Source organism: Mycobacterium sherrisii (genome assembly GCF_002102355.1).
Taxonomy (GTDB): domain Bacteria; phylum Actinomycetota; class Actinomycetes; order Mycobacteriales; family Mycobacteriaceae; genus Mycobacterium; species Mycobacterium sherrisii.
In genome coordinates, this window is sequence record NZ_LQPT01000069.1 from 1 (window position 1) to 57,671 (window position 57,671).

At 66.2% G+C, this 57,671-nt stretch carries 53 protein-coding genes and 3 tRNA genes (1 of these 56 running past the window's edge); 20 read left to right on the top strand and 36 right to left on the bottom strand.

All coding sequences use genetic code 11. The features are described 5' to 3' along the window. From AWC25_RS10660 to AWC25_RS10685, 6 genes are all read right to left on the bottom strand, one after another. The coding region (locus AWC25_RS10660; RefSeq protein WP_142278787.1) for a PE family protein at positions 1-488 on the bottom strand (488 nt) is incomplete at its 3' end. 190 nt (positions 489-678) lie between these two features. Further along, a complete protein-coding gene (tuf, locus tag AWC25_RS10665) occupies positions 679-1,869 on the bottom strand; it encodes an elongation factor Tu (protein WP_069399557.1) in 1,191 nt (396 codons plus the stop codon). Between the two features lie 145 nt (positions 1,870-2,014). Next, positions 2,015-4,120 carry an elongation factor G gene (fusA, locus tag AWC25_RS10670; RefSeq protein ID WP_084229215.1) on the bottom strand — a complete coding sequence of 702 codons (2,106 nt, stop codon included), beginning with the start codon at positions 4,118-4,120 and terminating at the stop codon, positions 2,015-2,017. Positions 4,121-4,193: 73 nt separating this feature from the next. Further along, positions 4,194-4,664 (bottom strand): 30S ribosomal protein S7, encoded by a 471-nt coding sequence (gene rpsG, locus AWC25_RS10675; protein WP_044509806.1) that lies wholly within the window; start codon positions 4,662-4,664, stop codon positions 4,194-4,196. After that, complete coding sequence (gene rpsL, locus AWC25_RS10680; protein WP_007767794.1) at positions 4,664-5,038, bottom strand: 30S ribosomal protein S12; 375 nt, start codon at positions 5,036-5,038, stop codon at positions 4,664-4,666. Before rpsL ends, rpsG begins: the two co-directional genes overlap by 1 nt. Positions 5,039-5,351: 313 nt before the next feature. Beyond that, positions 5,352-5,990 carry a TetR/AcrR family transcriptional regulator gene (locus AWC25_RS10685; protein WP_069399658.1) on the bottom strand — a complete coding sequence of 213 codons (639 nt, stop codon included), beginning with the start codon at positions 5,988-5,990 and terminating at the stop codon, positions 5,352-5,354. Between the two features lie 196 nt (positions 5,991-6,186). Between AWC25_RS10685 and AWC25_RS10690 the strand changes: the two genes are divergently transcribed. Together AWC25_RS10690 and AWC25_RS10695 are read left to right on the top strand one after the other, a co-directional pair. Then, the gene (locus AWC25_RS10690) at positions 6,187-6,561 is read left to right on the top strand and encodes a DUF3060 domain-containing protein (RefSeq protein ID WP_069399558.1); all 375 of its coding nucleotides are present in this window, start codon (positions 6,187-6,189) and stop codon (positions 6,559-6,561) included. Positions 6,562-6,590: 29 nt separating this feature from the next. Then, a complete protein-coding gene (locus AWC25_RS10695) occupies positions 6,591-7,076 on the top strand; it encodes a DUF3060 domain-containing protein (RefSeq protein ID WP_069399559.1) in 486 nt (161 codons plus the stop codon). On the opposite strand, the gene AWC25_RS10700 is transcribed toward AWC25_RS10695, so the two are convergent. The 9 genes from AWC25_RS10700 to AWC25_RS10740 all read right to left on the bottom strand — a co-directional run bounded on the left by AWC25_RS10700 (position 7,077) and on the right by AWC25_RS10740 (position 22,764). Next, positions 7,077-7,844 (bottom strand): crotonase/enoyl-CoA hydratase family protein, encoded by a 768-nt coding sequence (locus tag AWC25_RS10700; RefSeq protein ID WP_069399560.1) that lies wholly within the window; start codon positions 7,842-7,844, stop codon positions 7,077-7,079. It abuts the gene before it with no gap. Next, positions 7,841-8,563, bottom strand: a complete 723-nt coding sequence (locus tag AWC25_RS10705; RefSeq protein WP_069399561.1) for a PaaX family transcriptional regulator C-terminal domain-containing protein — start codon at positions 8,561-8,563, stop codon at positions 7,841-7,843. The genes AWC25_RS10700 and AWC25_RS10705 overlap by 4 nt, the downstream gene beginning before the upstream one ends. Positions 8,564-8,565: 2 nt before the next feature. Further along, complete coding sequence (locus tag AWC25_RS10710; protein ID WP_069399562.1) at positions 8,566-9,504, bottom strand: crotonase/enoyl-CoA hydratase family protein; 939 nt, start codon at positions 9,502-9,504, stop codon at positions 8,566-8,568. Beyond that, positions 9,501-11,129: an acyl-CoA dehydrogenase family protein gene (locus tag AWC25_RS10715; protein WP_069399659.1), complete on the bottom strand. Its 1,629-nt coding sequence runs from the start codon at positions 11,127-11,129 to the stop codon at positions 9,501-9,503. Before AWC25_RS10715 ends, AWC25_RS10710 begins: the two co-directional genes overlap by 4 nt. 53 nt (positions 11,130-11,182) lie before the next feature. Further along, positions 11,183-11,941 carry a deoxyribonuclease IV gene (locus AWC25_RS10720; protein WP_069399660.1) on the bottom strand — a complete coding sequence of 253 codons (759 nt, stop codon included), beginning with the start codon at positions 11,939-11,941 and terminating at the stop codon, positions 11,183-11,185. Between the two features lie 162 nt (positions 11,942-12,103). After that, complete coding sequence (locus AWC25_RS10725) at positions 12,104-16,054, bottom strand: DNA-directed RNA polymerase subunit beta' (RefSeq protein WP_085166756.1); 3,951 nt, start codon at positions 16,052-16,054, stop codon at positions 12,104-12,106. A gap of 50 nt (positions 16,055-16,104) precedes the next feature. Further along, positions 16,105-19,590: a DNA-directed RNA polymerase subunit beta gene (rpoB, locus tag AWC25_RS10730; RefSeq protein ID WP_276048502.1), complete on the bottom strand. Its 3,486-nt coding sequence runs from the start codon at positions 19,588-19,590 to the stop codon at positions 16,105-16,107. A gap of 464 nt (positions 19,591-20,054) precedes the next feature. Continuing rightward, complete coding sequence (locus AWC25_RS10735) at positions 20,055-21,065, bottom strand: ABC transporter ATP-binding protein (protein WP_061558310.1); 1,011 nt, start codon at positions 21,063-21,065, stop codon at positions 20,055-20,057. 175 nt (positions 21,066-21,240) lie between these two features. Then, positions 21,241-22,764, bottom strand: a complete 1,524-nt coding sequence (locus AWC25_RS10740) for a carotenoid oxygenase family protein (protein WP_085166757.1) — start codon at positions 22,762-22,764, stop codon at positions 21,241-21,243. A 107-nt stretch (positions 22,765-22,871) separates the two neighbouring features. Between AWC25_RS10740 and AWC25_RS10745 the strand changes: the two genes are divergently transcribed. Continuing rightward, positions 22,872-23,540: a TetR/AcrR family transcriptional regulator gene (locus AWC25_RS10745; protein ID WP_085166758.1), complete on the top strand. Its 669-nt coding sequence runs from the start codon at positions 22,872-22,874 to the stop codon at positions 23,538-23,540. 56 nt (positions 23,541-23,596) lie between these two features. Here AWC25_RS10745 and rplL read toward each other — a convergent pair whose 3' ends face one another. From rplL to AWC25_RS10770, 5 genes are all read right to left on the bottom strand, one after another. After that, a complete protein-coding gene (gene rplL, locus AWC25_RS10750; protein WP_069399567.1) occupies positions 23,597-23,995 on the bottom strand; it encodes a 50S ribosomal protein L7/L12 in 399 nt (132 codons plus the stop codon). A gap of 31 nt (positions 23,996-24,026) precedes the next feature. Further along, positions 24,027-24,659 (bottom strand): 50S ribosomal protein L10, encoded by a 633-nt coding sequence (rplJ, locus tag AWC25_RS10755; protein WP_069399568.1) that lies wholly within the window; start codon positions 24,657-24,659, stop codon positions 24,027-24,029. 263 nt (positions 24,660-24,922) lie between these two features. After that, entirely contained in the window at positions 24,923-25,828 is a 906-nt protein-coding gene (locus AWC25_RS10760) for an ROK family protein (protein ID WP_069399569.1), read from the bottom strand. A gap of 5 nt (positions 25,829-25,833) precedes the next feature. Further along, a complete protein-coding gene (locus tag AWC25_RS10765; RefSeq protein WP_085166759.1) occupies positions 25,834-26,451 on the bottom strand; it encodes a DUF7158 domain-containing protein in 618 nt (205 codons plus the stop codon). Continuing rightward, a complete protein-coding gene (locus tag AWC25_RS10770) occupies positions 26,448-30,623 on the bottom strand; it encodes a glycoside hydrolase family 38 N-terminal domain-containing protein (RefSeq protein WP_085166760.1) in 4,176 nt (1,391 codons plus the stop codon). The genes AWC25_RS10765 and AWC25_RS10770 overlap by 4 nt, the downstream gene beginning before the upstream one ends. Positions 30,624-30,682: 59 nt before the next feature. Here AWC25_RS10770 and AWC25_RS10775 point away from each other — a divergent pair, with 59 nt between their 5' ends. From AWC25_RS10775 to AWC25_RS10820, 10 genes are all read left to right on the top strand, one after another. Then, positions 30,683-31,267, top strand: coding sequence for a DinB family protein (locus AWC25_RS10775; protein ID WP_069399572.1), 585 nt, complete (start codon positions 30,683-30,685; stop codon positions 31,265-31,267). Positions 31,268-31,350: 83 nt separating this feature from the next. Next, positions 31,351-32,697 (top strand): ABC1 kinase family protein, encoded by a 1,347-nt coding sequence (locus AWC25_RS10780; RefSeq protein ID WP_069399573.1) that lies wholly within the window; start codon positions 31,351-31,353, stop codon positions 32,695-32,697. An 8-nt stretch (positions 32,698-32,705) separates the two neighbouring features. Beyond that, a complete protein-coding gene (locus tag AWC25_RS10785; RefSeq protein ID WP_069399574.1) occupies positions 32,706-33,629 on the top strand; it encodes an alpha/beta hydrolase in 924 nt (307 codons plus the stop codon). A 95-nt stretch (positions 33,630-33,724) separates the two neighbouring features. Next, the gene (locus AWC25_RS10790) at positions 33,725-34,585 is read left to right on the top strand and encodes a cyclopropane mycolic acid synthase family methyltransferase (RefSeq protein WP_069399661.1); all 861 of its coding nucleotides are present in this window, start codon (positions 33,725-33,727) and stop codon (positions 34,583-34,585) included. A 155-nt stretch (positions 34,586-34,740) separates the two neighbouring features. Then, the gene (locus AWC25_RS10795) at positions 34,741-35,604 is read left to right on the top strand and encodes a cyclopropane mycolic acid synthase family methyltransferase (protein ID WP_069399575.1); all 864 of its coding nucleotides are present in this window, start codon (positions 34,741-34,743) and stop codon (positions 35,602-35,604) included. A gap of 73 nt (positions 35,605-35,677) precedes the next feature. Then, positions 35,678-36,541: a cyclopropane mycolic acid synthase MmaA2 gene (mmaA2, locus tag AWC25_RS10800; RefSeq protein WP_069399576.1), complete on the top strand. Its 864-nt coding sequence runs from the start codon at positions 35,678-35,680 to the stop codon at positions 36,539-36,541. Between the two features lie 150 nt (positions 36,542-36,691). After that, positions 36,692-37,573 carry a cyclopropane mycolic acid synthase family methyltransferase gene (locus tag AWC25_RS10805; protein ID WP_085166784.1) on the top strand — a complete coding sequence of 294 codons (882 nt, stop codon included), beginning with the start codon at positions 36,692-36,694 and terminating at the stop codon, positions 37,571-37,573. Between the two features lie 160 nt (positions 37,574-37,733). Continuing rightward, a complete protein-coding gene (mmaA4, locus tag AWC25_RS10810; protein ID WP_069399578.1) occupies positions 37,734-38,630 on the top strand; it encodes a hydroxymycolate synthase MmaA4 in 897 nt (298 codons plus the stop codon). A gap of 92 nt (positions 38,631-38,722) precedes the next feature. Next, positions 38,723-39,421 carry a YciI family protein gene (locus tag AWC25_RS10815; protein ID WP_069399579.1) on the top strand — a complete coding sequence of 233 codons (699 nt, stop codon included), beginning with the start codon at positions 38,723-38,725 and terminating at the stop codon, positions 39,419-39,421. Positions 39,422-39,429: 8 nt separating this feature from the next. Next, positions 39,430-40,647, top strand: a complete 1,218-nt coding sequence (locus tag AWC25_RS10820) for an RNA polymerase sigma factor (RefSeq protein WP_085166761.1) — start codon at positions 39,430-39,432, stop codon at positions 40,645-40,647. A gap of 174 nt (positions 40,648-40,821) precedes the next feature. Here AWC25_RS10820 and rplA read toward each other — a convergent pair whose 3' ends face one another. From rplA to AWC25_RS10880, 12 genes are all read right to left on the bottom strand, one after another. Beyond that, a complete protein-coding gene (gene rplA / locus AWC25_RS10825) occupies positions 40,822-41,529 on the bottom strand; it encodes a 50S ribosomal protein L1 (RefSeq protein ID WP_085166762.1) in 708 nt (235 codons plus the stop codon). 136 nt (positions 41,530-41,665) lie between these two features. After that, a complete protein-coding gene (gene rplK, locus AWC25_RS10830; protein WP_044509781.1) occupies positions 41,666-42,094 on the bottom strand; it encodes a 50S ribosomal protein L11 in 429 nt (142 codons plus the stop codon). Between the two features lie 60 nt (positions 42,095-42,154). After that, positions 42,155-42,997 carry a transcription termination/antitermination protein NusG gene (nusG, locus tag AWC25_RS10835; RefSeq protein WP_085166763.1) on the bottom strand — a complete coding sequence of 281 codons (843 nt, stop codon included), beginning with the start codon at positions 42,995-42,997 and terminating at the stop codon, positions 42,155-42,157. A gap of 31 nt (positions 42,998-43,028) precedes the next feature. Next, positions 43,029-43,499 (bottom strand): preprotein translocase subunit SecE, encoded by a 471-nt coding sequence (secE, locus tag AWC25_RS10840; protein WP_069399583.1) that lies wholly within the window; start codon positions 43,497-43,499, stop codon positions 43,029-43,031. Positions 43,500-43,574: 75 nt separating this feature from the next. Then, a tRNA-Trp gene (locus AWC25_RS10845) sits at positions 43,575-43,647 on the bottom strand. Positions 43,648-43,795: 148 nt separating this feature from the next. Beyond that, on the bottom strand, positions 43,796-44,308 hold the full coding sequence (hadC, locus tag AWC25_RS10850) for a (3R)-hydroxyacyl-ACP dehydratase subunit HadC (RefSeq protein WP_069399584.1): 513 nt from the start codon (positions 44,306-44,308) through the stop codon (positions 43,796-43,798). A 3-nt stretch (positions 44,309-44,311) separates the two neighbouring features. After that, entirely contained in the window at positions 44,312-44,740 is a 429-nt protein-coding gene (hadB, locus tag AWC25_RS10855; protein ID WP_069399585.1) for a (3R)-hydroxyacyl-ACP dehydratase subunit HadB, read from the bottom strand. Continuing rightward, positions 44,727-45,206, bottom strand: a complete 480-nt coding sequence (gene hadA / locus AWC25_RS10860; RefSeq protein ID WP_085166764.1) for a (3R)-hydroxyacyl-ACP dehydratase subunit HadA — start codon at positions 45,204-45,206, stop codon at positions 44,727-44,729. Before hadA ends, hadB begins: the two co-directional genes overlap by 14 nt. A 47-nt stretch (positions 45,207-45,253) precedes the next feature. Beyond that, positions 45,254-45,421 (bottom strand): 50S ribosomal protein L33, encoded by a 168-nt coding sequence (gene rpmG / locus AWC25_RS10865; RefSeq protein WP_069399587.1) that lies wholly within the window; start codon positions 45,419-45,421, stop codon positions 45,254-45,256. A 36-nt stretch (positions 45,422-45,457) separates the two neighbouring features. Continuing rightward, a tRNA-Met gene (locus AWC25_RS10870) sits at positions 45,458-45,531 on the bottom strand. 36 nt (positions 45,532-45,567) lie between these two features. Then, a tRNA-Thr gene (locus AWC25_RS10875) sits at positions 45,568-45,640 on the bottom strand. Between the two features lie 74 nt (positions 45,641-45,714). Further along, positions 45,715-45,927 (bottom strand): type II toxin-antitoxin system VapB family antitoxin, encoded by a 213-nt coding sequence (locus AWC25_RS10880; RefSeq protein WP_069399588.1) that lies wholly within the window; start codon positions 45,925-45,927, stop codon positions 45,715-45,717. A 110-nt stretch (positions 45,928-46,037) separates the two neighbouring features. On the opposite strand from AWC25_RS10880, the gene AWC25_RS10885 reads away from it, so the two are divergent. The 5 genes from AWC25_RS10885 (at position 46,038) to AWC25_RS10905 (ending at position 51,404) form a co-directional block, all read left to right on the top strand. Continuing rightward, on the top strand, positions 46,038-46,760 hold the full coding sequence (locus AWC25_RS10885; RefSeq protein WP_069399589.1) for an MBL fold metallo-hydrolase: 723 nt from the start codon (positions 46,038-46,040) through the stop codon (positions 46,758-46,760). Between the two features lie 106 nt (positions 46,761-46,866). Continuing rightward, positions 46,867-47,721 carry a hypothetical protein gene (locus tag AWC25_RS10890; protein WP_069399590.1) on the top strand — a complete coding sequence of 285 codons (855 nt, stop codon included), beginning with the start codon at positions 46,867-46,869 and terminating at the stop codon, positions 47,719-47,721. Between the two features lie 84 nt (positions 47,722-47,805). Next, positions 47,806-48,501, top strand: a complete 696-nt coding sequence (locus AWC25_RS10895) for a crotonase/enoyl-CoA hydratase family protein (RefSeq protein ID WP_085166765.1) — start codon at positions 47,806-47,808, stop codon at positions 48,499-48,501. 45 nt (positions 48,502-48,546) lie between these two features. Continuing rightward, positions 48,547-50,928 (top strand): molybdopterin oxidoreductase family protein, encoded by a 2,382-nt coding sequence (locus tag AWC25_RS10900; protein WP_069399592.1) that lies wholly within the window; start codon positions 48,547-48,549, stop codon positions 50,926-50,928. Continuing rightward, positions 50,925-51,404: a hypothetical protein gene (locus AWC25_RS10905; protein WP_069399593.1), complete on the top strand. Its 480-nt coding sequence runs from the start codon at positions 50,925-50,927 to the stop codon at positions 51,402-51,404. Before AWC25_RS10900 ends, AWC25_RS10905 begins: the two co-directional genes overlap by 4 nt. Positions 51,405-51,523: 119 nt before the next feature. Here the strand turns inward: AWC25_RS10905 and AWC25_RS10910 are convergent, their stop codons facing one another. The 4 genes from AWC25_RS10910 to AWC25_RS10925 all read right to left on the bottom strand — a co-directional run bounded on the left by AWC25_RS10910 (position 51,524) and on the right by AWC25_RS10925 (position 54,570). Beyond that, a complete protein-coding gene (locus AWC25_RS10910; protein WP_085166766.1) occupies positions 51,524-52,525 on the bottom strand; it encodes a patatin-like phospholipase family protein in 1,002 nt (333 codons plus the stop codon). After that, positions 52,525-52,980 carry a cyanase gene (cynS, locus tag AWC25_RS10915; RefSeq protein WP_085166767.1) on the bottom strand — a complete coding sequence of 152 codons (456 nt, stop codon included), beginning with the start codon at positions 52,978-52,980 and terminating at the stop codon, positions 52,525-52,527. Before cynS ends, AWC25_RS10910 begins: the two co-directional genes overlap by 1 nt. Before the next feature lie 83 nt (positions 52,981-53,063). After that, the gene (locus tag AWC25_RS10920; RefSeq protein WP_069399596.1) at positions 53,064-53,579 is read right to left on the bottom strand and encodes a nitroreductase family protein; all 516 of its coding nucleotides are present in this window, start codon (positions 53,577-53,579) and stop codon (positions 53,064-53,066) included. 46 nt (positions 53,580-53,625) lie between these two features. Then, on the bottom strand, positions 53,626-54,570 hold the full coding sequence (locus AWC25_RS10925) for a class I SAM-dependent methyltransferase (protein ID WP_069399597.1): 945 nt from the start codon (positions 54,568-54,570) through the stop codon (positions 53,626-53,628). A 217-nt stretch (positions 54,571-54,787) separates the two neighbouring features. On the opposite strand from AWC25_RS10925, the gene AWC25_RS10930 reads away from it, so the two are divergent. Beyond that, entirely contained in the window at positions 54,788-57,163 is a 2,376-nt protein-coding gene (locus AWC25_RS10930; protein WP_085166768.1) for a lysylphosphatidylglycerol synthase transmembrane domain-containing protein, read from the top strand. A gap of 60 nt (positions 57,164-57,223) precedes the next feature. Then, positions 57,224-57,671, top strand: partial view of a hypothetical protein gene (locus AWC25_RS10935; protein WP_069399599.1) — the 5' portion only. It continues 38 nt past the right edge of the window; 448 of the gene's 486 nt are visible here — the first part of the coding sequence; it begins with the start codon at positions 57,224-57,226; the stop codon falls past the right edge of the window.

The following is a 57,671-nucleotide window of genomic DNA, read 5'->3' on the forward strand; positions in this document are numbered from 1 at the left end:
CCCCCGCCCGCCGCGGGCGCCGCGCTGGCCGCCACCCCGCCGGGCGCCGCGGCCGCCGCCGGTGCGGCCGCCGCCGCCGGAACCCCCGATGCCAGTGAACTCGCTTGTGCCGCAGCGCCGATCACCGGCTGCTGGGCGGTCAACGCGTGAGTCGCGGTGTGGGACGCGCCCAGCACGGGTTGCGCGGCCGCCTGCAGGGGCGCGGCGTTGAGCACTTCGGTGTCGGCGTACTGCGTCGCGCCACCGCTCATCAGCTGCACGAATTGTTCGTGGAACAGCGCCGCCTGGGCGCTGATCGCCTGATAGACCTGGGCATGCGCGCCGAACAATTGCGCGATGCTCGTCGACACCGCGTCCGCACCGGCGGCCTGGACAACTTGGGTGACACCAGCCGCTGCGGAATTCGCGTAGTTGATCGCGGTGCCGATTTTCGCCAGGTCTGATGCCGCGGCCGCCACATACTCCGGCGTCGCATTCACGTACGACATCCGAACCTCCCGGCCAAGCCCCGACGGTCAACTTCCCCGGCCGTCAATTTCAGACTGGACAAGCAGATCTTACCGGAATTTCGCAGATCAGGAATGCAGCTTCGACGTCGCTTCGCCGCCACCGAATGCACAAGACCCGGACTGCCGAAGCGGCGGTCCGGGCCCTGTGTTGACTCTCGAGCCGGTGACCCTACTTGTTGATCTTGACGACCCGGCCGGCGCCGACGGTGCGGCCACCCTCACGGATCGCGAACCGCAGACCCTCGTCCATGGCGACGGGCTGGATCAACTTGACCGAAATGTTGGTGTTGTCGCCGGGCATCACCATTTCGGTCCCTTCCGGCAGCGTCACGACACCGGTCACGTCCGTGGTGCGGAAGTAGAACTGCGGACGGTAGTTGTTGAAGAACGGCGTGTGCCGACCGCCCTCGTCCTTGGACAGGATGTAGACCTGACCCTCGAACTCGGTGTGCGGGGTGGTGGTGCCGGGCTTGGTGACAACCTGGCCGCGCTCGACGTCCTCACGCTTGATACCGCGCAGCAGCAAACCGACGTTGTCGCCTGCCTGGCCCTGGTCCAGCAGCTTGCGGAACATCTCCACACCGGTGACCGTGGTCTTGGTGCTGGTCGGGCGGATGCCGACGATCTCGACTTCCTCGTTGACGTTGATCATGCCACGCTCGACACGACCGGTGACGACGGTGCCACGACCGGTGATCGTGAACACGTCCTCCACCGGCATCAGGAACGGCTTGTCGGTCTCGCGGACCGGGTCCGGGATCGACTCGTCAACCGCGTCCATCAATTCCTCGACGCTCTTGACCCACTTCTCGTCGCCCTCGAGAGCCTTGAGCGCCGACACCCGCACCACGGGCGCCTCCTCGTCGAACTCCTGGGCGGCCAGCAGCTCGCGGACCTCCAGCTCGACGAGCTCGAGCAGTTCCTCGTCGTCGACGGCGTCGGCCTTGTTGAGGGCGACCAGGATGTAGGGCACGCCCACCTGACGGGCGAGCAGCACGTGCTCACGCGTCTGCGGCATCGGGCCGTCGGTGGCCGCGACCACCAGGATCGCACCGTCCATCTGGGCAGCGCCGGTGATCATGTTCTTGATGTAGTCGGCGTGGCCCGGGGCGTCGACGTGTGCGTAGTGACGCTTCTCGGTCTGGTACTCCACGTGGGAGATGTTGATCGTGATACCGCGCTGACGCTCCTCGGGCGCGTTGTCGATCTGGTCGAACGCGCGCGACTCGTTCAGGTCCGGGTACTTGTCGTGCAGAACCTTGGTGATCGCCGCGGTCAGTGTGGTCTTGCCGTGGTCAACGTGACCAATGGTCCCGATGTTGACGTGGGGCTTGGTCCTTTCAAACTTCGCCTTCGCCACTGTTGTGTCCTCCGACTGTGTTGGTGCTTCGTGAAAAGCAGTTTTGATGTTTTCAGCTGTGCCGCGGTAGTGACCGGGCCAGGTTACTCCCTGGCGTTTTACCGATCACCGCTTGGCTCGGTACGGGTGAGCCGGCGTTGACCGCTCACTCGCCCGTGGCCTTCGCAATGATCTCCTTCGACACGTTCGCCGGGACTTCGGCGTAGGAGTCGAACACCATGGAGTAGTTCGCCCGGCCTTGAGTCTTGGACCGAAGGTCGCCGACGTAGCCGAACATCTCCGACAGCGGCACGTGCGCCCGAACGACGCGCGCACCAGCCCGCTCCTCCATGGCCTGAATCTGGCCACGGCGGGAGTTCAGGTCACCGATCACGTCACCCATGTAGTCCTCGGGTGTGGTCACTTCGACCGCCATGATCGGCTCGAGGATCACCGGCTGGGCTTGCTGCGCAGCCTTTTTCAGCACCTGTGAACCTGCGATCTTGAACGCCATTTCCGAGGAGTCAACCTCGTGGTAGGCACCGTCGAGCAAGGTGACCTTCAGGTTCACCAGCGGGTAGCCGGCCAGCACGCCGTACTGCATGGCGTCCTGGGCGCCCGCGTCCACCGACGGGATGTACTCCCGGGGGATGCGCCCACCGGTGACCTTGTTCTCGAACTCATAGGTTGCACCGTCCTCGCCGGTGAACGGCTCGAGGTTGATGATCACCTTCGCGAACTGACCCGAGCCACCCGTCTGCTTCTTGTGGGTGAACTCGACGTTCTGCACGGACCGCTTGATGGTCTCCTTGTACGCCACCTGCGGCTTACCGACGTTGGCCTCGACCTTGAACTCGCGACGCATGCGGTCCACCAGGATGTCCAGGTGCAGCTCGCCCATCCCGCCAATCACGGTCTGGCCGGTCTCGGAGTCAAGGTGCACCTTGAAGGTCGGGTCTTCCTCGGCGAGCTTCTGGATCGACAGCGACAGCTTCTCCTGGTCGCTCTTCGTCTTGGGCTCGATGGCCACCTCGATGACCGGGTCGGGGAAGGTCATGGACTCCAGCACGACCTGGTCGTTCGGGTCGCTCAGGGTGTCACCGGTGGTGGTGTCCTTCAGACCGATCACCGCGTAGATGTGACCCGCCGAGGCCGTCTCCACCGGGTTCTCCTTGTTGGAGTGCATCTGGAACAGCTTGCCCAGCCGCTCCTTCTTGCCCTTGGTGGCGTTGATCACCTGGCTGCCGGAGTCGACCTTGCCCGAGTAGACGCGGACATAGGTCAGCTTGCCGAAGAACGGGTGCGTGGCCACCTTGAAGGCCAGCGCCGAGAACGGCTCGTCGGTCGACGGCTTGCGGACAACCTCGACGTCCTCCTTGCCGGGCGCATGGCCGACGGCCGGCGGCACGTCCAGCGGCGAGGGCAGATAGTCGATGACCGCGTCCAGCATCGGCTGCACGCCCTTGTTCTTGAACGCGCTGCCGCACAGCACCGGGTAGGCCTCCGAGCTGATGGTCAGCTTGCGGATGGCGGCCTTGATCTCGGCAACCGTGAGCTCTTCGCCGCCGAGGTACTTGTCCAGCAACGCCTCGTCGGTCTCGGCGACGGCCTCGAGCAGCTTGGTGCGGTACTCCTCGGCCCGCTCTTGCAGGTCGGCGGGGATGTCGACCACGTCGTACTTCTCCCCGAGCTTGGCCTCGGCACTCCAGACCTTGGCCTTCATCTCGACCAGGTCGACGACGCCTTCGAAATCACCCTCGGAGCCGACGGGCAGCTGAATCGGGATGACGTTGGCGCCCAACCGGTCTTCCATCGTCTTCACCGAGAAGTAGAAGTCGGCGCCGATCTTGTCCATCTTGTTGACGAAGCAGATGCGCGGGACGTCGTACTTGTCGGCCTGCCGCCACACCTGCTCGGACTGCGGCTCCACACCCTCCTTGCCGTCGAACACGGCAACGGCACCGTCGAGCACGCGCAGGCTGCGCTCCACCTCGACGGTGAAGTCGACGTGCCCGGGGGTGTCGATGATGTTGATCTGGTTGTCGTTCCAGAAGCAGGTGGTCGCGGCCGAGGTGATCGTGATACCCCGCTCCTGCTCCTGCTCCATCCAGTCCATGGTGGCGGCGCCGTCGTGCACCTCACCGATCTTGTAGCTGATACCGGTGTAGTAGAGAATGCGCTCCGTCGTCGTCGTCTTACCGGCGTCGATGTGCGCCATGATGCCGATGTTGCGGACCTTGGTCAGGTCGGTCAGCACGTCCTTCTGTGCCACAGAAGTCTTCCCACTCTTTCGATTGCGTAGTTAGTTCGCTGTCAGTTTGCGTCCGGCACCAGCGCCGGAGCTCTCACCAGCGATAGTGCGCAAAGGCGCGGTTGGCCTCGGCCATCTTGTGGGTGTCTTCCCGCCGCTTGACGGAAGCCCCGAGGCCATTGCTGGCATCCAGGATCTCGTTCGCCAGCCGCTCGATCATCGTTTTCTCCCGGCGCTGCCGTGAGAAACTGACCAGCCAACGCAGCGCCAGCGTGGTGGACCGGTCCGGCCGCACCTCGACGGGCACCTGGTAGGTCGCACCGCCGACGCGACGGCTGCGAACCTCTAGAGCTGGTTTGACGTTGTCCAATGCCCGCTTGAGCGTGATCACCGGATCGGTGCCGGTCTTGTCGCGGGCCTGTTCGAGCGCACCATAAACAATGCGTTCGGCCAGCGATTTCTTCCCCTGCAGCAGCACCTTGTTCACCAACTGGGTGACCAGCTGCGATCCGTAAACCGGGTCGTTGACCAGCGGGCGCTTCGGCGCGGGCCCCTTGCGCGGCATTAGCTCTTCTCCTTCTTGGCGCCGTAACGGCTGCGAGCCTGCTTGCGGTTCTTGACGCCCTGGGTGTCGAGCGAACCGCGGATGATCTTGTACCGCACACCGGGCAGGTCCTTCACACGACCACCGCGCACCAACACCATCGAGTGCTCCTGCAGGTTGTGGCCCTCGCCCGGGATGTAGGCGGTGACCTCGACCTGGCTCGTCAGCTTCACACGCGCGACCTTCCGAAGCGCCGAGTTCGGCTTCTTCGGCGTGGTGGTGTACACGCGGGTGCACACGCCACGACGCTGCGGGCTGCCCTTCAGGGCCGCGGTCTTGACCTTGGCGACCTTGTCGCGGCGACCCTTGCGGACCAGCTGCTGAATGGTTGGCATCTACCGGCTTTCTGTGTTCTGGGTCTTCTTAAGTCTCTGTACTGCAGTTATCCCCGGCCTTGGAGAACCTGACGTACCCCGCGGCCGGGCGTGTCGCACGCGCTCAGCACCGGATAAATCCGATGCGTGGTGGACATACGAATTAGCCCGGCATTCACTCCCTTACGTCAGGCGCCGTAAGCCGCCAGGCACGAGCTACCACAATACCCGCCGCCGGTCTGGCAGGTCAAAGCGAGTCTGGGACCCCGCCAACAGCCGGAACACCGCCCGTCCGTACGACCGTTCTTCCGACGTTCTTCCGAGCCGATCCGCGTTACGGCCCGGCCTGTGCACTTCGCCGGTCCAACCCCGTCGCCAGCCGCAACACCATATCGGTGAACAACGCATCGGTGTCGATGTCGTCCATCACGCCCGTCATTTCCAGCAGGACGAACCCGTGTAAGGCGGACCAGAACTCGAGCGCGGCGTAGAAGGCCTCCTCGCCGTCGAGACCGTAGGAGGACAGCACCGCGATCACCGGGGCGGCCGCGGCGCGGGTGGCCGCGGTGTATTCGGGGTCGTCGCCGCCCAGCGGCATCCGGGTGAACGCCGAGTACCGCCCGGGATGGTGGTGCGCGTAACTGCGGTAAGCGCCGGCCATGACCAGCACCGCGTCGTCGCGGGAGCGCCCCTCCCCGACCCGGTTGAGCATCGTGATGATGTCATCGATGACGCGGACCCGCACGGCGCGACGCAGGTCTTCCAGGCTGTCAACGTGATTGTAGAGCGAGGGCCCCTTGGTGCCCAGCTGCGTGGCGAGCGCATTGATGGTCAGCGAGTCCCAGCCTTCGCGGTCCAGGAACGTCAGTGCTCCGTCGACGATGCCGTCGCGGCTCAGCCTGGCCGGCCGGGATGGGGACCTCCCCGCCCTCGGACGCCCACCCACCGCCGGTGGTTCCGGGTGGACTGCCATGGCGACGCCCTTCGACGCGGTGATGAGGGAAATCAACTAATGACTCTAGTTGACGGAGCCGCTGATGGACGCCAACGGATCCGGGAGCGGCCGCGGTGGACCGCGGTTACCCCGGGCCAAATTATTTGCCATCGCGCCGGCGAATACACGTAGGCTCAGTCCAGCACACACCCGCAGACGCGAAGGGGGCCTCGCGGTGCACTGGAGAACCGCTGCCGGGTCGCTCGCAACCTGTGTCATCGCGATCATCGCCGCGATCGCCGCGCCCCCGACCGCGCGGGCCAAGAACGGCGATACCCACATCATCGGCGAGGGCAGCGAGCAAACCATCGACTGCAACGACGGGACGCTGTACGTCAACGGCACCCGCAATTCCGTCAACGCGTTGGGCAACTGCTGGGCGGTGACGGTCATGGGGTCGGGCAACACTGTCATCGCCGACTCGGTTACGCACGACATCACCGTCTACGGCTACGACCAGACCGTCTTCTTTCACAACGGATCGCCGATCCTCTGGGACCGCGGTCGCGAACTGGGAATGACCAACCGGCTGCAGCAGGTACCCGCCTGACCTGTAGCCGCCGCACCGAGGAGGGGAACATGCGCGTCCACGTCAGCGACCGTTCGATCAGGCTTGCGGCCCTCGGCCTGGCGCCGGCTCTCGCGGTCGCCGTGCTGGCCGGCTGCAGTTCGACCGCCAACCCGCCCGGCGGCCCCAGCACGACGAGCAGCTCCACCACCACGACGACGACCGGCGCTGCCGTCACGACAACCGGGCCGAGCAGCGAATCCACCACGGCCTCAGTCGAAATCGGCAACACCCTGAACTACGGCTCGATGGGCACCACGGCCACGCTCGACTGCGCCGCCGGCAAGTCGCTGAACGTGGCCGGTTCCAACAACACGCTGACGGTCACCGGCACCTGCGCGACCGTGAGCGTCGGCGGGGCGAACAACAAGATCACCATCGACAAGGTGGACACCCGGATCAGCGTGCTGGGCCTGGACAACACCATCACCTACAAGGACGGCGATCCCAAGGTCGACAACCTCGGGTCCGGCAACACCATCAGCAAGGGCAGCTGACTACGTCGCCGACGCGCCATGCCGGCCGGCACCGGCGGCGAAGCGCCCGGCACCCTCGTTGGCTTCCGCCGCGACCTTGGCGATGCTGGCGAACTCTTGATCGATCGCCGCGGACTCGGGCAATCCCCACTGATGCAGCGCCGACAGCCGATCAGCCCGCAGACACTGCTGTGGAAGCGCGGCCAGCTCGGCGGCCAGCTGTTCGGCCGCTTGTCGCGCTTGCCCTTTCGGGACAACCCGATTGGCCAATCCCATGGCCAGGGCTTCGTCGGCCTTGACCGCCCGGCCGGTGAGGATCAGGTCCAACGCCCTGCTCTGACCGATCAGCCGTGGCAGCCGCACGGTGCCACCGTCGATCAGCGGCACCCCCCAGCGTCGGCAGAACACGCCAAATACGGCGTCCTCCTCGGCCACCCGTAGGTCGCACCAGATGGCCAACTCCAGACCGCCCGCGACGGCGTAACCGCTCACCGCGGCGATCACCGGCTTGGACAACACCATCCGCGACGGTCCCATCGGACCCGGCCCGGTCCGGTGCACCGCGTTAGCCTGCGGCGTGCCGAAGGCCTTCAAATCTGCTCCCGCGCAGAAGGTTCCGCCCTCGCCCCACAGCACCGCCACCGACGCGGAATCGTCGCGCTCGAACTCCGCGAAGGCCGCGTACAGCGCGATCGCGGTCGGCCCGTTGACCGCGTTGCGCGCCTCGGGCCGGTTCAGGATCACCGTCGTCACCGGGCCATCGCGCTCTACCCGCACCGCATCACTCATGTTGCCTCCAGGAGTTGAGTTGTGTCGCGTCGCTCGAGCAGTTCGGTCGCGAAGTCGTGGTAGACGGCGCGCAGTGGCGCGCCCGGCCAGTCGTCGGGCAGCAGTTCGGCCGGCAGCATCGGATCGGTCAGCAGGTGACGCACGATCGCGGCGGCCACCACGAAACGCCCCGGAACGTCGGTGGTGTCGGCCATCTCGTCCAGCAGCCGGCGACCGTCCGCCGCCCAGCCGGGCAGGTCCCATAGCTGGGCGGCGAGCTGCTCGGGGGCGGCGTCGCGCGCGCTGAGCACCCGGACCCGGTCGGCGACGTCGGGTTCGAGGTCGAGATCGAGGTTGTCGGGCCGCATCCACACGCCCTCGCGTAGTTCTCCGAAACGCTTGCGGTGCATACTGTTTCGCTGTGCGGCGCGGGTTCGGGCGTCGGTGCCCACGCTGGTGACGATCACGACGTGCCAGTCCCCGCGCCACGGCCGCGTCCGGGGCCGCATCGCCTCGTCCTGGCGGCGCTGACGCGCCAGCAGCCGATCGGAGAGGCGGTAGCCGTCGGCCGAGCGGATCAGGTCACCGGCACCGACCATGCGGGTCAGCGCAACCCGCAGCGTGCTCTCCTTGATGCCGAAATCGGCCGTCAGCCTGATCAAGTCACTCGCGGTCGCCCATGCCGGGTGCGCGCCCAGCAGGACGCTGAGCACCACCGAGCGTGCCGTTAGGTTGGCCATGGCTACACCCCGGAGGCACGTCGGCCGTAATCGCCGAACGGCTCGTCGCGGTGGCGCACCGCCTCGCGGAAGCCGTGTTCGACCGAGTCGGCGACGAAGTCGTGCCCCTCCGGCGTATGCCGGGCGATACCGTCGAACACCGTGCTGACCATCCGGCTGCTGGCCACACCCTGTTGCAGCAGAGCGGAATTCAGCGCGAGCTTCACCATGATCAGCTGGTTGACCGGCACCGCGGCAATCCGCTCCACCAGCCGTTCGGTGCGCTCGTCGAGATCCTCGGGATCGGGCGCCTCGACGGCCAGGCCCCATTCGGCGGCCTGTGCGCCGGTGATGGAGTCACCGGTGAACAGCAGGCGTTTGGCGCGCTGGTCGCCGAGCCGATGCGCCCACAGGCCGGCGGCCGGGACACCCCACACCCGGGTGGGCGGGTAACCGATCTTGGCGTCGGCGGCGGCTATCACCTGGTCGGCATGCAACGCGATGTCGGTGCCCCCGGCGACGCAGTATCCGTGGATCTTGACCACCGTGGGCTTGTCCGCGTGCATCAGGCTAGAAAACCCACGTACGAAACGGCTCATCATCTGGTAGTCGATCATCGGATCCCACGGCTGGTTCGGCAGATGGTTGACCGCCTGGGTTTTCCCGTCCAGCACGGTGCCGGCGTAGGCGCCGGTTCCACCCGCCGAGCCGGTGCCGTCGGCGTAGGCGGACAGATCGAAGCCGGCGCAAAACCCTTCGCCACGACCGGAAACCAGGATGACGTGCACGCCGGGATCGAGGTCGGCCCGCTCCACGAGTGCGGAGAGCTCCAGCGGAGTGTCCGCGACGATCGCGTTGCCCTTCTCCGGCCGGTTGAAGGTGATCCGTGCAACCCGGCCGGTGACCTCGTAGGTCATCGTCTTGAGGTTGTCGAAGTCGACCGGCCTGATTGAGTAGGTCATCCCTTAACTAGAGCACGCTCCAGGATCGGCGCCAGATCCAGTCCGGTCGGCATGGTGCCGAAGGCACCGCCCCATTGACCGCCCAGCCTGGTGGCCAGGAAGGCCTCCGCGACCGCGGGGTGGCCATGGCGGACCAGCAGCGAACCCTGCAACGCCAGGCAGATGTCCTCGGCGACCTTGCGGGCCCGGTATTGGATGGTGTCCAGGTCGCTCAGGTCTTGGCGCAACTGGCCGACGTGACGACCCAGCCGCGGGTCCGCTGCGGTGCTCTCGTCGAGTTCGGCAAACAGCACCTCGATGCATTCCGGACGAGTTGCCATGGCGCGCAAGGTATCCAGCGCGCTGACGTTGCCGGAGCCTTCCCAGATGCCCATCAGCGGGGCCTCGCGGAACAGCCGTGGCATGCCGGAGTCCTCGACATAGCCGTTGCCGCCCAGGCATTCCAGCGCCTCGGCGGCGTGCGGGGTGGCACGCTTGCAGACCCAGTACTTGCTGGCCGCCAGGCCGATGCGGCGCAGCAGGGTTTCGGTTTGGTCGCCGCGCAGCGCTTTGTCGGTGGCACCGGCCATCCGTATCGCGACGATGGTCGCGGCCTCGGCCTCGACGGCCAGGTCCGCCAGCACGTTGCGCATCAGCGGCTGGTCAATCAGATAGGCGCCGAAGGCCTTCCGGTGCTGGGCGTGATGGATCGCACGGGTCAGGCCGGTGCGCATGCTGGTGGCGCTGCCCAGGGTGCAGTCCAGCCGGGTGAGGTTGACCATCTCAATGATGGTCGGCACGCCGCGGCCCTCCTCCCCCACCAGCCAGGCGATGGCACCGTCGTACTCCACCTCGCTCGACGCGTTGGCGTGGTTGCCGAGCTTGTCCTTGAGTCGCTGCAAGAACATTCGGTTGCGGCTGCCGTCGGGCAGAACTCGCGGCAGCATGAAGCACGACAGCCCGCCCGGGGCCTGCGCAAGCACCAGGAAGATGTCGCACATCGGCGCCGAGGTGAACCACTTGTGACCGGTCAGGCTGTAGCTGCCGTCCGCATTAGGGGTGGCCTGGGTGGTGCCGGCGCGCACGTCGGAACCGCCCTGCTTCTCGGTCATCGACATGCCGGCGGTGATGCCGGCTTTCGTGGTCGCCAGCTTGAGCTCCGGGTCGTACTTTCGGCTGGTGAGCAGCGGCTCGTACACGGCCGCCAGGTCGGGGTTATAACGCAGCGCCGGGACCACGGCGTAGGTCATGGAAATGGGGCAGGTGTGGCCCGGTTCGATGTTCCAGACCGACATCTTGGCGGCGCGCACCACATGGGCGCCGGGCCGGTCGTCGGCCCAGGGGGCGGCGTGCAGGCCGTGAGCAATCGCCGCACGCATCAGTTCGTGGTAGGCCGGGTCGTATTCCACCTCGTCGACGCGGTACCCGTACTTGTCGTGGGTGTGCAGAACGGGCCGGTGCCGGTCGGCCAGCTCGCCCCACCGCTGCGCCTCGTGGGTGCCCGCCAGCGCGCCAACCTGATTGACCTCGTCGAGCCCCCACTGTCCGCCCTCGCGGATCAGCGCCTCGGTGAGCACGGCGCAGGACGCGGGGTTGTAGTTCTCCAGCGGCGGGACCTGGTTGGTGACGACATGGGTGTCTGACATGCCACCCATATTACATTTTTTCAACAGTCGCACAAGAGGTGTAATACGTCCTCTCAGTCGCTGCTGGTGCGCTCCCGCAGGAAGGCGATGTCGTCCTTGCGGCCCTCGTCGGCGGTCTCGCAGATCACCGGCGCGTCCGCGGCTTTGACCGTGGCGACCAACAACTCGGGATCGATTTTCCCGGTGCCGAAGTTCGCGTGCCGGTCGGCGCCCGACCCCGCGGCGTCGCGCGAGTCGTTGCAGTGCACCAGGTCGATGCGCCCGGTCAGGGCCTTGATCCGGTCGACCGCGTCGACCAGTGCCTCACCGGCGGCCCAGGCATGACAGGTGTCCAGGCAGAAGCCAATTCCCTTGTCGCCGATGTGATCCCACAATCTGCCGATCGTGTCGAAATAGCGGGCCATAGCGTGGTCCCCGCCTGCGGTGTTCTCCAGGTAGACCGGGACGTCGGTTTGCAGATAGTCCAGTGCCTTGACCCACCGCTGGTAGCCGGCCTCCATGTCGTTGTCGTCGGCGTGGCCGCCGTGCACGATCACCGCCGTCGCGTTGATTTCCGCCGCGGCGTCACAGGTGTCCTGCAGGATCTTGCGCGACGGAATACGGACGCGGTTGTTGGCCGAGGCGACGTTGATCAGGTACGGCGCGTGGACGTACAGCGGCATGCTCGACGCCTTCAGCACCTCGGCGTCGTGGCGGGGTTTCGGCTTTTTCCAGCTCTGCGGGTTGCTGAGGAAGAACTGCACGACGTCGGCGCCGTCGGCTTGCGCGGCGGCCAGCGGGTCGTCATTGCGGACGTGCGAACCGATAAGCACGGTGGCCAGTCTAGTGAGCGTGGCGACGGCCCGACGCCCGCCGAGCGTGAAGGTGGCTTCACGCTCGGGCGCGAACGTGAAGTTAGCTTCACGCTCGGCGACGGGTGAGGGGCCACGCACGAAAAAAGCCCCGGGCAACCCGGGGCTTTTTTCGTTGTGTGTTTACCGGTAGTCGCTGTAGCCGTAGTCGTCCAGCGGAACCGCGGCACCGGTGGCCTGGCCGAAGTCCGGGCTGTAGTACTGATCCTCGTAGGACGGGATCGTGTACGCCGCGGCCCGGGCCTCTTCGGTCGGCTGCACCTGGATGTTGCGGTACCGGTTGATGCCGGTACCGGCCGGGATCAGCTTTCCGATGATCACGTTCTCCTTGAGACCGTTGAGCTTGTCGCTGCGGCAGTTGATCGCCGCATCGGTCAGCACTCGCGTGGTCTCCTGGAACGACGCCGCACTCAACCACGAGTCCGTGGCGAGGCTCGCCTTGGTGATACCCATCAGCACCGGACGGCCGGCCGCGGGCTCGCCGCCCTCGGCGACCACCCGACGGTTCTCCGCCTCGAACTCCGCACGGTCGATCAGCGAACCCGGCAGGAACTCGGTCGCGCCGGAGTCGATGATGGTGACGCGGCGCAGCATCTGGCGAACGATCACCTCGATGTGCTTGTCGTGGATGGACACACCCTGTGCGCGGTAGACCTCCTGGACCTCGCGGACCAAGTGGATCTGCACCTCGCGGGGGCCCTGCACGCGCAGCACCTCGTGCGGGTCGGCCGAGCCTTCCATCAGCTGCTGGCCCACCTCGACGTGGTCGCCGTCGGACAGCACTCGTTCGGAACCGTCTTCGTGCTTGAACACACGCAGCCGCTGCCGCTTGGAGAGCTTGTCGTAGACGACTTCCTCGCCGCCGTCGTCGGGAATGATGGTGATCTTGTAGAAGCGGTCGCCGTCCTCGAGCTGGACCCGCCCGGTGACGTCGGCGATCGGCGCCTTGCCGCGCGGCACCCGAGCCTCGAACAGCTCCTGCACCCGCGGCAGACCGCCGGTGATGTCCTCACCGACACCACCCTGGTGGAAGGTACGCATGGTCAGCTGCGTGCCGGGCTCACCGATGGACTGTGCGGCCACGATGCCGACGGCCTCGCCGATGTCGACCAGCTTGCCGGTCGCCATCGAACGCCCGTAGCAGGTCGCGCACACACCGGTACCGGTGGTGCAGGTCAGCACCGACCGCACCTTGACCTGCGTGATACCCGCGGCCAGCAGAGCCTCGATCTCCGGGTCGCCCAGATCCTCACCGCGAGCGACGACGACGTTGCCCGCCTCGTCGACCGCGTCGGCACCCAAAGTCCGTGCGTACGCCGAGGTTTCGATGTACGGGTCACGGATCAGGCTGCCATCCGGCTGACGCTCGGCCAGCTCGACGATGATGCCGCGCTCGGTCTGGCAGTCGTGTTCGCGCACGATGACATCCTGGCTCACGTCCACCAGACGACGGGTCAGGTACCCGGAGTCGGCGGTACGCAATGCGGTGTCTGCCAAGCCCTTTCGAGCACCGTGGGTGTTGATGAAGTACTCCAGCACGGTCAGGCCCTCGCGGAACGACGACTTGACCGGACGCGGGATGAACTCACCCTTCGGGTTGGTCACCAGACCCTTCATGCCGGCCAGCGTCCGGGTCTGGGTGAAGTTACCCGTGGCGCCCGAATCGACGATCGTGATGATCGGGTTGTCGCTGGGGTAGTGCTCGCGCAGCGCCTTACCGACCTCGTCGGTCGCTTCCTTCCAGATCTCCACCAGCGCCTCGTTGCGCTCGTCGTGGTTCAAAGCACCACGCTGGAACTGCTTTTCGACCTTGTCGGCGCGGTCCTCGTAGTGGTCGAGGATCTCCTTCTTGCGGGGCGGCACCAACACGTCGGCCATCGAGACCGTGACACCGCTGCGGGTCGCCCAGTAGAAACCGGCGTCCTTGAGCTTGTCCACGGTCTGCGCGACGACGATCATCGGGTAGCGCTCGGCCAGATCGTTGATGATGGCGGCCTGCACCTTCTTGTGCATCTGCTTGTTCACGAACGGGTAGCCCAGCGGCAGCAGCTCGTTGAACAGCACCCGGCCCAGGGTGGTCTCGGCCATCCAGGCATCGCCTGCCTGCCAACCGTTTTGGCCGAACAGCTCGGCCTCGATCTCGGCGGGCGGACGCAGCTGCGTCAACCGGACCTTGATCTTGGCCCGCACCGAGAGCACACCGCGGTCCGACGCCATGATGGCCTCGGCCGGCGAAGAGTACACCCCGACCTCCGGCTGATCCTTGGCCGCCGGCTGATATTCGCCGTCGGCGCCGGCCACCTCGGTGGTCAGGTAGTACAGACCGGTCACCATGTCCAGACGCGGCATGGCCAACGGCCGGCCGGACGCGGGCGACAGGATGTTGTTACTCGACAGCATCAGGATGCGAGCCTCGGCCTGCGCCTCGGCGCTCAGCGGCAGGTGCACCGCCATCTGGTCGCCGTCGAAGTCGGCGTTGAACGCCTCACACACCAACGGGTGCAGCTGAATGGCCTTGCCCTCCACCAGCATTGGCTCGAAGGCCTGGATACCCAACCGGTGCAGGGTGGGTGCGCGGTTCAGCAGCACCGGGTGCTCGGCGATGACCTCTTCGAGGACATCCCACACCTGGGGACGCTGACGCTCGACCATGCGCTTGGCGCTCTTGATGTTCTGCGCGTGGTTCAGGTCGACCAGCCGCTTCATCACGAACGGCTTGAACAGCTCCAGCGCCATCAGCTTGGGCAGACCGCACTGGTGCAGCTTGAGCTGCGGACCGACCACGATGACCGAACGACCGGAGTAGTCGACGCGCTTGCCGAGCAGGTTCTGGCGGAACCGACCCTGCTTACCCTTGAGCAGATCCGAGAGCGACTTGAGCGGACGGTTACCCGGCCCGGTGACCGGACGGCCGCGGCGGCCGTTGTCGAACAGCGCGTCGACCGACTCCTGCAGCATCCGCTTCTCGTTGTTGACGATGATCTCGGGCGCGCCGAGGTCGATCAGCCTCTTGAGGCGGTTGTTGCGGTTGATCACGCGGCGGTACAGGTCGTTGAGGTCGCTGGTCGCGAACCGGCCACCGTCGAGCTGCACCATCGGGCGCAGCTCCGGCGGGATCACCGGCACCGCGTCGAGCACCATGCCCATCGGCGAGTTGCCCGACTGCTGGAACGCCGCAACCACCTTCAGCCGCTTCAGAGCACGAAGCTTCTTCTGCCCCTTGCCATTACGGATGACGTCGCGCAGCATCTCGGCTTCGGCGTCGATGTCGAAGTTCTCGATCAGCTTCTGAATCGACTCCGCGCCCATGGCGCCGGTGAAGTACTCGCCGTAGCGGTCCACCAGCTCGCGGTAAAGGTTCTCGTCGACGATCAGCTGCTTGGGAGCCAGCTTGGTGAACGTCGTCCAGATGTCCTCCAGCCGGTCCAACTCACGCTGGGCGCGGTCGCGGATCTGCCGCATCTCGCGCTCCCCGCTGTCCCGAACCTTGCGTCGCGCATCGGCTTTCGCGCCCTCGGCCTCCAGCTCGGCCAGGTCGGCCTCCAGCTTCTGGGCTCGGGCCTCCAGGTCGGCGTCGCGCCGGTCCTCAACACCTTTGCGCTCCACCACCATTTCGGCCTCGAGCGTGGACAGCTCGTTGTGCCGCATCTCCTCGTCGACCGAGGTGATCACGTAGGCCGCGAAGTAGATGATCTTCTCGAGATCCTTCGGCGCCAGATCCAGCAGGTAGCCCAGCCGGCTCGGCACACCCTTGAAGTACCAGATGTGCGTGACCGGTGCGGCCAGCTCGATGTGGCCCATCCGCTCGCGACGCACCTTGGCGCGAGTCACCTCGACGCCGCACCGCTCGCAGATGATGCCCTTGAAGCGCACGCGCTTGTACTTACCGCAGTAGCACTCCCAGTCGCGAGTCGGTCCGAAGATCTTCTCGCAGAACAGGCCGTCCTTCTCCGGCTTCAGCGTGCGGTAGTTGATCGTCTCCGGCTTCTTGACCTCGCCGTAAGACCATTGCCTGATGTCCTCCGCGGTCGCCAAACCGATACGGAGTTCATCGAAGAAGTTGACGTCGAGCACGTAACTCCCTTTCCCCTTGCGGGTTTAGTAACGATGTAATGCCAGGTCCGCTAAGCAAGATCCTCGACGGACGCAGATTCGTTGCGCGACAAGTTGATTCCCAGGTTCGCCGCTGCCCGCTCAAGATCCTCGTCTTCGCCTTCGCGCAGCTCGATCGCCGCGCCGTCGGAAGAGAGCACCTCGACGTTGAGGCACAGCGACTGCAGCTCCTTCAGCAGCACCTTGAACGACTCGGGAATGCCCGGCTCGGGGATGTTCTCGCCCTTGACGATCGCCTCGTACACCTTGACCCGGCCGACGGTGTCGTCGGACTTGATGGTCAACAGCTCCTGCAGCGTGTACGCGGCGCCGTAGGCCTGCATGGCCCAGCACTCCATCTCACCGAATCGCTGCCCACCGAACTGCGCCTTACCACCCAACGGCTGCTGGGTGATCATCGAGTACGGGCCGGTGGACCGCGCGTGAATCTTGTCGTCCACCAGGTGGTGCAGCTTCATGATGTACATGTAGCCAACGGTCACCGGGTACGGGAACGGTTCGCCACTGCGGCCGTCGAACAGCACTGCCTTGCCGTCGGCGTCCACCATCACGTTGCCGTCGCGGTTGGGCAGCGTGCAGGACAGCAGACCCTGCAGCTCCTCCTCCTTGGCGCCGTCGAACACCGGGGTCGAGACGATCTGGTCCGGCTGCGCGTGCCGCAGGTCCTCCGGCAGGTTCGCCGCCCAGTCGGGCGTGCCCTCGATGTTCCAGCCGGCCTTGGCGACCCACCCAAGGTGGGTTTCCAAGATCTGGCCGATGTTCATCCGTCGCGGCACACCGTGGGTGTTCAGGATGATGTCGACGGGAGTGCCGTCCGGCATGAACGGCATGTCCTCGACCGGCAGGATCTTGCCGATGACGCCCTTGTTGCCGTGCCGTCCGGCCAGCTTGTCACCATCGGAGATCTTGCGCTTCTGGGCCACGTAGACGCGGACCAGCTCGTTGACACCGGCCGGCAGCTCGTCGTCGTCCTCGCGGGAGAACACGCGGATGCCGATCACCTTGCCGGACTCGCCGTGTGGCACCTTCAGCGAGGTGTCGCGGACTTCGCGGGCCTTCTCACCGAAGATCGCCCGCAGCAGCCGCTCCTCCGGGGTCAGCTCGGTCTCACCCTTCGGGGTGACCTTGCCGACCAGGATGTCGCCGTCGCGAACCTCGGCGCCGATGCGCACGATGCCCCGCTCGTCCAGGTCCGCGAGCACCTCGTCGGAGACGTTCGGGATGTCCCGGGTGATCTCCTCGGCGCCCAGCTTGGTGTCGCGGGCATCGATCTCGTGCTCTTCGATGTGAATCGAGGTGAGCACGTCCTCTTCAACCAGCCGGTTGGACAGGATGATCGCGTCCTCGTAGTTGTGGCCTTCCCACGGCATGATCGCCACCAGCAGGTTCTTGCCCAGGGCCATCTCACCGTTTTGGGTGCAGGGACCGTCGGCGATGACCTGGCCGGCCTCGACGCGGTCGCCCGCATCGACGATCGGCGACTGGTTGGCACAGGTGCCGTGGTTGGACCGGGCGAACTTGCGCATCCGGTAGGTGTGGCGGGTGCCGTCGTCGGCCATCACGGTGATGTAGTCGGCGGACACCTCCTCGATCACCCCGGACTTGTCGGCGACGACGACGTCGCCGGCGTCGATCGCGGCGCGCAACTCCATGCCGGTACCCACCAGCGGCGCCTCGCTGCGCACCAGTGGAACCGCCTGGCGCTGCATGTTGGCACCCATCAGGGCGCGGTTGGCGTCGTCGTGCTCGAGGAACGGAATCATCGCCGTGGCGACCGACACCATCTGGCGCGGCGACACGTCCATGTAGTCCACCTCGGACGACGGCACGTACTCGACCTCACCCGCCTTGCGGCGAACCAACACGCGCGACTCTTCGAAGCGGCCGTCCGCGTCGATCGGCGAGTTGGCCTGTGCCACGACGTGGCGGTCCTCCTCGTCGGCGGTCAGGTACTCGATCTCGTCGGTGACCACCCCGTCGACAACCTTGCGGTAGGGCGTCTCGATGAACCCGAACGGGTTGACCCGCGCGTACACCGACAGCGACCCGATCAGGCCGATGTTCGGACCCTCCGGGGTCTCGATCGGACACATCCGGCCGTAGTGCGACGGGTGCACGTCACGGACCTCGAGGCCGGCACGCTCACGGGACAGACCACCCGGTCCCAGCGCCGACAGCCGGCGTTTGTGGGTGAGCCCGGACAGCGGGTTGTTCTGGTCCATGAACTGCGACAGCTGGCTGGTGCCGAAGAACTCCTTGATCGCCGCCACGACCGGACGGATGTTGATCAGGGTCTGCGGTGTGATGGCCTCGACGTCCTGAGTGGTCATCCGCTCGCGGACGACCCGCTCCATGCGTGACATGCCGACCCGGATCTGGTTCTGGATCAGCTCGCCCACGGTGCGCAGGCGACGGTTGCCGAAGTGGTCGATGTCGTCGGTCTCCACCGGCACCTCGACGCCGCCGGGGACGGTCATCGTCGGCTGGCCCTCGTGCAGGCGCACCAGGTACTCGATGGTGGCGACGACGTCTTCTTCGGTCAACGTCGAGCTCGTGATCGGCTCGCCGGCGTGCAGGCCCAGCTTCTTGTTGACCTTGTAACGGCCGACGCGGGCCAGGTCGTAACGCTTCTCCTTGAAGAACAGGTTCTCCAGCAGGGTCTGCGCGGACTCCTTGGTCGGCGGCTCGCCCGGACGCAGCTTGCGGTAGATGTCCAGCAACGCCTCGTCGGTGCCGGCGGTGTTGTCCTTCTCCAGCGTCGACATCATGATCTCGGAGAAGCCGAACCGCTCGGTAATCTGCTCGTTGGTCCAGCCCAGCGCCTTGAGCAGCACCGTAACCGGCTGACGCCGCTTGCGGTCGATGCGCACCCCGACGGTGTCGCGCTTGTCGACGTCGAACTCCAGCCACGCCCCGCGACTCGGGATCACCTTGACGCTGTGCAGCAGCTTCTCGGTCGACTTGTCGATCGTCTCGTCGAAGTACACCCCCGGCGAGCGGACCAGCTGGCTGACCACGACGCGCTCGGTCCCGTTGATGATGAACGTGCCCTTTTCGGTCATCATCGGGAAGTCACCCATGAAGACCGTCTGGCTCTTGATCTCACCGGTGTTGTTGTTGATGAACTCAGCCGTGACGAACAGCGGGGCCGCGTACGTCATGTCCTTGTCTTTGCACTCGTCCACCGGCGCCTTGACCTCGTCGAAGCGGGGGTCGGAGAACGACAGCGACATCGAGCCGGAGAAGTCCTCGATGGGCGACAGTTCGTACAGCACCTCTTCGAGACCACCAACCGGGTTGGGCTCGCCGCGAGCGGCGGCGATCTCGCGCCAACGCGGCGAGCCGATCAACCACTCAAAGGAGTCGGTCTGCACGTCGAGAAGCCCCGGAACCTCGAGCGGTTCGCGGAGCTTGGCGAAAGAAACTCGGTCAGGTGCTCCGGGCACGGAGTTGTTAGAACTAGAGGAATCCGTCTTGCTCTGGCGAGAATCTGCCAAGATGCATCCTTCCAGCACCTCGTGCGACTCACGAGAACCGGGGCCACCGGACCTGTTCGCCGCGAATTGTGTCGGTTATGCCGGCGAACGATCTACCCGAACCTCACGCGCGCAACTAAATAGCTGAGCTGCAGGAAGGGGCTCAGGCTAAGGACCACGGTGTCAAGTGGCGGGTGAGGGTGGGCAGGAAGTAGCCAGCGCAACGTCCAACAATAGCGCAGGCGCGCGCATTCCTCAACTACCCATTCGGCGGGTACCGGCGCTGGCAGGCGTCTCGAGTCTCCCGTGGGTACATGCTGCCCAACAGATTGACCTGTCCGCGCCCTTGTCGTCAAGAGGAACGCACCGCAAGTTGTGAGGAAATCTTGTGCCCCCAGATTCCTGGCGGTTCCCGGCGCGCGCGGCGAGAACCCGAGCCGGCCGCCGGGGCTGCGGGCGGATCGATTGGATGGTGGAGCCTGGTACTAGTCGCCGAACTCGTGCGCCTGGTACCGGTGGGTGCCCTCGAGGTCGTCGAGGATTGCCGCTTGTGCCTTCTTGGGCAGGGTGTGCAGCATCTCGCGCACGCGGGCTTGGCGGCGGGCCACGCCCTTGCGTTCGGGCATGCCCGGTGTCGCCGTGATCTGCGGTGGCACGCCCTCGATCTCTTCGGTGCCGCCGGCGTGGTGACCCTGGTCGAGCAGTGCCTGCTCTTCGGCCATGGTCGCCTCGTCTTTCTCCTCGGACATGCCGATCGGTCCGATGCGCCGGCCGTTGAGGAACTGACGCACCACCGGCTCGTCGCTGGTCAGCAGGACCTCGCGGGGGCCGAACATGACCAGGTGCTTGCGGAACAACATGCCGATGTTGTCCGGCACGGTGCGGGCGATGTTGATGTTGTGCGTGACGATCAGGATGGTCGCGTCGATCTGGGCGTTGATGTCCAGAATCAGCTGGCTCAGGTAGGCGGTACGGACGGGGTCCAGACCGGAGTCGGGCTCGTCGCACAGGATGATCTGCGGGTCCAGCACCAGGGCGCGGGCCAGGCCGGCGCGCTTGCGCATACCTCCGGAGATTTCACCGGGGAACTTCTTCTCGTCTCCGCCCAGACCCACCATCTCCAGCTTCTCCATGACGATGTCACGGATTTCGCTTTCCTTCTTTTTGGTGTGCTCGCGTAGCGGGAAGGCGGTGTTGTCGTAGAGGTTCATCGACCCGAACAGCGCACCGTCTTGGAATAGCACGCCGAACAGAGTCCGAATCTCGTAGAGCTCCTTGGCCGAGCATTCGATGATGTCGGTGCCGTCGATGACAATCGAGCCACGTTCCGGACGAAGGAGGCCGATAAGGGATTTCAAAAACACCGACTTACCGGTACCCGACGGACCCAGCAAAACGCTGACCTCCCCGGCGGGGATATCCAGGGTCACGTCTTCCCAAATCCTCGAGGATCCGAAGGACTTGGTCAGACCGCTGACCTCGATAGCGACGCCCATAGGAATCCTTCCGTCGACACCTGCTGCCACCTGCCCCTTTGTGTGGCTTGAGTCACTGTAGCGCAACCTCTAACCCGCACAGCAGTGGTTGTGCAGCACCGGAGCGAAAAATTAGCAGACTCGAGACCCCACCCTTGCTGGCAGGCTAACGGTCATCACAGCGGCGGTAAAGGGGTCAAACGGTCGGAGCCCAGTTGCCATGGAAGCCCATCGGTACGCGTTGCGGCAGGTGGACCGTGGCAACCGACTCGAGCGTCTGCGCGTCCAGCAACAACAATTGCCCTTCATCCCGGCCCCGGTGATAGCCATAACCCATCAGCACGCCGTCATCCTCGGCGCGGGTGCCCGTTGCGTTCGCCGGATTCGGTACAAAGGACATCTCGCCGAGCAAAAGGTCCGGGTCGAGGGCAGCAACCAAGGTGGATCCGGTCGCGTAGTCGTGCTTGTATAACGCGCTGGTCATTTCGGTCGTACCGCCGGATAGGTAGCCGCCGTCCAGGCCGACTGCATAGCCGAACCGGTGCCGACCGCCGAGCACGCTTTCGTCGATGCGCGGGAACTCCTGCGGCCGATCGTCGCGGCATTCGGTGGCGACCGTCCCGGTGGTCAGGTTGACGGTCCAGCGGTCCAGCACGGGACGGCTGTCGCCGGGCCCCCGCAAATCCCGGTCGAACATCCGGGCGTAGCGGATCACGTCCAGCACCAGCACCTCGGCCCCGTCACGCTGCTCCGAGTAGGCATTGAGGGGGTGGTAGACGTAGCAGGGCTCGATGTCGAACCACCGCACGGAGGTTGTGCCGGTGCCACCAGACTCGCGGGGCATCACCCCGATGCGCGCCGGGTAGTCGTCCTTCCAGCTGTAGGGCATTCGATGCATGGGCTGGCGATTGTTGTTGATCGTCGCCATGAGCGGGCTGGGGATGCGCACCCGGCCGAGCAGCGACTCCACCACGAGCCTGGCCGGTGCGCTCAGCCATCGGGGCACGTTGGCGGGCGCCACCTGGATGGGGTCGAATGTCACCGGCAGGTCGTAGACCACCACATATTTGTCGGTCAGTGAGAAGTCGTGCATCATCGGCGACCCGGTGACCTCGATGTCGACGGTGCGCCGCGCCCGCCCCGCGGTGTCGATCACCGAGTACTGCACCGTGCGCCCGCGCCCGAAGGAGTAGGACACCGCGTGCAGTTCGCCGGTGTGCGGGTCCCGGTGCGGATGGGCGGTGTAGCCACCGAACAAGGTTCCGTCGAAGTCGCACGGCCCCACCGTGTCCAACTCCTCGGTGAGCTCGTAGTTGGCACCGCCGCCCTCGACGAGCGCCAGCGTTCGCCCCGCGTGGCTGAGCACGTTGGTGTTGGGTCCGACCGACAGCATGCCGGCCCGCGGGTTGAGCCCGGTCGGGCGCGGCTCGCCCAGGGCGGCGCAGACGGGCGGCGTGCGGACCCATCGGTTGCGATACCAGCACGCCTTGCCGTCGCGCAACGCCACGCCGTGAATCATCGCGTCGCCGGTGAACCAGTGATAGGTCGCCGGGTCGACTTCGGCGGCCGGATTCGGCCCATTGCGCAGGTAGCGGCCGTTGAGGTGTTCCGGGATATGCCCGGTGACGTACAGATCCGTCGCCGTAACCTCGGCACTCACCGGCGCCAGGAAGTCCTCGAGATAGGGGTTTCGAGATTGCGCGATCTTCGTGGAATTCACGGCTGAGCTCCTATAACATTGATATTTCAGCGTTATCTGGACGGTACCCCGGTGCCACGACGATGGCAAGGTCTGCTAGAGAAGGTCTGCTAGAGAAGATTGGCAAGATGACTTCGGAGATTGGCCGCAGCGTTCGCGACGAGATGCTGCATGTGGCGGTGAACCTGCTCGACCACGACGGGCCCGACGCCCTGCAAACCCGGAAAATCGCTAGCGCCGCCGGGACGTCGACGATGGCGGTGTACACCCACTTCGCCGGCATGCGAGGTCTCATCGCGGCAGTGGCCGACGAGGGGTTACGGCAGTTCGACGCGGCGCTGACCGTGGCGCCGACCGAGGATCCGGTCGCTGACCTGTTCCGGGTCGGTGCGGCCTATCGGCGCTACGCGATCGAGCGACCGCACATGTATCGGCTGATGTTCGGCAGCACCAGCGCACACGGCATCAACGCTCCCGCGCACAACGTGCTGACGCTGACGGTCGCCGAGATCGAGCAGCACTACCAGAGCTTCGCGCACGTGGTGCGCGGCGTGCACCGGTGCATGGCGGCCGGGCGGATCGCCGTCGGGCGGGCGGACGACGACGCGACGGTGGTGGCCACCGCGGCCCAGTTCTGGGCATTGATCCACGGGTTCGTCATGCTCGAGCTCGCCGGCTACTACGGCGACGACGGCTCGGCCATCGCACCCGTTCTCAGCGCCATGACATCGAATTTGCTTGTGGCGCTGGGTGATTCACCGCAGCAAGTGGCCCAGTCGGTGAAGTCCGTGTCGTGACGCCTGAATGCACGAAACCCCCGGGAGTTGCCCGGGGGTTTGCGTGTGCAGCGAAACTACTTGACGGTGACGGTGGCGCCGGCGGCCTCGAGCTTGCTCTTGGCCTCGTCGGCAGCTTCCTTGGCGACCTTCTCCAACAGCGGCTTGGGAGCACCGTCGACCAAGTCCTTGGCCTCCTTGAGGCCCAGGCCGGAAACGATCTCGCGGACCACCTTGATCACGCCGATCTTCTTGTCGCCGGCGGACTCGAGGATGACGTCGAACTCCGACTGCTCCTCGGCGGCCTCGGCGGCACCACCACCGCCAGCACCGCCGGCACCGGCGGCGGCGACGGCGACCGGAGCGGCCGCGGTGACCTCGAAGGTCTCCTCGAACTTCTTCACGAAGTCGGAGAGCTCGAGCAGGGTCATTTCCTTGAACGCGTCAAGCAGGTCGTCGGTAGAAATTTTTGCCATGGTGTGAGTCCTTCCTGATTTGGGGTTTGGATTATTCGGCGTCAGCCGGGGTCTCGGCGGGAGCTTCCGATGCGGCAGCTTCGGGAGCGGTTTCTTCTGCAACCGTTTGCGCGGCGGGCGCCGCTTCGGCGGCCGACGCCGCAGCCGGTTCGGAAGCCTTCTTCTCCTGCAGGGCCGCCATCAGGCGGGCCATCTGCGACGCCGGCGCGTTGAACAGCCCGGCCGCCTTGGCCAGGTTGCCCTTCATCGCACCGGCCAGCTTGGCCAGCAGCACCTCGCGCGAATCCAGGTCGGCGATGCGCTCGACCTCGGCCACCGTCAGCGGGTGGCCATCCATGTAGCCACCCTTGATGACCAGCGCCTTGTTGTCCTTGGCGAAGGTCTTGATGGCCTTGGCGGCGTCCACGGGCTCGCCCTTGACGAACGCGATGGCCGTCGGGCCGACGAACAGCTCGTCGAGCCCCTCGATGCCCGCCTCCGTCGCCGCGCGCTTGATCAGCGTGTTCTTGGCCACGGTGTAGGTGGCCGAGCCCGCCAGCGAGCGGCGCAGCTCGGCCAGGTTGGCGACCGTCAGCCCGCGGTACTCGGTAATCACGGTCGCGGTTGAGGCGCTGAATTGCTCGGCGATGTCGGCAACGGCGGTGGCCTTGTCGGCTTTGGCCATGCATACCTCCTCGGTGAAAGTCACGGTTCGACGTGTCGTCTGTGATCACCCGAGGAACGACGAACGCCCCGGCGCAGGTAGCGGCACGGGGCGTGGAAATAACCGGCGCGAGCGCCGGCGATACTGCCTCGTCCTCCTGCGTGGGCCGCCGGGATGTTCCCGGACCTTCGACCGATTGCTCGGTGACCGACGGTCTTCGGTGGATCGCGACCCAGAATAGCCTGACACGCGCTGCTCAGCCAAAACGGCCCAGCCCGGGCGCGCTAGAGGCCCGCGAGCCGGGCGGCGCCCACCAGCCCGGCCTCGCCGCCCAGCTCGGCCGGCACCACCCGCAGGCCGCTCAGGAAGTCGAGGCCGGCGTAGTTGTGCAGCGCCCCGCGCAGCGGGTCGAAGAGCAGTCCGCCGGATCTGGCCACCCCTCCCCCGATGACGACGAGGTCGAGATCGCACACCGCCGCCACCGAGGCGATCATCGCCGCAAGGCCGGTGGCACCGCGCGTGAACGCCCGCAGCGCGATGTCATCGCCGGCCGCCGCCGCGGCGGCCAGCTCACGGGCACCGGCATCGGGCGGTGCCGACCATCCATGGGTCCGAGCCCACCGCACCAGCCATGGCCCGGCCGCGACGGTCTCGACGCAGCCGCGGCCGCCGCACGCGCACTTCTGGCCATCGTGTTCCACCACCACGTGTCCGACGTGTCCGGCATTGCCGCTGCGCCCGGTGTAGGGCGCGCCGCCCAGCACCAACCCGCCGCCCACACCGGTGGACACCACCATCGCCAGCAGAAAGCCCGCACCGCGGCCCGCGCCGTGCCAGTGCTCGCCGAGCGCCATGCAGACGCCGTCGCCGGCGAGCCTGACCGGCACCCCGGGCACCGCCGCCGCGACCCGGTCGCGCAACGGAAAGCCTCGCCAGCCGGGAATATTGATCGGAGCGACGGTCCCGCGGGGCAGGTCGATCGGTCCGGCCGATGCGATCCCCACCGCACGGACTGTTCCGCCGGCAACCGTTAACGCGTCGGCGATCGTGGCGTTCACGACGTCCCATACCTGCTCGGCCGAACCGCCTGCCGGGGTGGGGCGGATAGTGGTGTGCACCAGTGCACCTCCCGAATCCGCAAGGCCGGCAGCAATTTTCGTGCCACCGATGTCCAGACAGAGGGTAAGCATGGCGCTCAATGCCGATGGGTGTTGTCGGGTTGGCGGGGGTCGCCGGGATGCTCGTAGCCCGGGGCAAGCTCGACGAGCTCCACTCGTCGCGCATCCAGCCACAGCCGGAACGCGCGACGGCGCGCGGCGCCCAGCAGGTGCGCGGCGATCGCGGACCGAACCTGCGCCAGCGGCGGTGTCGCGTGCGACGGCGTGCACCAGCCGTCACGGTCGGGGCGCAGCTCGGCGAACCGCAGCGGATTGCGGGCGTGGTAGCCGGCGACCTCGTCGTCGCCCACCCGGACCCCGGCGGTCACATCGGCGTACAACGCGCGCGCCCGCGGATCGGCCAGCACCGCCGCGGCCACACTGCCGATCTCCAGCCTGGCGGTCGGGTCCGGCAGCACCTCGGGCTCGGCCGGTGCGTGACGAGCGGTCAATCCCCGTGCCGCGACCTCGACGGCGACGACGCGTTCGGTCACCAAAAGCTGGGTGAGCCACCGCCGCAGTTGCCGGCCCGCACTGGTGCCGCGGGCCGGCAGCGCGGCCGCGCGCGGGCCGTTGCGCAGCCCCGCCTCGGCCGCATCGAGCTCCTCGACCGCGACCGGCGCGCCCGCGACGGTGGCCACCCAGGACTGGCTCATGTCACGGTCACCGCGACTGCGGGAGAGTAGATCAACCGTCCGGCGCAGCCGATCCTTATCAGGGCCCACCATTGGCCGGCGGTCAGCCATGCCGGCGGGCGGACATCGAAGCCGAGTTCGACGCGGCCGCGGGCGGGCAGCACCGCACCGACGGCAGCCGGTCCGATCCACTCCCAGGTGCCCCACGGGCTGATCAGGTGGGCTTCCAGCGACAAATCCGCGCCGGCATTGCTGCCCAGCGTCACCGCCAGCCGGCCGGCTTCCCCCGCGCGCAGCGCGATCGCGTCGGGGCCGTCGATCAGGTAGGTCAACTCCGCCTGCTCAGTCGCACCGACTGCCACGACGCAGACGTCCTCGACCGTCTGCCGCCACGCGGGCGGCAGGTCGCGCCCGGTGATGCGTAGCTGCGCCCGCAGCGGGTACAGCCCGGGCTCTGTATCAGCCGGAATAGCCAGAGACACAACGGCTTTCCGATGCGTGCCGGGCTGCAGCGTCAACGGTAACTCGGCGGGCGTCGTCGACCAGCCGTCCGGGCTCACCAGCACGACCGTGCCGGTCAGCTTCGCATCGGTGCAATCGCTGGCCACGGTGAGCCGCAACGTTGCCACACCGCCGGGTGAGACGGTCGTTCGTTGCGGGTGCAAATGGGCGACGGCCGGCAGCCCACCCAGCGGCGCGGGGCCGCGATTATGCAGCCAATAGCGGGCGTAGAGCGGTTGTGCGGCTTCGGCTTCCGGGCCCAGCGCGCCGGCGTGCTCGAGCGTCTTGGGAATCTGTAGCCGGGCCAGCACGGTGGCGATCTGGTAGCCCTGCAGCTCGATCGATCGGGCCGCCGCCCGCGGTGTCTCGAGCAGGTCGGCGAAGGCGGTGACGTCCAGCGTGCCAAGGCTCGAGCCGATCGAGACGCGGGTGCGCGAGCCGGTCGTCTGCACCAGCCGCACAGCCACCGCGGCCGGATCGACGGGTTCGGCCCGGCCCGCGGTCAGCGGGTTTCCGGCCGCTTTGAGCGCCCCGAGATGCACTGCGTCGGCGGGTTCGACGTGCAGCAGCGACCCGGTCGCGGCCCATCTGCCGCGCCGCCCGCCACGTCGCACCGCACGCAGCGGATGGGAGAACCGGGCGCTGCGGGCCGGAATGTCGGCGTGCCGCCAATCGCCGTCGTCGCACACCAGCGCGTAGTCGAAATGATGCGTCCAGTGCTGCAGCTGGAAGTTGGAGCCGTCGGGCGCGGTGCGGCGCGGATCGTCGATCCAGGTTCCCGAGGGCCAGCCGGTGCAGGACCGCAGCAGTGCGGTGTGCAACGTCCCATCGGTATCGACGGCGAAGCTCGGCACGCCACGGTTGAACAACGCGACGGTGCGGGCCTCGAAGTTCTCCGTGCCCGTGGCGGCCCGATGACTGACCGCGATCTCGGCGTCCTCGAGATCGATTGCTACCGAGGCGATTTCGGCGGTCAGAAGGTCTTCGTCGCGCCCGGCAAGCACCAGCACCGGCAGCGCTCGCTCGGCGCGCAGGTCGGCACCGGGCACCCACGCCGCGGCCAACGGCCGGAAGGCATCGGCCGCGGGCACCCAGACCCTGGCTCGGCCCGTCGCCGCCAGCTGTCGGTCCAATTCGCTGCCATATTCCGAATCGGCCAGCACCGCCTTGGTGAACGCGTTGCGGTCGGGGCCGCCCACCGCGATGCGGACATCGGGCAGGTTGGAGTCGACGTCGAGGTTGCCGTAGCGCGGCTTGTCGGCGCCGCCGCAGGTGGCCGTGACCCCGGCACGCGCCAGGGCAACCATCAGGTCGCGGGTCAAGGGCCCGGACGACGCTTCCGACGGCGCCACCACCTCGGCCACGGACATCGTCCGTATGTTGTTGTCTCCCAGGTTGATTCGTGCCGTCGACGACAGGCCGAACCAGCTGTAGGCCGGGTTGTCCAGCGTCCAGGGGTGCCGCGCGGTGTCGATGGACCGGGGCCCGTCGTGCAGCAACGCGAAGCCGCGGCCGACGACGGCGTCACCGACCTCGCTGACCGGCATGGCGCCCGGCACCGGACACGGCCAGCGCAGCCGCAGCAACCGGTCCTCGCCGCTGAACTCGTCGATGGTGGTGCGGCAGTCGACCCGGTCCACGCCGTCCCACAGTGTCAAAGTCTGTGTGTAGCAAAGCAACTCCCCGATACGGCCGCGCACCACCAGCCGCTGGCCGAGCGGCCCATGGTAGGCCCGTACCCGCGCCGCCGACTCCGACGAGCACACCACCGGTCCCTTGGGCAGCAGATGCCAGGGGCCCTCGCCCTGCTCCGGGTGTGCCGGGTATTCCTCGTAGACGGCGAGCTCGTTGCCTACCCGACCGGCGGCGATCCACTCGCGACCGCCGTGCCGCACCGACGCCACCGCCCCGCCGCGCCCGGGATCGACGGTCAGCCGGTAGTGGGCGTTGCCGATCGCGTGGCCCGCCATCGGCTTCCATCCGCTGGCGGTATCGGCGGGCAGCAGCCGATACGTTCGCCAGCCCAGCGACGGGACGTCGCGGGCGAGCCAGCTGACCGAGCGTCCGTCATGCTCGACGAGCGCGGGCAACCGTGCGCCGTCGTCGTCCAGCACCTGCACCCCGGCCCGCAGCGGCGGATCGATCCGGGCGGTGACGATGTCGGTGCGTTGCTGCGTCAACGAGTTCCAGACCACCACGTCGCCGGCCGCGGCGTCGACGGCGCTGGACAACACGGCAAGCGAGCTGTCGCGGACCTCGCGTCCCAATTCCCATGCGTCGCGCCAACCGGTCAACAGGTCGAGGTAGACCTGATCGGATTCCGAACCGGTGATCGCGTCGTGGTGTGCACCGTAGGCCAGTTGCACCCAGGCCTTGGCCAGCGCGGCATGCGGATACGCGGCGCCGGTGGTCAGCGCCGCGAACACCGCGAAACGCTCGGCATCGAGCACCGCCTGTTCGGCTGCCCGGTTGGCTTGCTTGGTGTCGATGTAGGAGACGTCCTTGCCGGTGTAGATCGGGTTCATGTCCCGGGTCTGCGGCGACGGCAGCGCCCCGCGCTGGGACAGCTCGGCGCGCACCGCGGCGAAGAACTCCCGCGGCAACCCGCACACGAACCGCGGCCAGGTGTAGCGCGCGGCCCAGTCGCGATGTATTGCGGTGACCCACTTGTTCGGCGGCGTGTAGTCGGTGCCGACGGGCAACAGCACGTTGCGGGTGAGCGCCACCTGTTTGAGGTCTTCGAACAGGACGCGGGTGGCCTCCTCAGCCTCGCCCAGCGACGCCGCCGAATCCATCCACCAGCCCGCCGAATAATGCGCCGGCATGTAGTGGGTGAGCAGGCCGCGACCGGACGGCGAAATCCATTCGAACTCGCTGCTGAACTGCATCCCGGCCAGACCCGCGTCGCTGCGCGCGGGACCCCACTGGTGGTGCGGTCCGCGGGCCCACGAACTCGACGTCAGACCCGCCTCAGCGGCCATCCCGGGGAATTGCGGATCGTGGCCGAAGACGTCGAGTAGCCACGCCGTGGCCGGCTCGGCGCCCAGCACATGACGCTGAAAACCTATGCCGTGCACCAGGTTTCGAATGGTGGTTTCCGGGCTGGTGAGGTTGGTGTTGGGTTCGTTGTAGGTCCCGCCCATCACCTCGACGCGGCCCTGCGCGAGGAATCGGCGTAGATCGGCACGGTCCTCGGGGTGGGTGTCCCAGTAGGGCTTGAGGTAATCGACCTCGGCCAGCACGAATTTGTACTCCAGCTCGCGGCGCGCCATCTCCAGATGCGCGCGCACCAATTCGAAGCCGTTGGTCTGCCGCGCCCGGCCGGGCGGGTCTTCGGTCCACTCGCTGGCGTAGGCGCCCTGGGTGTTCCACCACACCGGGTCGTAGTGGAAGTGGCTGACCATGAACATCGTCCAGCCGGGCTCGGCGATCACGAATTCGAAGGCGGCGCCGGCGCCCCCCGCGTTCACCCTGGCATCGCGCCGTTGGCCGACGACCGGCGCCCGCACCGTCACCGGCACCTCGACCACCCCGGCGCCGGGCTGCGCGAGGGCTTCCCCGCTCAGGCCGTCGCCGTCGACGCGTACCGGTGTGGACTCGGTGACCCCGGCCACCTCGACTCGGGCCAGTTGTGACGGCGTGTCCGGCGGCCCCACGAACAGTTCGGTCGAGCGCGCCGAAATCAGCTGCATCCCCGCACTTTACGGCGCCGCGCACCTAGGATCGAGCCATGCCCGCCCTAGCCCGGCCGGTGGCCGACGAGCGCAGCGCCCTGCGCGAATACCTGGCCTTTCACCAGAGCTCGTATTTCGCGGTGTGCTACGGCCTCACCGACGAGCAGGCCCGGTCGTCGCCGTCGGCCAGCGCGCTGTCGATCGGCGGGCTGGTCAAGCACGTCACCCGCATGCAGCGAAGCTGGATGACGCGGGTGGCCACCGCGCCGGTGGCGCCGTCGGAAGACACCCGGCCGCCCGACACCGTTGCCCGGGAATTCGCCGATCAGCACGCGATGCGACCCGACGAGACGCTCGCCGCGCTGCTGGGGGCGTTTGCCGAACAAAACGCGCGGTCGCTACGGCTAGTGGAGACCGCCGACCTTGACGCGCCGGTACCCGTACCGCGAGACGTTCCGTATTTCCCGCAGGATCACGACGCCTGGTCGGTGCGCTGGGTGATCCTGCATGTCATCAACGAGCTGGCGCGCCATGCCGGGCACGCCGACATCATCCGGGAAACCCTGGACGGAGCCACCATGTACGAGTTGATCGCCGGGCTGGAGGGGTGGGCGATCGACGGCTGGGTCACGCCTTGGCAAAAGGCCCGGCAAAAAGGCTGAATACGGTGGCGGGCGCCGCTAAAGAGCCTGTTCATCGACCGACGAATTGGTTCTTGCGTACCCGAATTTGGCAGACTGCTGAAATGACTTCTACCAAACACCGAGAGGTGGCCAGGTTGGACCGGGTGCCGTTGCCGCTCGAAGCGGCCCGGGTCGCCGTCACTGGTTGGCAGGTCACTCGCTCCGCCGCTCGCGTCCTCACCAAGCTGCCGGGCAAAGGGCCGTGGCAGCAGAAAGTGATCAAGCAGCTGCCCCAGACATTCGCCGACCTGGGCCCGACCTATGTCAAGTTCGGGCAGATCATCGCGTCCAGCCCCGGCGCATTCGGCGAATCGCTGTCGCGCGAATTCCGCGGCCTGCTCGACCGGGTGCCACCGGCGGACTCCGACCAGGTACATAGGCTGTTCGTCGAGGAGCTGGGTGCAGACCCGGCCGACCTGTTCGCCGAGTGGGACGAAACACCGTTCGCGTCGGCGTCCATCGCGCAGGTGCACTACGCCACGCTGCACAGCGGTGAAAAAGTGGTCGTCAAGATTCAGCGGCCGGGCATTCGCCGCCGGGTCGCCGCCGATCTGCAGATCCTCAAGCGTTTCGCCCAAGCGGTCGAACTGGCCAAGCTGGGCCGTCGGCTCTCGGCACAGGACGTGGTGGCCGACTTCGCCTCCAATCTGGCCGAGGAGCTGAACTTTCGTCTCGAGGCGCAGTCGATGGAGGCATGGGTCTCGCACCTGCACGTGTCCCCGCTGGGCCGCAACATCCGGGTGCCGACCGTGCACTGGGACTTCACCAGCGACCGGGTGCTGACGATGGAGCGGGTGCACGGCATCCGCATCGACGACGTCGCCGCGATCCGCAAAGCCGGGTTCGACGGCACCGAGCTGGTCAAGGCGCTGCTGTTTTCGCTGTTCGAGGGCGGTCTACGGCACGGGTTGTTCCACGGCGACCTGCACGCGGGCAACCTTTACGTCGACGAGGCGGGCCGCATCGTGTTCTTCGACTTCGGCATCATGGGCCGCATCGACCCGCGCACCCGCTGGCTGCTACGCGAACTGGTGTACGCCCTGCTGGTCAAGAAGGACCATGCCGCGGCCGGCAAGATCGTGGTGCTGATGGGCGCGGTCGGCACCACGAAGCCCGAGGCTCAGGCCGCCAAGGACCTGGAACGCTTCGCCACCCCGCTGACCATGCAGACGCTGGGCGACATGTCGTACGCCGACATCGGGCGGCAGCTCTCGGCGCTGGCCGACGCCTACGACGTCAAACTGCCCCGCGAGCTGGTGCTGATCGGCAAGCAGTTCCTCTACGTCGAGCGGTACATGAAGCTGCTGGCACCCAAGTGGCAGATGATGTCGGACCCGCAGCTCACCGGGTACTTCGCGAACTTCATGGTCGAGGTCAGCCGCGAGCATTCCAGCGACGTCGAGGTCTAGGGGCGCACGTGGAGATCCGCACGGGCTATGCGAGTTCCGGGACGTCGGAGGGCGGCCCCGACCTGAAGATCTATTACGAGGACATGGGCGATATCGACGCCCCGCCGGTGCTGCTCATCATGGGGCTCGGCGCGCAGCTACTGCTGTGGCGCACCGAGTTCTGCGAGAAGCTGGTCCGTCACGGTCTGCGCGTGATCCGTTACGACAACCGGGATGTCGGGCTGTCCGACAAAACCGAGCGTCGCAGCATCGGGCAGCCGCTGCCCACCCGCTTGCTCCGTTCGTGGCTGGGATTGCCGAGCAAGGCGACATACACGCTCGAGGACATGGCCGACGATGCCGCCGCGGTGCTCGACCACCTGGACATCGACCAGGCGCACGTTGTCGGCGCGTCGATGGGCGGCATGATCGCGCAGGTCTTCGCCGCTCAGTTCGCCGAACGAACCAGATCCCTGGGCATCATCTTCTCCAGCAACAATGCGGCGTTCCTGCCGCCGCCGGCGCCGCGCGCGCTGCTGTCGCTGATCCAGGGTCCCCCGCCGGACGCGCCGCGTGATGTGATCCTCGACAACGCGGTCCGGGTGAGCAGAATCATCGGCAGCCCGCGCTACCGCATCCCCGACGAGCAGGTGCGCGCCGAAGCGGCCGAGGGATACGACCGCAACTACTACCCGCACGGCGTCGCCCGACAATTCAGCGCCATCCTGGGCAGTGGCAGTCTGGTGCACCACAATCGGCGCATCGTGGCGCCGACGGTTGTCATTCACGGGCGGGCCGACAAGCTGATGCGCCCGACGGGCGGGCGGGCGATAGCGCGCGCAATAAGCGGCGCACGATTGGTGTTATTCGACGGAATGGGACATGATCTGCCACAGCAGCTGTGGGATTCGGTGATCGGTGTTCTAACGGGCAACTTCGCCGAAGCCAGCTAAGACCGGAGTCGAGCAGGCGCCCGGCGACTCCCGTTCGAGGCTGTTCGCGCGAGGTCTCACAGCGTTGTAGCTTTGGATATCGGGAGGACGTGGAAGTGGCGAAGCTGAAGCCGTATTACGAAGAGTCGCAGGCAACTTACGACATTTCGGACGACTTCTTCGCGTTGTTCTTGGACCCCAACATGGTCTACACGTGCGCGTACTTCGAGCGCGACGACATGACGCTGGAAGAAGCGCAACTCGCCAAACTGGACCTCGGTTTGGGCAAGCTCAACCTGGAGCCGGGCATGACGTTGCTCGACGTCGGATGTGGTTGGGGCGGAGCGGTTGTCCGGGCGCTCGAGAAGTACGACGTGAACGTCATCGGCATCACCCTCAGCAAAAACCACTACGCACGCACCAGGGATCGGTTGGCGGCGATTCCGACCAGTCGGCGAGCGGAGGCACGGCTGCAGGGCTGGGAAGAGTTCGACGAGCATGTCGACCGGATCATCAGCTTCGAGGCCTTCGACGCCTTCAAGAAAGAGCGTTGGCCCGCGTTCTGGGATTGGGCTTACCAGACCCTGCCCGACGGCAGCCGGATGCTGATGCACAGCATCTTCACCCACCCGCAGTCGTACTGGAAAGAACACGGCATCCCGATCACGATGTCCGACCTGCGCTTCCTGCACTTCCTCGGCAAAGAGATCTTCCCGGGCGGGCAGATGTGCGGCGAACCTGACATCGTCGACTACTCCCGCAACAGCGGCTTCACGCTCGAGCACACCGAGTACCTGCAGCCGCATTACGCGCGGACCTTGGACATCTGGGCGGCCAACCTACAGGCCAACCGCGAACGCGCCATCGAAATCCAGTCCGAAGAGGTTTACGAGCGGTTCATGCGCTACCTGACCGGATGCGCGGATCTGTTCCGCAAGGGCATCTCGAACGTCGGCCAGTTCACCCTCACCAAATAGCCCGACACTTCCCGCGACACGCCCGGCAAGGATGCCGTGTTGAACTGTGCCGGTTTGCCCTCCGTGAAACCGGCAACGCTGGATAATGAATTTCGCCCAGTTCGGGCACCGGGGGATAAATAAATGGGTGCGTTCGGTGGGGAGGCACAACACTCATGGCTCAAAAGCTGGAACCGCATTTTGCCGATGTTCAGGCGCATTACGATCTGTCCGATGACTTCTACCGACTGTTCCTAGATCCCAGTCAGACCTACAGTTGCGCCTATTTCGAACGCGACGACATGACACTGGAAGAGGCGCAGCTCGCCAAGATCGATTTGTCGCTCGGCAAACTCGGACTGCAGCCCGGCATGACGCTGCTCGACGTCGGCTGCGGCTGGGGAGCCACGATGCGCCGCGCCATCGAAAAGTACGACGTCAACGTGATCGGCCTGACGTTGTCGAAGAACCAGGCCGCGCACGTGCAAAAGTCGTTCGAGGCGATCCACAGCCCGCGCCGTAAGCGGGTGCTGCTGGCCGGCTGGGAAGAATTCGACGAGCCCGTCGATCGCATCGTCTCGATCGGCGCGTTCGAACACTTCGGACCCGAGCGGTACAGCGACTTCTTCAAGATGGCCTACCACGTGTTGCCCAGCGACGGCGTGATGCTGCTGCACACCATCACCGATCTGACGAAGCAGGAATGCATCGACCGGGGTTTGCCGATCTCCATCGAGCTGCTGCGCTTCATCATCTTCATCCAGCGTGAGATCTTCCCGGGTGGCCGGCTGCCCAAGATCCCGACGGTCGCCGACCATGCCGATCAAGCCGGTTTCACACTGACTCGCCGCCAGTCGCTGCAGCCGCACTACGCGCGGACGCTGGACCTGTGGGCCGAGGCCCTGCGCGCACGCAAGGACGAAGCCGTCGCGTTGCAGTCCGAGGAGGTCTACGCGCGGTACATGAAGTACCTGACCGGCTGTGCCGACAAGTTCCGGGACGGCTATGTCGACGTCAACCAATTCACCTTGGTCAAGTGACCCGGGCGTCACACCGGTTCCCCGTCGGGCGCGGGGTATCTTTAGGTGCGCTTCGGCAGGAAGGCACACCGTCATGACTCGCAAGCTGACACCGCACTTCGAGGATGTGCAGGCGCACTACGACCTGTCCGACGATTTCTTCCGGCTGTTCCTGGATCCGACCCAGACCTACAGCTGCGCGTACTTCGAGCGCGACGACATGACGCTGGAAGAGGCGCAGCTGGCCAAGATCGACCTGGCGTTGGGCAAACTCGGGCTGCAGCCGGGCATGACGCTGCTCGACGTCGGCTGCGGCTGGGGCGCCACGATGCGGCGGGCGATCGAGAAGTACGACGTGAACGTGGTCGGCCTGACGTTGTCGAAGAACCAGGCCGCGCATGTGCAGAAGTCCTTCGATCAACTCGAAAGTCCGCGCAGCGCAAGGGTATTGCTGGCCGGCTGGGAAGAATTCGACGAGCCCGTCGACCGCATCGTGTCGATCGGGGCGTTCGAGCACTTCGGGCACGACCGCTACGACGACTTCTTCACCATGGCCCACGGCGTGCTGCCCGACGACGGGGTGATGCTGCTGCACACGATCACCGGGCTGACCGGGCCACAGATCGTCGAACGCGGCATCCCGTTGACCTTCGAGATGGCCCGCTTCATCAAGTTCATCGTCACCGAGATCTTCCCGGGCGGCCGGTTGCCGTCCATCGAGAAGGTGGAGGAGCACTCGTCGAAGCACGGTTTCACACTGACCCGGCGCCAGTCGCTGCAGCTGCACTACGCGCGGACGCTGGATTTGTGGGCGGCGGCGCTGGAAGCGCACCGCGACGAGGCCATCAGGATCCAATCCGAAGAGGTTTACGAGCGGTACATGAAGTACCTGACCGGCTGCGCCAACGCGTTCCGCGTCGGCTACATCGACGTCAACCAGTTCACCCTGGAGAAGTAGCGGCCCGACCGCCACACTGAGACGTGGCGAAATCCGTCGATCGAAAAACCCACGGGCTCTCCACCTCAAATCCGAGAGATACGGCCGTCCGCGTGTAGCGTCCCCCGGACGGCCGCCTCGCCGAGGTGGATGTCCATTCGGGGGGACACGATGTCAAGAAATACAGCGGGCGCCACGCGGACCAGGTCCAATGTGGACGACGTCCGGGCCCACTACGACCTTTCCAACGAATTTTTCGCCCTGTTCGTCGACCCGACCCGCACCTACAGCTGCGCGTACTTCCCGCGGGAGGGCATGACGCTGCATGAAGCACAGGTCGCCAAGGTCGACATGACCCTGGACAAGCTGGGGCTGGAGCCGGGAATGACGCTGCTCGACATCGGCTGCGGCTGGGGTTCGGTGATGAAGCGCGCCGTGGAGAAGTACGACGTCAACGTGGTCGGCCTGACCCTGTCCAAGAATCAGCACGCCTATTGCCAGGAGGTGCTGGACACGGTCGAATCGGGTCGCTCGCATCGGGCACTGTTGAGCGACTGGGCCGATTTCACCGAGCACGTTGACCGCATCGTCGTCATCGAGGCGCTCGAGCACTTCGGCTTCGAACGCTACGACGACTTTTTCGACTTCGCCTACCGGGCGTTGCCGTCCGACGGGGTGATGCTGCTGCACTCCATCACCGCGTTGCATCCCACGCAGATGACCGAGCGCGGCATCCCGGTGACGATCGAGATGGCCAAGTTCATCCGATTCATCCTGACCGAGATCTTTCCCGGCGGTCGGCTGCCGTCCATCGAGAAGGTGCAGGACCATTGCGCCCGGGCCGAGTTGCGCGTGACCCACATTCAGTCGCTGCAGTCGGACTTCGCGCACACCCTCGACCTGTGGGCCGAGGCCCTGCGGGTGCACAAGGACCAGGCCGTCGAGATCCAATCCGAGGAGATGTACGAGCGGTACATGAAGTTCTTGACCGGCTGCGCCGATGCGTTCCGGATGGGCTACATCGACTGCAACCAGTTCAGGCTCGAAAAGTAGACCTGAAAAGTAGACTCTGTTGCTTGGACGGGGCGGGGTGCGGCCGCGGGCAGCCGGGCGGGTGGTCTGAGCGGCCTTGTTGAGTCGAGTATCGTTGCTGGCCATCGGGCCGACCGTGGGCAGTGCTGTGAGGCAGTGAAGTCAGGAGAAGTAAACGAGAATGGCTGAGCAACCGACTGGCTCGACGAAGGTCAGGACGCGCTCTGAGGATATTCAGGCGCACTACGACGTGTCCGACGACTTCTTCGCCTTGTTTCAGGACCCCACCCGGACCTACAGCTGCGCGTACTTCGAGCCGCCGGAGCTGACCCTCGAGCAAGCCCAATACGCCAAGATCGACCTGAACCTGGACAAGCTGGACCTGCGGCCGGGGATGACGTTGCTGGATATCGGCTGTGGCTGGGGCACCACGATGCGGCGCGCCGTCGAACGGTTCGACGTCAACGTGATCGGCCTGACGTTGTCCAAGAACCAACACGCCCGCTGTGAACAGGTGCTGGCCGAGACCGACAGCACCCGCTCCCGCGAGGTGCGGCTGCAGAACTGGGAAGACTTCAACGAGCCGGTCGATCGCATCGTCTCGATCGAGGCGTTCGAACACTTCGGGCACGAGAACTACGACGACTTTTTCAAACGGTGCTATGACATCACACCCGAAGACGGTCGGATGACCGTGCAGAGCAGCGTCAGCTACCACCCCTACGAGCTGGCCGCGCGCGGTAAGAAGCTCACCTTCGAAACGGCCCGCTTCATCAAGTTCATCGTCACCGAGATCTTCCCGGGCGGTCGGCTGCCAACCACCGGCATGATGGTTGAACACGGCGAGAAGGCGGGATTTGTTGTCCCGGAACCACTTTCGCTACGCCCCCACTACATCAAGACGCTGCACACCTGGGGCGACACGCTGGAATCCAACCGGGCGAAGGCCATCGAGGTCACCTCCGAAGAGGTCTACCAGCGGTACATGAAATACCTGCGCGGCTGCGAGCACTACTTCACCGAGGAGATGCTGGACTGCAGCCTGGTGACCTATCTGAAACCGGGCGCCTCGAACTGAGCCCGCTCGCTGTCGGATCGGTGCTGCGTCGTTCGTCGGATAGGTAGAGAGTGGAGCACGGGGCTTCGCTCGCTACCAGGAGGTGACGACACATGCAGTACTTCGCCTTGTTGATCAGCAGGGAGCAAGACCGCACGGCCGACGATCCGGCGACCGCGATGGCGGCTTGGCAGGACTTTCATGCGAAGGCCGGTGCGGCCATAAAGGCCGGAGACGCGCTGGTCCCCGCGGGCGACGCGGTGGTCATCACGGGCGGCCCGGATGCGCCGACCGTCACCGACGGCCCCTTCGCCGAGGCCGCTGAGGTGGCCTGCGGCTACTACGTGTTGGAAGCGGAGAACCTCGACGACGCGCTGGCGCTGGCCCGCGACATCCCGCTGGCCGCGTTCGGCGCGGTGGAGTTATGGCCCGTGGTCCACTCGATCGCGCCATCGCGGCCGCTCACCGGCAACGACTGGCTCGCCCTGTTGCTGGAACCGCCCGAATCCGCGCACACGCCGGGCACCCCGGAGTGGGAGGCAGTCGCGGCCAAGCACGCCGAGCTGCATGCTGCTGCCGGCGACCGGGTGATCGGTGGCGCCGCCCTGCACGATCGGACCACCGCGACGACCGTGCGGGTGCGCGACGGCGAAGTCCTGATCACCGACGGACCGTACGTGGAGGGCGCCGAGATCGCGACGGGCATCTATCTCCTCGACGCCGCAGACCGCGACGAGGCCGTCAAGATCGCGTCGATGATTCCCGCCTCCACGGTGCAGCTGCGCCAACTGGCCGGAGTCTCGGGACTCTAACCACCCGCATGACCAACCTGGACGGCGTCTTTCGCCGGGAATGGGGTCCGACGGTCGCCGCGCTCGCCCGATGGTCGGGCGACCTCACCGTCGCCGAGGACGCCGTCCAGGAGGCCTGCGCCGAGGCGCTGCGCAGCTGGCTCCGCGACGGGATACCCGACAATCCCGGCGGATGGCTGACCACCGTCGCACGCAACCGGGCCCGCGACCGGCTGCGCCGCGAATCCGTCCGTCCCGGAAAGGAATTGGCCGCATTCGTGGACGAGATCAGGGTTCGCACCGAGCGCACCGATCCCCATCCAGTGCGTGACGACGAGCTGCGGATGATGTTCACCTGCGCCCACCCGGCGCTGGACCGGCAATCGCAGCTGGCGTTGACGCTGCGGCTGGTGTCCGGTTTGACCGTCGCCGAGATCGCGCGCGCCCTGCTACAGACGGAATCCGCCATCGGTCAACGAATCACGCGGGCCAAGAACAAGATTCGGCACGCCAACATCCCGCTGCGGGTGCCGCCGGCGGAGCTGTTGGCGGGGCGGACACCGCACGTATTGGGTTGCATCTACTCGGTTTTCACCGAGGGATATTGGTCGACCGGGGGCCCGTCGGCGATACGGGACGAACTGTGCGACGAAGGAGTCCGGCTGGCCGGTGAGCTGTGCGCGCTGATGCCGGACGAGCGGGAAGCGCACGCGCTGGCCGCGTTGACGTTGCTGCACGACTCGAGGCGGGTAACGCGTCTGGACGACGACGGCATGCTGGTACCGCTGGAAGAACAAGACAGGCGCCGTTGGGACCGCGGCCGCATCGCGCGCGGACTGGATCGGTTGCGGCGGGCCGAGGGTTCCACCGGCCCGTATCTGCCCCAGGCGGTGATCGCCGCGCTGCATGCGACGGCCCCGTCGTGGGAGCAAACCGACTGGACCACCATCTGCCTGGCCTACGACCGGCTCGTGGCGATGACGGGCTCGCCGGTGGCGGGGGCCAACCGCGCGTTGGCGATAGGCTTCCGCGACGGAGCACAGGCCGGACTCGTCGCACTGGACGACCTTGCGCGCGATCCCCGGCTGGCCCGTTCGAATCTCGTCGCGACGTTGCGGGCCGACCTGCTGCGGCGCGCGGGCCGACGCGACGAGGCGCTCACCTGGTATCGAAACGCATTGCAGTCCAACGGTTCCAAACCGGGACGTGACTTCTTGCGGCGCCGGATCGCCGAGTGCGGCGGCTAGCTACTCCACGCAACCCGAAGGGTCGGATCCGCTCACCGGCGCCCACAGCGCCGGCTAGCTACTCCACGCAACCCGAAGGGTCGGATCCGCTCACCGGCGCCCACAGCGCCGGCTCGCTACTCCACACAACCCGAAGGGTCGGATCCGCTCACCGGCGCCCACAGCGCCGGCTCGCTACTCCTCCGTGAAGTTGCGGGTGACCGAGGGGTCGACCGGAATTCCCGGGCCCGTCGTCGTCGACACGGTGACCTTCTTCAGGTAACGGCCCTTGGACGACGACGGCTTGAGCCGCAGTACCTCGTCGATCGCGGCCCCGTAGTTCTCCGCGAGGTTCTTCTCGTCGAACGACGCCTTGCCGATCACGAAGTGCAGGTTGGCCTGCTTGTCGACGCGGAAGTTAATCTTGCCGCCCTTGATGTCGGCGACGGCCTTGGCGACGTCGGCGGTCACGGTGCCCGTCTTGGGGTTGGGCATCAGGCCGCGGGGACCGAGCACACGCGCGATGCGCCCAACCTTGGCCATCTGGTCCGGCGTCGCGATCGCGGCATCGAATTCCAGCCAGCCGCCTTGGATCTTCTCGATCAGGTCGTCGCTGCCGACGATGTCGGCTCCGGCGGCCTGCGCCTGCTCGGCCTTGTCACCCACGGCGAACACCGCGACGCGGGCCGTCTTGCCGGTGCCGTGCGGCAAGTTCACCGTGCCGCGGACCATCTGGTCGGCCTTGCGCGGGTCGACGCCCAGCCGGATCGCCACCTCGACGGTCGCGTCCTGCTTGGCCGACGCGGTCTGCTTGGCGAGCCTGGCGGCCTCGAGCGGACTGTACAGGTTGTTGCGGTCCACCTTTTCGGCGGCGGCGCGGTATACCTTGCTGTTCTTGCTCACTTACTCATCCAATCTGGTGTTGGGTCGTGGTTGGAAAACGGGCCGAAGCTGGCCCTCCCACGCTTGTTGAATTGTCGCACTTCTCCTCGCGCCCAAGCGGCGCGCATCGTCGTCCGACGGTGGGCGTTATGCAGTCCTATTCGACGGTGATGCCCATCGACCGCGCGGTGCCGGCGATGATCTTGGCGGCGGCGTCGATGTCGTTGGCGTTGAGGTCGGTCTTCTTCGTCTCGGCGATCTCGCGCACCTGGTCCCAGGTCACCTTGGCGACCTTGTTCTTGTGCGGCTCCGCCGACCCCTTGCCCACCCCGGCGGCCTTGAGCAGCAGCTTGGCGGCGGGCGGCGTCTTGAGCGCGAACGTGAAGCTGCGGTCCTCGTAGACCGTGATCTCCACCGGGATCACGTTGCCGCGCTGGTTTTCCGTCGCGGCGTTGTACGCCTTGCAGAACTCCATGATGTTGACGCCGTGCTGGCCGAGCGCGGGCCCCACCGGCGGCGCAGGGTTGGCCTGTCCCGCCACGATTTGGAGCTTGATCAGCCCGACGACCTTCTTCTTCGGGGCCATGAGATTCCTACGTTCCTTCCTGGTTATACGCCCAGCCGTTCCCGCGAACGGATCGGCCGGCTAGATCTTGGAGACTTGGGTAAAGGTGAGTTCCACCGGGGTTTCGCGGCCGAAGATCGACACCAGCACCTTGAGCTTCTGCTGTTCGGCGTTGACCTCGTTGATCGTGGCCGGCAGCGTGGCGAACGGGCCGTCCATGACCGTCACCGATTCGCCGACCTCGTAGTCCACCTCGACCACCGGACGTTCCAAACCGCCGGTTTCGGTGGTGGTAGCGGCCGCGGCCGCACCCTTGACCGGTTTCTTCGACGAGCCCGGCGGCAGCAGGAACTTCACCACGTCGTCCAGCCGCAGCGCCGACGGACGCGACGTCGCCCCGACAAACCCCGTCACGCCGGGGGTGTTGCGGACCGCGGCCCAGGAGTCGTCGGTCAGATCCATGCGCACCAGGATGTAGCCCGGCAGCACCTTGCGGTTGACCTGCTTGCGCTGGCCGTTCTTGATCTCGGTGACCTCTTCGGTGGGCACCTCGACCTGGAAGATGTAATCGCCCACGTCGAGATTCTGCACCCGGGTCTCGAGGTTGGCCTTCACCTTGTTCTCGTAGCCGGCGTAGGAGTGGATGACATACCAGTCGCCGGGCTTGCTGCGCAGCTCGGCCTTGAGGGCGGCGGCGGGGTCGACTTCCTCATCCGGCTCGGCGGGCGCGGCGTCGGCCCCAGTCTCCGCAGTGTCCCCAGTGTCCCCAGTGTCCGAATCATCCGCATCGTCCGGGCTTTCTGGGGCCTCGGGGGCTTGCGCAACCTCGGCGGGCTCGGAGCCCTGAGCAACCTCAGACAATTCGGCTGTCTCTTCCACGTCGACCGCTTCACCCGCGGACGTGTCACCGTCGAAGGTAGTCACGGTTTTCAGTCCTCTCTATCGCTTACGAAGCTCAGCCGAACACCAGCAGGGCCAGCTTGGTCAGGCCGAAATCAGACAGGCCGACCAGCGCCACCATGAACGCGAGGAATACCAGCACCACCGAGGTGTAGGTGAGCATCTGCTTGCGGTTCGGCCAGATCACCTTCCGCATTTCCGCAACGACCTGCTTGAGGTAGTTGAAGACGAAAACGAAGGGATTGGCCGTCCGGTCCCCGGGCTTCTTCGGCTTTTTGGTCTTTTGGTCGGCCTTCTTGGCCGACGACGTCTTGGCGGTTTCCTTGGTGGCTTCCTTGGTGGCCTCGACGTCGCCCGCGGACTCGGCGTCGTCGGTTTCGACGACGCGCTGCCGGGATCGCTTGCCTGTCGGGCGCTGCGGTTTGGTCACCACGGCCGTCCGACCGCCGCTCGCACGGCCTTCGGTCTCGCCGTCGTCGCGTGCAGCGTCGTTGGCGGCACCGATACCGGGGCCTTCGTCGCTCACCGCATGCTCCTTTGTTCGCTAGCTACCGGACATTCCGTTCAGTGTCCAGCATGGCACGATCTTCGTTGCCTTCTGCAGGGGCGACAGGACTTGAACCTGCAACCTGCGGTTTTGGAGACCGCTGCTCTGCCAGTTGAGCTACGCCCCTTCGCGGTTGGCAGGCCAACCTGCGCTTACCTACCGGGGCCCACATGACACGCGCGCTCCCCGTTCGGTGATCCGAACCTACGGACAGCGCGCTGTAATGGGAAAACCCCGAGGTCCGAGTGTACATCGGCACGGGAGTCAGATACTAATTACGCGGTTCTGACGACCTGCCCGGACTCGTGGTCCCATCTGAGCTTGATGGTTTCGTCGTCCGTCTCTTCCCGGTATTGCCCCACCAACGTGGTGTAGGCCTCCATCACAACCTCACCGTCGTCGTTGGTGCAGATGTTCTTGGTGACCACGATGTCCGCGCCAAAACGCTCGACGACGGACTCGATGTCCATCCGCCCCCACAACTTGTCGCCGGCCTTGATCGGCTTGAAAAAGACGAAACGCTGCTCGACCTGGACGATTACCAGGCTTTCCATGCCCAGGTCGACGTGGCGGAAGAAGTCCAGCTGCACATATTTGGCGAAGATCGTGACAAGGGTGGGCGGCGCGATGATGGCGTCGTAACCCAGCTCGGCGGCGGCGGCCTCGTCGTAGTGGGCGGGGTGGTCGCATTTGATGGCCCGCGCGAATTCGCGCAGCTGTTCGCGCCCCACGACGAAGTAGTCCGGATACCGCCACACCATGCCGCGGATATCGGTTTTGAGGGCCATGATCTATGCCAATTTGGCCGAAGCGATGGCCCGCCCGAAAATTTTCTTGCCGCCGGTGGTGGCGGTGAGCGCAATGGTTACCGACTTGGTCTCGGGATCCACCGACTTCACCCGCCCGCTGAACACCAGCTCGGCGCCCTTGCCGTCGTTGGGCACCGGCACCACGGCGGTGAAGCGCACGTTGTACTCGGTGACCGCGCCCGGGTCGCCGACCCACGAGGTCACGTAGCCGCCGCCGATGCCCATCGTCAGCATGCCGTGGGCGATCGCGGTGTCCAACCCGACGACCTTGGCGATCTCGTCGTCCCAGTGAATGGGGTTGAGGTCCCCGGACACTCCCGCGTAGTTCACCAGGTCTTGCCGCGTCAGCGGGTACGTCTTCTCCGGAAGCTGGTCACCCACCTTCACCGAGCTGAACTCACGCAGTGGCATCAGAAAATCCCTCTTCTCCATCCTCGCCGGCACGGCCCGCCAGGGTCGTGTAGGTCTCCTGCACGATGTCACCTGCTTCGTCGGTGAGCACATTCTTGGTCACGATGATCTGGGTCCCGTGCGAAACGCGCATGGAGTCGACGTACACGTCGCAGTACAGACGGTCGCCTGCCTTCATGGGTTTGAAGTACTTCAACACCTGGTCGATCTGGACGATCTGCGCGTCCTGGACCGCGATATTGGCGCTTTTGAAGAACGCCGACTGCGCCTTGTAGCCGAACACGGAGCAAAACGTCAGCGGGGCCAGCAGCCCCTTGTGCCCGAGCTCGGCGGCCGCATCTTCGTCGTAAAACGCGGGATCGTCGTTCTGTACGGCCGTCGCGTACTCGCGGATCTTTTCCCGGTCCACCTCGTAGTAGTCGGGATAGCGGTAATGCATCCCGACGATGTCCTTGGTCAACGGCACGGCTTCAAAACCTACCTGGTCAATATGGTCGTATCTGGTGGAGCTAATTAGCGCGTCTCGCGATGCGCCTGGTGTTGGCCGCAGTTCGCGCAGAACTTCTTCAGCTCGAGCCGGTCCGGATCGTTGCGACGGTTCTTCTTGGTGATGTAGTTGCGGCGCTTGCACACCTCACAGGCCAAAGTGATCTTTGGCCGCACATCCGTACTGGAAGCCATGTCTGTTCTCTCTCACAAATGCACATTGTTGTGTTGTAGCGATGGCCGGACTCGAACCGGCGACCTAACGATTATGAGTCGTTCGCTCTAACCGACTGAGCTACATCGCCTCTGGTACGCGCCGTCCGCCTGCTCGGCGTCCGCCGAGCCCCCTAACGGAATCGAACCGTTGACCTTTTCCTTACCATGGAAACGCTCTACCGACTGAGCTAAGGGGGCCTGGAACCCGTAGCAATCAGTCGTGCCTCGGGCCTAAAAGAGGGTACAGCGCCACGCGCGACGGCACCAAACCGTCACCCCGGGTCGCCGTTGCGCCGCCGCTGCCAGGCGCTGAGGTCGCTGAACTCGTCGTAGATGTCCGCCTGGTCGCCTTCCGCGTCCGCGTTGCCGTCGAGCAGCATGCGCAGCGCCAGATGGACAGCCTCCCGCGCGTCCGCCACGTGATAGCGGCGGATTGCCTCCTGGACCAGATCGTCGTCGATCTCGATCTCGACCTTTTTCAGCATGGACAAACCATACCCACCGCAAACTCGCTCAACCGTCCCGAAAACGCGATTGACAGGCCGAGATACGCCCACGAATGTGGGCCACGCCACCCGGGTCATAGTCTGATCCGGTGCCAGACAAGTCAGCCGACCGCCTGTATTTCCGCCAGCTGCTCGCCGGACGCGATTTCGCCGCCGGCGACGCGTTCGCGACCCAGATGCGCAACTTCGCCTACCTGATCGGCGACCGCCAGACCGGAGACTGCGTCGTCGTCGACCCGGCGTATGCCGCCGGCGAGCTCGTCGACCTGCTCGAGGCCGACGGCATGCACCTGTCCGGGGTCCTGGTCACCCACCATCACCCCGACCATGTGGGCGGAACGATGATGGGTTTCCAACTCAACGGCCTGGCCGAGCTGCTGGACCGGGTCAGTGTGCCGGTGCATGTGAATACCCATGAGGCGCTTTGGGTTTCGCGAGTTACCGGGATCGCTATCGGTGACCTGACCACCCACGAGCACGGCGACAAACTCAGCATCGGCGACATCGAGATCGAGCTGCTGCACACGCCCGGACACACGCCGGGCAGCCAGTGCTTTCTGCTCGACGGGCGCCTGGTGGCCGGTGACACCCTGTTTTTGGAGGGCTGCGGGCGCACCGACTTTCCGGGCGGCGACTCCGACGAGATGTACCGCAGCCTGCAGCAGCTGGCGGCGCTTCCCGGCGATCCGACGGTGTTCCCCGGGCACTGGTATTCCGTCGAACCGAGCGCACCGCTGACCGAGGTCAAGCGCTCCAACTACGTGTACCGGGCCACCAACCTCGACCAGTGGCGAATGTTGATGGGCGGCTGACGGAGTACTTGACCGCCCTGATTGCCAGAGTCATTGCGCTTCGACACCCGTGCCAGCAGAATTTCGGGTGCACATCGCTGCCATATGAGCGGAGGGATGGAGTCACATGGGTTCAACGGGGTGGATCCAGGGCACTTGGCACGGGGTCACCAACGTTGAGTCCAGCACCTGGTTGGCCTGGGCCGCTTGGGCGGCAATCGCGCTCGGCATCATCGCTCTGATCGTCATCAACCACCAGCTCGGCCGCAGCCGGCGGCTGGCGGCCGAGCAGACGCGTCCGCACGTCGGCGTGCTGATGGAACCGCATGCCGCCGATTGGCACGTGATCGAGCTGGTGGTCCGCAATTTCGGTAAGACCGCGGCCTACCACATCCGTTTTGCCTTCACGAATCCGCCGACGGTCGCCGAGTACGAGAATTCCAGCGACGGCTACGCCGATGTCGTCGAATTGCAGCTGCCCAGCGAAATCCCGGTACTCGCGCCCGGCCAGGAATGGCGTCTGGTATGGGATTCGGCGCTTGACCGTGCCGAAATCGGCGGCGGCATCGAATCACGCTTCACCGGGACGGTGACGTACTTCGACCGTCCCGACACGCCGCGACGCTGGCGGTTCTGGCAGCGCGAACGCCCGCAGTTGCAGACCGATGTCGTCCTGGACTGGGACGCCCTGCCGCCCGTTCAGCGGATCGAGCTGATGACCACGCACGACCTGGCCAAGCGGGAGAAACAGAAGCTGGAGCTGCTCCGCAGCCTGCTGACGTACTTCCACTACGCCAGCAAGGAAACGCGCGCGGACGTGTTCCGCAGCGAGATCGAGCGAATCAACAACGCGGTGCGGGAAACTCAGGATCGTTGGCGCGTCCGGCAGCAAGATGCGCCGACCGATGTCGGTCTGCGCTGGGGCGGCACCGGTCGGCCCGACCAGAAGGATCCCGCCAATCACCGCGCCCAGCAGGCCTGACGCCGCGGTACGTCCGGCCGCACGGGGTCAGTGTTTGCCGATCTGATTCAATCGACTTCGCTGCCCGTCGCGAAGGAGTAACGCATGAGCGGTCCGGTCACCTACAGCCGCAAGGATGCCATCGCGGTCATCCGGATGGACGACGGCAAAGTCAACGCGCTGGGTCCGACCATGCAGGCAGCCATCAACGAGGCGATCGACCAGGCCGACAGCGACAACGTCGGCGCGCTGGTGCTGACCGGCAACGACCGCGTGTTCAGCGGCGGATTCGACCTGAAGATCCTGACCTCCGGCGAGGCGAAACCCGCGATCGACATGCTGCGGGGCGGCTTCGAATTGTCCTATCGGTTGTTGTCCCACCCGAAGCCGGTGGTGATCGCCTGCACCGGACATGCCATCGCGATGGGGTCGTTCCTGCTGTCCTCCGGCGATCACCGCGTCGCCGCCCACGCCTACAACATCCAGGCCAACGAGGTTGCGATCGGCATGACCATCCCCTACGCGGCTTTGGAGATCATGAAGCTGCGGCTGACGCCGTCGGCGTATCAGCAGGCCACCGGGCTGGCCAAGACCTTCTTCGGCGAAACCGCCCTTGCCGCAGGGTTTGTCGACGAGATTGTGCTGCCGGAGATGGTGGTCGACCGCGCCGAGGAGGCCGCGCAGGAATTCGCCGGCCTGCACCAGCACGCGCACGCCGCGACCAAACTGCGCGCCCGCGCCGACACCCTCAAGGCGCTGCGCGCCGGAATTGACGGCATCGAAGCCGAGTTCGGCCTGTAAGCAGTCCTCGGGTTTTGCGAGGCAGACCCCGGGTACGCCTCGCCCATGGTGGTCGACCGCATTGCCGATCCGTGGGGCGCGCGGACGCCGTACCGCCCCGGGCAGCCCTGGCCGGAGCGCGTCGACGGTTTCCTGGCCGATGGCGTCACCGCGGAATCGGTGGACCGGTGGGTGCAGACGGCGGCGGTGTTGCATTCCAACGGCGACGGCTTGGACATCGGCGTCAAAGGCGGCCGGATCGTGGGCGTGCGGGGGCGGGCCGACGATCGGGTGAACCACGGACGCCTCGACCCCAAAGATCTGTTCGGCTGGCAGGCCAACGCGTCACCCGACCGGCTCACCACGCCCCTGATCCGCACCGCGGGCCGATTGCGGCCATGCGGGTGGGACACGGCCATGGACCGAATCGTCGCGCACACCCGCCAGCTGCTCGACAGCTCTGGGCCCGCCTCGATCGGCTTCTATACCTCCGGGCAGCTCTTTCTCGAGGCGTACTACACCCAGGGCGCGATTGCGCACGGGGCGATCGGAACCAATCACGTCGACGGCAACACCAGGCTGTGCACCGCGACGGCGGCCGAGGCGTTGAAGGAAACCTTCGGCAGCGACGGCCAGCCGGGCTCCTACACCGACGTCGATCACGCTGACACCATCGCCTTGTTCGGACACAACGTCGCCGAGACGCAGACGGTTCTGTGGATGCGGATGCTCGACCGGCTCGCCGGTGCCGAACCGCCCACCATCGTGTGCGTCGATCCGCGGCGCACCCCCGTGGCCGAGCGGGCCACCGTTCACTTGGCGCCGCTGCCTGGAACGAATGTGGCGCTGATGAACGCACTGCTGCACGAGATCATCTCCCATGACTGGTTGGACCACGACTACATCGACCTGCACACGGTGGGTTTCGCCGAGCTGCGTTCGCGGGTGGAGGAATTTCCTCCGGAGCGCTGTGCCGAAATCTGCGGCGTGCGTGCCGACGACATCCGGGAAGCGGCTCGATTGCTGGGGACCGCCAAGCGCCTGCTTTCCACTGTGCTGCAAGGGTTTTACCAATCGCATCAGGCGACCGCGGCGGCGGTGCAAGTCAACAACATTCATTTGCTGCGCGGCATGCTCGGCAAGCCGGGTTGCGGCGTGCTGCAGATGAATGGACAGCCGACCGCCGAGAACACGCGTGAATGCGGGGCCGATGGCGACCTCGCCGGGTTCCGCAATTGGGCCAACGACGATCACATCGCCGACCTCGCGAAGCTGTGGAACATCGAGCCGCGACAGATCCCGCACTACGCACCGCCGACGCACGCGATGCAGATGTTCCGCTACGCCGAAGAGGGCAGCCTGCGGATGCTGTGGGTGACCGCGACCAACCCCGCGGTCTCGTTGCCGGAACTGGCGCGGATTCGCGAGATCCTGGCTCAGCAGCGACTGTTCCTGATCGTGCAGGACATCTTCATGACCGAAACCGCCGAGCTGGCCGATGTCGTGCTGCCCGCCGCGGCGTGGGGCGAGAAGACCGGAACGTTCACCAACGCCGACCGCACCGTGCACCTCTCCGAAAAGGCGGTGGAGCCACCGGGTTCCGCGCGTAGCGACCTCGACATCTTTCTGGACTACGCCCGCCGCATGGACTTCCGCGACAAGGACGGTCAGCCGTTTCCGCCGTGGACGGATCCCGAGTCGACGTTCGAAGCCTGGAAGAAATGCAGTGCGGGTCGGCCGTGCGACTACACCGGCCTGAGCTACGCCAAGCTGCGCGGCCGCAACGGAATTCAATGGCCGTGCAACGACGAACACCCCGACGGTACCGAGCGCCTGTACGCCGATGGGAGGTTCTGGTCGGCACCGGACTATTGCGAGGCCTACGGAAAGGACCTGATCACCGGCGCCCCGTTAGAGCCCACCGAATACCGCGCGATGAATCCGTACGCGAAGGCGATCATCAAGGCCGCACAGTACATTCCGGCCCACGAACCGCCGACGCAGGATCATCCCTACGCACTGATCACCGGGCGTACCGTGTATCACTTCCATACGCGAACGAAAACCGCACGGGCACAACAACTTCAGCAGTCCGCACCGGATGTTTGGGCGGAGATTTCGGAAGTCGACGCCCGGCGCCTGGGAGTCGCGGACGGCGAATGTGTCACCATCAGCACCCCCCGGGGCAGCGTGACGTGCCCGGCCCGCATCGGCGGTATGCGCCCCGGCGTGATCTTCCTGCCCTTCCACTACGGGTACTGGGACACCGGCAGCGGCACCGGCCACCATCGGGCCGCCAATGAGCTGACGATCACCGACTGGGACCCGGTTTCCAAGCAACCCCTCTACAAGACTGCGGCGGCACAGTTACGCAAGGCTCCCCTTGATCGGGCGGGAGCGCCCCCGGCCGGCGTGCGCGAACTGCTCGTCGCTGAGGTGCGGCAATGAAGATCAACCTGGCCATCCGCGAGGTGCACCGCGCCGAGCGCAAACTGGCCCACCGACTCAACCTGATCGCCGCGCGCCACCACAGCGACCAAGACATTTCGCATCTGGCCCATGATCTGGCCGGGTGGTCGCAGGATCACCTGACCAGGCTGGCCGCTCATGGCCGCCACTACGGGGTGCGGCTCTCGGCGCACCCGCGGACCACGGCGCGCACCAGCATGCTGGAGCGCAAGGTCAGCGCCGCGCTGCGCCGCCGCCCCGAGCCCGCGCTGCTGCTGCTGGCCGATCTGCGACGGGTGCACCGGCTGGCGGCGGGCACGTCGCTGGATTGGGAGCTGCTCGGCCAGGCGGCTCAGGCCGCACACGACGAGGAGCTGCTGACCCTGACGTCGCGCTGCCACCCCGAAACACTGCGCCAGATGCGCTGGGCCAACGCGATGCTCAAGGAACTCGCACCGCAAGCCCTGACCACCTGACACGTTAAGGAGGAGGCGATGGCGGTTGCCGGAGCAACCGCCCCACCTCCCCGTCGCCTCCTCCACCCCGGAGTCTGACACGACCGCGTGCGCTCGTCACTTCACCTTTGCGCCACCCGTCAGACCGTCCAGCGGAACCGCTTGAGATATGCCGACCAATTCCAGGTCGCCAGGAATTCCTGTGCCGCCTGATGGCCCTTCTCGTACAACGCCTCGAGGCGATCGATCCCGATGTCGAAGTCCAGCACACCCACATCGGTCGATTCGACCGCGATCGCGCGGGCGGCCACCCACGGCTGGTTGAGGTGAGTCTGGTCGTGTCCGGTCAACATGGTGGTGAGCAGGCTTTCCAGCAACGCAGTCTGCTCGAACAACCGCAGGGGTTTGAGTGCGGGCATCACCGCGCTGAAACCCTCGTTGAGCCTCGGCAGCACGGTGATCCCGAATGTTGGCCAGCGGGGCGGCTTTCCGTCGAATCGGTCGAAGGTGTCGATCGGAAAGTTCGACAACACCCCACCGTCTACGAGCACCGACGTCGCCCCCGTGCCGCCGGTCAATTTGACCGGCGGATAGAAGAACGGGATCGCCATCGACGCGCGCACCGCGTCGGCGACCAGCTGGTCGTCGGGGTCCAGCCCGTACAGCCGGCGATAGTCCCAGGGCAGCCGCACCAACTGGGCCGCCGTCACATCGGCGACGGTGACCACCAGCTTGTGGCGTCGTCCCTCCGGCAGCGAGTTCTCATCCATGACCAGATCACCGAAGTGGGTGACCCCCAAGTTCTTCAGCTCGCTACGAATCCAGTCGTAGGCGGCGTCACCGCGAAACATGCTGGTGTCACGCACAAGTCCCCAGGCGGCACCCAGCAGGGGGACGCGCCCCGAGTCGCGCCATTTGCGCAACGGCGCCGACAACGCGAGGTCCTTGACCTCTTGACTGCTCAGCTGGTCGCCCTTGGACGCGGCAGCCAGGATCGCCCCGACCACGGACCCGGCCGAAACGCCCGACACCCGCGGAAACGGATACCCGGCGTTCATCAGGGCGACGATGGCGCCCACCAGACCGATGAACTTGACGCCGCCGCCGGAGAGAACGAGATCCGCGGGCTTTGCTTTGGCCATTACTCCTCTGCGGAAACCCAATCGTAGGCAAGGTATTTGCCGTCGAAGGTCACGACAACGCGGTCGCCGGACGGGTGCGACTTCTTCTGCAGGTCGACGCTGAAGTTGATGGCGCTCATGATGCCGTCGCCGAACTGCTCGTGGATCAGCTCTTTGATGGCGCCACAGTACACCTGAAGCGCCTCGTAGAAGCGGTAAATGGTCGGGTCGGTCGGCACCGCCGTGGGAAGGCCCCCGCGCATCGGCGGGGCGGCCAGCACCGGCACCACCGACTGATCCAGACCGAGCATTTCGACCAGCTGCTTGCCCAGCTCGGGCGGGATCGGATGCTGGCCGAGCAACGCCGAGGTGGTCCACATCACCGGCCGGTCGATGGCGTCGGCCAGTTCCTGCCAGGTGAGGCCACGCGTCAGGCGCGCAACGACGATCTGTTCGGTGATCTCGTTTCTGTTCATGAATCAAGCATGCGGCATTCGCCCTGCGTCGGCCCAATCACCGTGACAAGACGTGTTGTAAACCGGCCAGCGGCGCATGACCGTCACCACCGTCCGTGATGCACGACCTCGTCGAATGGCCGGCGGTCCGGCTTGCGGATCGGTACCAGCGGACGATCGGCGGGATAGCCGATCCCGAGTATGAAGGCGACCAGGTGGTCCTCCGGCACCCCGAGAATCGCGCGCGCCTTCTCCTGATCCCCCACCGAGGAGTGCCCGGTGCCGATGCCGAGGTCGGTGGCGGCCAGCATCATCGCCATCGTCGCCTGGCCGACGTCATAGTTGTCCATCACCAGCCTGCGCTCGTCCGGCGGAACGGGCACCACCAACACAATCGCCGCCGGGGCCGACGCGATGTGCCCGGCGCCGCGCCAGACGGTGGACAGCTCTTGCAGCTGCACCGGGTCGGTGACGATCACAAAGTCCCACGGTTGGCGGTTTTTCGCCGACGGCGCGCGCCACCCCGCCTCGGCTATCCGGTTCAGGTCCTCCTCCGACACGGGATCGGGTTTGTACTGCCGAACATTGCGCCGAGCGCGGATCGCGTCCCAGAGTTCCATCTCGCTCCTCGTGTTTGCTTTTCTCCCAACGGTTTTCGTGGCCGCGCTAGGCCATCCGCTGGGCCGCGACGAACAGGTTGGCCGGGACGTCGTCCTCGACCTCCTCGGCGGCGGACCGGCCGTACCCGGCCATCAGTTCCAACGACGGGGTGACCGTCACGTTCCAGCCGTGCCGGCCGAACCATTCCCCGACGTCCTCGCGCTCCTCGAAGTACCACAATTCATCGGTGCTGGGCACCTCGCGTTGCGGATCGACTTTCGTCATGACGTTGCGCACCCGGTCCATCCGGGCGCGGCGACGGGCGCGGGCCTCGGGGTCGAGGAACTTCGGGCCCAGCGCTTCGACGCCGATCCGGCTGCCGGCAACCGTGAGCCCCTGGATGCGCTCGAAGAGCAACTCCTGGGCGACGGCCGGCAGGTACGGCATGAGCCCCTCCGCCGACCAGACGCTGGGTACCGAGGCGTCAAAACCGGCCTCCCGCAGCGCCGTCGGCCAATCCTGGCGTAAGTCCACTGGAACGGCGACCCGGCGGCAGGCGGGTTCGGCGCCGTGTTCGGCCAACGTGGACGATTTGAAGTCCAGCACCCTGGGCTGGTCGAGTTCGTAGACCGTGGTGCCGTCCGGCCACGGCAGCCGCCAGGACCGCGCGTCCAGGCCGGCCGCGAGGATCACCGCCTGCTTGATACCGGAGGTTGTCGCGTCCAGAAAGAACGAATCGAAAAAGGCCGTCCGGGAAGCCATGTAGCTGACCATCGCCTGCATCTGCTCCGCCAGCAGGGGTTCGGTCTCGAGCACCTCGGCGGGCAGTTCCGGGGCGGAAAACCAATTCCATACGCCGTCGCCGGCGGCATCGAGGAAGATCCGCGCGAACGGATCGCGAATCAGTGGATTGTCGCTCTCGGTCTCCGCCGCGCGGGATGCCGCGACGCCCAGCGCCGTCGCCCCCACGCTCTCGGTGATCTCCCAGCTGTCGTTGTCGGTTCTGGCCATGCTGTTGTCCTCCTGACTTCGACCCGTCGGCACCCGTTTTGGCCGACCTTACGTCAGCGAGCTGTCCGCCAGCTGTGTCCGCGAGGCGCGCGATTCGCGACGTCTCGGCCGCAGGTAACCAACCCGTCGGGCAGGTTCATCCCCTTACCGGGAGGTATCCGGTTAAGTTGTCGGCGGGCCGCTAACCGCGCGGCCGCGACGCGAAGGATCTTTTCGCATGCGAGTTGACGGGCGCGACATCAGCGTTTCCGGCAAGCTGCTGCAACCGGTCAACCGGCGCACCAACGACATTCTGCGGCTGATTTTGGCGACCGTGTTCCTTGCCGCGGTTATCACCGGCTCGCTGGTCACCCGCACCAGTTGGGTGCGGTTGGAGAAGTCCGTCTCGGAGATCGTCGGGGTCTTGACCCCGACCCAATCCGACGTGGTGTACCTGCTCTACGGATTCGCGATTCTGGCGTTGCCGTTCATGATCCTGATCGGGTTGGTCGTTGCTCGGCAATGGAAACTGTTGGGCGCCTACGGGGCCGCCGCGTTTCTCGCGGCACTGCCGTTGTCGGTCAGCAGTAACCGACTCGCGGCGCCCCGATGGCACTTCGACGTCTCGGATCGGTTGAGCACCCTGCCGGCCCAATTCCTCGACGACCCGCGCTGGATCGCGATGCTGGCCGCGGTGCTGACCGTCTCCGGCCCGTGGCTGCCGGCCCGCTGGCGGCACTGGTGGTGGGCGTTGCTGCTCGCATTCGTCCCGATCCATCTGGTCATCAGCGCCATCGTCCCGGCCCGCTCGTTGGTGGGCCTGGCGGTGGGGTGGTTCGTCGGCGCGCTGGTGGTGCTGGTGGTCGGCACCCCGGCGCTGGAGGTACCGCTGGTGGGAGCGGTACGCGCGATGGCCAAACGCGGATTCATCGTGTCGCGGCTCATGGTGGTCCGTCCCGCCGGACCCGGGCCGATCGTGCTGTCGACGGATTCCGGGGATCCGGATTCGACGGCCGCGATCGAGCTGTACGGGCCCCACCAGCGCAGCGGCGGCGCGCTTCGGCAGCTCTGGCGCAAGCTGCGGCTGCGCGACACGGAAACCGCGCCCCTGCAGGCCTCGATGCGCCGCGCCGTCGAACATCGCGCGCTGATGACCATCGCGGTCAACGAGGTGGGCGTGGCCAACACGTCGACGCTGGCTTTCGCGGCCCTGGATCGTGGCTGGACTCTCTACGCGCACAAGCCGATTCGGGGGATTCCGCTCGACGAATGCACGAAGACGACGCCGGTCGCGCGGGTGTGGGAATCGCTGCGAAAGCTGCACGACTATCAGATTTCGCACGGCGATCTGCGCTGCCACGAGATCACCGTCGACGACGGGACGGTGTTGTTCGGCGGGTTCGGCAACGCCGAATACGGCGCCACCGACGCCCAGCTCCAGTCCGACCTGGCCCAACTGCTGGTGACCACGACGGCGCTGTACGACGCGACGTCGGCGGTGCGGGCAGCGATTGACGCGTTCGGCCAGGACGCGATCTTGACGGCGTCCCGCCGCCTCACCAAATCGGCTGTGCCCAAACGTGTTCGGAAGTCGGTCGGCGATGCATCCGCCGTCATCTCGACCGCCCGCGCCGAGGTCAAAGCGCAGACCGGCGCCGACCAGATCGAGAAGCAGACGATCACCCGGTTCACCCGCAGCCAGGTCATCCAGATGGTACTGCTGGGCGCTCTGGTCTACGTCGCGTATCCGTTCATCAGCACCGTCCCGACGTTCTTTTCCGAACTGCGGACGGCGAACTGGTGGTGGGCGCTGCTGGGTGTGGTGATCTCGGCGTCGACCTATGTCGGTGCGGCGGCGGCGTTATGGGCGTGCACCGACGGCACGGTGAACTTCTGGAAGCTGTCGATCGCGCAGGTCGCCAACACGTTTGCCGCCACCACCACCCCGGCGGGGGTGGGCGGGCTGGCGCTGAGTACCCGGATCTTGCAGAAGGGCGGCCTGTCGGTCATGCGAGCCACCGCCGCGGTGGCGCTACAGCAGTCGGTGCAAGTAATCATGCACCTGGTGTTGCTGGTCCTGTTCAGCACCGTGGCGGGTGCGTCGATGGATCTCTCGCATTTCGTCCCCGGGGCGACCGTCCTGTACCTGATCGCGGGTGTGGCGCTGGGCATCGTCGGCACGTTCCTGTTTGTGCCCAAGTTGCGGGGTTGGTTGTCCACGGCGGTGCGTCCGCGACTGGAGGAGGTCACCAACGATCTCGTCGAACTGGTCCGCGAGCCCAGACGTCTTGCGCTGATCCTGCTGGGTTGTGCCGGAACCACTCTCGGCGCGGCGCTGGCGCTGTGGGCCAGTGTCCAGGCCTTCGGCGGCGGCGCAACGTTCGTCACGTGCACCGTGGTGACGATGGTCGGTGGCACCCTGGCCTCGGCCGCGCCGACGCCCGGCGGCGTGGGTGCCGTGGAGGCGGCACTGATCGGTGGTCTGGCCGCCTTCGGTGTGCCCGCCGCCGTCGGGGTGCCCTCGGTGTTGCTGTACCGGGTGCTGACCTGCTGGCTGCCGGTCTTCATCGGCTGGCCGGTGATGCGCTGGCTAACCGACAACGACATGGTCTAGTCCCCGTAGATCCCGCGCGAAAAGACCGCTCGACTCCGCCGGTGGCCGTACCGTGGGTGCATGGCAGAACAGCCGTACGCGATCGACGCCGGACACCCGCCGTCGGCCCTGCTCAAGCTCGTCAACCCCGTGCTGAGCCTGTTGCTGCGCACCCCGCTGGCCGGCCCGGCCCGCAAGCAGCTGATGGTGCTGAACTTCACCGGCCGAAAGACGGGGCGCCCGTTCACAGTTCCGGTCAGCGCCCACGTGATCGACAACCAGCTGTATGCGCTGACCGGTGCTGCGTGGAAGCAGAACTTCCGCGGCGGCGCCCCCGCGCGGGTCAGCTACGACGGCAACACGACCGCCATGCGCGGCGAACTGATCCGCGACCCCGCGATCGTTTCGGACCTCTACCACCGCTGCGCCGAATCGTATGGCGTGCGGCGCGCGCAGACCATGATCGGCCTGAAATTCCGCGACCGGCGCATTCCGACGGCGGAGGAATTCGGCGAGGCGGTCGACCGGA

Bases quoted from the DNA above. Each gene is read 5' to 3' on its own strand.
- rpsG (WP_044509806.1), bottom strand. From the start codon at position 4,664: ATGCCGCGCAAGGGGCCCGCGCCGAAGCGCCCGCTGGTCAACGACCCG.
- rpsL (WP_007767794.1), bottom strand. From the start codon at position 5,038: ATGCCAACCATTCAGCAGCTGGTCCGCAAGGGTCGCCGCGACAAGGTC.
- AWC25_RS10685 (WP_069399658.1), bottom strand. From the start codon at position 5,990: ATGGCAGTCCACCCGGAACCACCGGCGGTGGGTGGGCGTCCGAGGGCG.
- AWC25_RS10695 (WP_069399559.1), top strand. From the start codon at position 6,591: ATGCGCGTCCACGTCAGCGACCGTTCGATCAGGCTTGCGGCCCTCGGC.
- AWC25_RS10700 (WP_069399560.1), bottom strand. From the start codon at position 7,844: ATGAGTGATGCGGTGCGGGTAGAGCGCGATGGCCCGGTGACGACGGTG.
- AWC25_RS10705 (WP_069399561.1), bottom strand. From the start codon at position 8,563: ATGGCCAACCTAACGGCACGCTCGGTGGTGCTCAGCGTCCTGCTGGGC.
- AWC25_RS10710 (WP_069399562.1), bottom strand. From the start codon at position 9,504: ATGACCTACTCAATCAGGCCGGTCGACTTCGACAACCTCAAGACGATG.
- AWC25_RS10715 (WP_069399659.1), bottom strand. From the start codon at position 11,129: ATGTCAGACACCCATGTCGTCACCAACCAGGTCCCGCCGCTGGAGAAC.
- AWC25_RS10735 (WP_061558310.1), bottom strand. From the start codon at position 21,065: ATGGGCGTCGCTATCGAGGTCAGCGGTCTGACCAAGTCCTTCGGATCC.
- AWC25_RS10745 (WP_085166758.1), top strand. From the start codon at position 22,872: ATGACTTCGGAGATTGGCCGCAGCGTTCGCGACGAGATGCTGCATGTG.
- rplL (WP_069399567.1), bottom strand. From the start codon at position 23,995: ATGGCAAAAATTTCTACCGACGACCTGCTTGACGCGTTCAAGGAAATG.
- rplJ (WP_069399568.1), bottom strand. From the start codon at position 24,659: ATGGCCAAAGCCGACAAGGCCACCGCCGTTGCCGACATCGCCGAGCAA.
- AWC25_RS10760 (WP_069399569.1), bottom strand. From the start codon at position 25,828: ATGCTTACCCTCTGTCTGGACATCGGTGGCACGAAAATTGCTGCCGGC.
- AWC25_RS10765 (WP_085166759.1), bottom strand. From the start codon at position 26,451: ATGAGCCAGTCCTGGGTGGCCACCGTCGCGGGCGCGCCGGTCGCGGTC.
- AWC25_RS10770 (WP_085166760.1), bottom strand. From the start codon at position 30,623: ATGCAGCTGATTTCGGCGCGCTCGACCGAACTGTTCGTGGGGCCGCCG.
- AWC25_RS10780 (WP_069399573.1), top strand. From the start codon at position 31,351: ATGACTTCTACCAAACACCGAGAGGTGGCCAGGTTGGACCGGGTGCCG.
- AWC25_RS10795 (WP_069399575.1), top strand. From the start codon at position 34,741: ATGGCTCAAAAGCTGGAACCGCATTTTGCCGATGTTCAGGCGCATTAC.
- mmaA2 (WP_069399576.1), top strand. From the start codon at position 35,678: ATGACTCGCAAGCTGACACCGCACTTCGAGGATGTGCAGGCGCACTAC.
- AWC25_RS10805 (WP_085166784.1), top strand. From the start codon at position 36,692: ATGTCAAGAAATACAGCGGGCGCCACGCGGACCAGGTCCAATGTGGAC.
- mmaA4 (WP_069399578.1), top strand. From the start codon at position 37,734: ATGGCTGAGCAACCGACTGGCTCGACGAAGGTCAGGACGCGCTCTGAG.
- AWC25_RS10815 (WP_069399579.1), top strand. From the start codon at position 38,723: ATGCAGTACTTCGCCTTGTTGATCAGCAGGGAGCAAGACCGCACGGCC.
- AWC25_RS10820 (WP_085166761.1), top strand. From the start codon at position 39,430: ATGACCAACCTGGACGGCGTCTTTCGCCGGGAATGGGGTCCGACGGTC.
- rplK (WP_044509781.1), bottom strand. From the start codon at position 42,094: ATGGCCCCGAAGAAGAAGGTCGTCGGGCTGATCAAGCTCCAAATCGTG.
- hadC (WP_069399584.1), bottom strand. From the start codon at position 44,308: ATGGCCCTCAAAACCGATATCCGCGGCATGGTGTGGCGGTATCCGGAC.
- hadB (WP_069399585.1), bottom strand. From the start codon at position 44,740: ATGCCACTGCGTGAGTTCAGCTCGGTGAAGGTGGGTGACCAGCTTCCG.
- rpmG (WP_069399587.1), bottom strand. From the start codon at position 45,421: ATGGCTTCCAGTACGGATGTGCGGCCAAAGATCACTTTGGCCTGTGAG.
- AWC25_RS10880 (WP_069399588.1), bottom strand. From the start codon at position 45,927: ATGCTGAAAAAGGTCGAGATCGAGATCGACGACGATCTGGTCCAGGAG.
- AWC25_RS10890 (WP_069399590.1), top strand. From the start codon at position 46,867: ATGGGTTCAACGGGGTGGATCCAGGGCACTTGGCACGGGGTCACCAAC.
- AWC25_RS10895 (WP_085166765.1), top strand. From the start codon at position 47,806: ATGAGCGGTCCGGTCACCTACAGCCGCAAGGATGCCATCGCGGTCATC.
- AWC25_RS10900 (WP_069399592.1), top strand. From the start codon at position 48,547: ATGGTGGTCGACCGCATTGCCGATCCGTGGGGCGCGCGGACGCCGTAC.
- AWC25_RS10905 (WP_069399593.1), top strand. From the start codon at position 50,925: ATGAAGATCAACCTGGCCATCCGCGAGGTGCACCGCGCCGAGCGCAAA.
- AWC25_RS10910 (WP_085166766.1), bottom strand. From the start codon at position 52,525: ATGGCCAAAGCAAAGCCCGCGGATCTCGTTCTCTCCGGCGGCGGCGTC.
- cynS (WP_085166767.1), bottom strand. From the start codon at position 52,980: ATGAACAGAAACGAGATCACCGAACAGATCGTCGTTGCGCGCCTGACG.
- AWC25_RS10920 (WP_069399596.1), bottom strand. From the start codon at position 53,579: ATGGAACTCTGGGACGCGATCCGCGCTCGGCGCAATGTTCGGCAGTAC.
- AWC25_RS10925 (WP_069399597.1), bottom strand. From the start codon at position 54,570: ATGGCCAGAACCGACAACGACAGCTGGGAGATCACCGAGAGCGTGGGG.
- AWC25_RS10930 (WP_085166768.1), top strand. From the start codon at position 54,788: ATGCGAGTTGACGGGCGCGACATCAGCGTTTCCGGCAAGCTGCTGCAA.